Raw genomic sequence first — 57671 nt, 5'->3', positions numbered from 1 at the left:
GGTGCTCGTCATCCTCGGCGTCGAGGGGCGCATCGTGCGCGGTCGGCCGAATGGCAGCTGGACGAGCAGCCAATACACCTGGGCGCCGATAGAAACCTGGCTGCCGCAAGGTGTTGCGACCATACCCACCGATGCGGCCCGCGCCGAACTCGTCCGACGGTGGCTCTACGCCTTCGGCCCCGCCCCGATCACCGACATCAAGTGGTGGACCGGCTGGACGCTCACCGAAGTACGCAAGGCCCTCGCCCAACTCGATGTGGTGGAGGTCGATCTCGACGGCACCACCGGGCTGCTGCTCGCCGACGACCAGGACCCGACCCCCGAGCCCGAACCCTGGGCCGCCCTGCTCCCCGCCCTCGACCCCACCCCGATGGGCTGGCAGTACCGCGACTGGTACCTCGGGCCGCACGCACCGATGCTCTTCGACCGCAATGGAAACGTCGGCCCCACCATCTGGTGGAACGGCCGTATTGTCGGCGGCTGGGCCCAACGCAAGGACGGCGAAATCGTCTACCGCCTACTGGAAGACATCGGCTCGGCAGCCGAATCGCTCATCGAAGCCGAAGCCGTCCGCACCGCATCCTGGTACGGCGAGGTTCGCGCCATCCCGCGCTTCCGTACCCCATTGGAACGCGAACTCACCACCTGACGGATCGCTACTACATGTCCAGGCCGAGGTCGAGGACACGGACGGAGTGGGTCAGCGCACCGACTGCCAGGTAGTCGACACCGGTGCGGGCGTAGTCGGCGGCGTCGGCGAGGGTCAAGCCGCCGGAGGATTCGAGTTCGGTGCCGGGTGCCCTGGCATCACGACGCTGGACGGCGGCTTGGGTCTGCCAGAGGGGGAAGTTGTCGAGCAGGACCAGTTCGACATTTTCGGCCAGGACGGCGTCGAGTTGTTCGAGGCTGTCCACTTCGACCTCGCAGGCGATGTCAGGGGCCAGGTCGCGCACGGCGCGCAGGGCCGCAACCACCGAACCGGCCGCTACCACGTGGTTGTCCTTGATCAGGGCGGCGTCGCCGAGACCCATGCGGTGATTGACGCCACCGCCGACACGGACCGCGTACTTCTGCAAGGCACGCAGGCCCGGCAGGGTTTTGCGGCTGTCGCGGATGCGGCAGTTCGTGCCCGCGACCGCGTCGACCCAGGCTGCGGTGGCGGTCGCGATCCCGGACAGGTGGCAGACGAGGTTGAGCATGGTGCGTTCAGCGGTGAGCAGGCCGCGGGTCGGCGCGACCAGCTCGAGTACCGAACGGCCCGGCTCGACCCGGGTCCCGTCGGCGACCCGATCGGTGATTTCGTAATTGCCCGCACCGATCACCTCATCGAGCACGAGCAGGCCGATATCGAGTCCGGCCACCGTGCCCGGCTGGCGTGAAACCACCGATGCCTTCACCGCCGCATCGGCGGGAACCGTTGCCGCCGTGGTGATATCGGGGCCGTAGCGCAGATCCTCATCCAACGCGGTGCGAATCAGGGCCAGCACCTCGTCACGATCCAGGCCGGTATCCAGTCCCATCAGTGCACTCCTTGTCCTACTACCCGCACGTTCGCGGAGATTTCTCGTGCCGTGTCGCCGTCATGAGGCGCTGGGAATGGCGTCCTGGGTCCAGGTGGTGAGGTCGAGGCCGTCGGGGGCTGGGACGGGGTGACCTTCTGGGCCCAGACGTACCGCGCGGCTGTGGCATTGGTGGTCGTCGGGGGTCGGGTGATCGGAGCGGGTGTGGGAGCCGCGGCTTTCGGTGCGCGCTGCCGCGGAAAGCAGGAGCACCTGGGCGGTGAGGGTGAGGGCGGCGTCCTCGAAGGCGGTGATGCGCTGTGCCGCGGCCGCGGTGGCGGCCGACCCGTTGAGGTCTTCGGCGCCGCCCGGTGTGTCCTTGCGCGTCGAGATGTCGCTCACCGGCGAAAGTTCGCCGGTGAATCGCTGGTTGGCACTGGTCAACTCGGCACGCAAGCGACTTGCCGCACTGTGCGACACCGCATCCCGCAACCGCGCGGCCGCCTCCGCCAGCCCGGCGGCATCGCGAACCACGGAGGCATGCGACGTCATCGACTGCTGCACCAAGGCGCGGGCCGCGCGCGGAATGGTATGGAAGGACACATCCGTCACCTGCGCGTCCTGGCCGAGACGTTCGGCGGCGGCCACCCCGGCTCGCTCACCGACCACCAAGCCCTCGAGCAGACTGTTCGAGGCCAACCGGTTGGCACCGTGCAGTCCCGTCCGCGCCACCTCACCCGCCGCGTACAGGCCGGGAACCGCGGTCCGGCCGTGGGTGTCGGTCACGACCCCACCACATTGGTAGTGCGCGGCGGGGGCGACCGGAATCAGATCGGTATGCGGATCGATCCCGGCGGCCAGGCAGGATGCGGTGATCGTCGGAAAACGTTGCGGGAAGCGATCGAGGGCTCGGGCGTCGAGATAGACATGGTCGGTGCCGAGTGCCCGCATCCGGGCGGCGATCGCACGCGACACCACATCGCGCGGTGCCAGATCACCGCGCGGGTGCACCCCCGCGGTCACCGAATTCCCTTCGGAATCAACCAGTGTCGCGCCTTCGCCGCGAACCGCCTCGCTGATCAACGGGCGTCTGCCGAGTCCGCCGGGGGTGTATAGCACCGTCGGATGGAATTGCACGAATTCCAGATCGGCCACCGTCGCACCGGCCCACAGCGCAAGGGCGATGCCGTCGGCGGTGGCACCGGGCGGATTCGTGCTCAGCGCGTACAGCTGACCGAGCCCGCCCGTGGCCAGCAGCACCGCCGGTGCGTGTACGACCCCGAAGCCGTTCTCGGACACCGCGAGCACACCCTGCACACCGGTCCGACCGGTGACCACTTCCAGTGCCGCGGCACCGAACAGGACCGGCAGCCCGGCCGCGTTGAGCGCCCGCTGCACCTCGGCGCCGGTGGCGTCACCTCCGGCGTGGATGATCCGTCGCGTGCTGTGCCCACCCTCGCGGGTACGCGAAATCTGACCGTCCCGCGCGAGATCGAAGACCGCGCCCAGATCGGTCAATGCGGCGACGGCGGCCTGACCGCCTTCGACGATGGATCGCACCGCCGCCTCGTCACACAGTCCGGCACCGGCCTCGACCGTGTCGCGCACGTGCGATTCCACCGAATCCTCATGCGGCGCAACAACAGCGATACCGCCCTGGGCATACTGGGTCGCGGTATCCGTCGGACCGCCCTTGCTGAGGATGAGCACCCGCAGACCGCGCAGCGATGCCGTCCGTGCCGCGGTCAACCCGGCGACACCGCCGCCGATCACGACCAGATCGGCGGCGGCTTCCCAGTCGATCCGCGGCGCGGCGCTCATGAGCGACTGCCCTTCTCGACCCGGTCGGCGGCGAAACCGCTACCGACCGCCCCGGCGGTCATTCCGCACCGCCACTCCGGACGAGCGCGCACCTCGCGCTCAATTCGCAGCCGTTCATTCGCCACCGCCCGGGTTGCCGATTTCGATCATGCGCTGCACCGAATCGCGGGCCAGCGCGGCGGTTTCCAGATCGACGTGCACCTCGTCGGTGTTCTCCACAAGCGAGCGGAGCAGTGCCGCCGGGGTGATCATCTTCATGTACTTGCACGACGCACGATCGTTCACGGCCTGGAAGTCGATGCCGGGAGCGGCCTTTCGCAGCTGGTGCAGCATGCCGACCTCGGTGGCAACCAGGACCTGATTCGACTTCGCGGCCTTGGCTGCGTCGATCATTCCGCCGGTCGACAGAATGTGCACCCGGTCGGCCGGGAACGAACCCTCGCCCGCGAGGTATAACGCCGAAGTGGCACAACCACATTCGGGGTGTACGAACAGTTCGGCATCCGGATGGGTGCGGGCCTGTTCGGTCAGTTCGTCCCCGTTGATCCCCGCGTGCACGTGGCATTCACCCGCCCAGATATGCATATTCACGCGGCCGGTGACCCGCTTGACGTGCGCGCCGAGGAACTGGTCCGGCAGGAACAGCACCTCGCGGTCCGGGTCGATGGAGGCGACCACATCGACGGCATTCGAGGAGGTGCAGCAGATATCGGTGAGCGCCTTCACCGCGGCGGTAGTGTTCACGTACGAGACGACCACCGCATTCGGGAATTCGGCCTTCCAGGCGCGCAATTCGTCGGCGGTGATGGAATCGGCCAGGGAACAGCCCGCCCGCTGGTCCGGAATGAGCACGGTCTTCTCGGGGCTGAGGATCTTGGCCGTCTCGGCCATGAAATGCACACCGCAGAACACGATGGTGTCCTCGGGCGCCTCGGCCGCGATGCGGGACAGCGCCAGCGAGTCACCAACGTGGTCGGCCACGTCCTGGATCGCGGGCAACTGGTAGTTGTGCGCGAGAATCGTCGCGTTGCGCTCCCTGGCGAGGCGCTTGACCTCGGCCGCCCACTCCGGTGTGGCCTCGACACCGGCGAATCCGGTCGGACCGTCGAATACCTGCCCCATCAGCGGGGGCGCCAACTTCACACCCGTCGTCGCCATGGATGGCTCCTCTCCTCGTGCGCTCGGCCCTGTGCCTTTTCACATGCCAGCCGATTCGCACCAAACCAGGTTTTCGACTTATAATCGAAAACGTGGCCCATAGTAGCACCATCCACGAAACCCTCACCGCGGTGTTCCAGGTTCGGCGCTTCCTCGGCGACATCACCGCAGGTAGCAGCCCTGCGCGCATGACAGACGAGCTGATTCGACCATGTCCGCCCGGTCAGCGGACCGAACTCGCGGTGCTGCTGTGGGAACGCGCACTCGACCCGCAGAAGGGCACCTGGTCGCTACCCGGCGGGCGGCTGCGCGATGACGAGGACCTCAATGTCTCGGCCCGCCGCCAGCTCGCCGAAAAGGTCGACGTCCGCGAGCTGGCGCATCTGGAGCAGCTGTCGGTATTCAGCAATCCGGATCGGGTGCCCGCACCGCGCCGGATCGCTTCGGCCTATCTGGGTCTGGTGCCGCTGACCGCAGACCCACAACTGCCGTCGGATACCACCTGGCATCCGGTGTCGAAGTTGCCGTTGATGTCGTTCGATCACGGTACCGTTGTCGAGCATGCGCGCACCCGGCTCGCGGCCAAGCTGTCGTACACGAATATCGCCTTCGCCCTGGCACCGGAGCGGTTCACCATGTCGACGCTGCGCGAAATCTACTGCGCCGCACTTGGTTACGAGGTCGATACGACGAATCTGCAGCGAGTTCTCACCCGCCGCAAGGTGATCACGCCGACCGGCGCGACCGCCTCCCCCGGCCGGGCGGGTGGACGCCCCGCGGCGGTCTATCGGTTCACCGATTCCGAGCTCCGGGTCACCGACGAATTCGCCGCGCTGCGCCCACCCACCTGACCTCCCCGCGATCGGCTGCCCCACGATCGCCCCTTGGTTCGGCGACCGCTCCCGAAGCAATCGCCGAGTTCGAAATGGACTGTGCCGCAACCACTGCCGTAGGGGCTGCGGCATCCGAGCGTGTCCCGATCACCATCGACCGGGGCACTCCCCTTCTACTCGGACAGCCCGCCGGGCCCATGCCCGGAGCTCACAATGCACACCGACCACAGGCACGCGAACGCGGACTCGGCCGGAGTGACTGTCACCTCGTCCGGCTGTTCGGCGGCCGCCTGTGCTGGGCCGGAAGTCATTCCGATCGCCTGCACAGCTCCCGCCGACGCTGATTTCCAGAACATTGCTCTCCCCTCCCATTCACTGAATCCCTCCGGTGATCCGCAGAGTCGAGATCGGAATCCAGCACTGCGGTTGGAACGAATAGAACAACTCAGACGGTAGGGATCGTTCGCATCGGGTGATACCGAGCAGCCGGCAGATTCGCCGAAGATGGCTGGTCACAGTCGATTACGAGTTATCCGGACCGGAAGAGGTGGGCTGTTCCGCGTTCCGGACCGGATGGATACGCGAATCCGTGCATCGGTGAAAGCCCTGTGGCAGAATACTTCTCGAGCTCACCGACGGGTGAGCCGCAAGCCCGGTTGCTCACCGGATGCGATCGTACCGAGCGCACTGTCGGACCAGGACCCGAGAAACAACGCCCCGCCGACGACAAAACCCCGCCTTCACGCGCCTTCGCACATGAAAACGGGGGTCAACCGCGGACCACGGGAGACAACCTCAATCCCGCTCCCGCCCCTTATGTTTCGCCTTCCGCCGATACCGTCGCGCACTGGGAATCGGCTGCGCGGCATTGGACCGCCGCAGCGCATTCCGCCGCCGCCACGCCACCAGATCAGCCCGCTCCTGCGCCCCGGATGCCTCCGGAACCAGCACTGCCTGCCCATGCCTGGTCAACATATCCTCGCTCATCGCCACCTCCTTCCCCTTCGCGGCTCAACCGTGCGCGACAACGGTATCGACGAGTCACCACCCGCCGCCAGCGAATTTCCGCGAGTGATGCGGAGACGACGCTTGCCCGCACCGGATGCTCATTACGATGCCGCCGACAACCGTTGCCACTCCTACGCATCCAAAAGCGCGGGCGGCACCGTCTTACTCGACTTACGCGCCCCGTTCTGCTCGGGCCGCGTTCAAGCCGTTTTCAGCTGCGGCTTGGGCGGCGGCGCGGCAGTTCGGCGGCCGAGCCGCGCGAACCCCCAGAACACCAACTCCACCAACCAGAACAAGAACAGGAACACCGTCACCACGGTCACCGGGACGGCAAGGAATACCAACGACGGCATCGCGATGAGCGCGACCATCGCGATGTCGCCGATGCCCGCGCCGCGCAGCCGACTGCCCAAACGCACTGCGGCCCACATCATGTAGCGCCGCGGTATCGAGACACCGAATTCGCGTAGGCAGCGCCGGAAGATGCCGTCGGCGTCGGCGGTGCTCACCGTCGACAGGCTGCGCAGGTAGTCGTGCAGAATGGCGGCGCGGGTGTAGACGCCGTAACGCGGCACGAGCCAGACCAATGCCCGTGGTACCGAGGCGAAGTCGGTGCGGAAGCCCGCCGGGATGACGAATTCCTCTGTGGCACCATGATAGACGAGCGGCTCGACGACCCGCCAGAATTGCGCGTCGAGCTCCTCGACCACTGGTCCGCTACCGACGAACGCCATGATCCGTTCCTCTCTGAACGCACAGCGTGTCCCACAATTCTAGGACGTTCTGGTACGGCTGTGCCGCCGCGTGGGCAACGGTTCGGATAACGTTAGCGCGCGCGATCCGAACCGGGCGGTCCGAAGCCGCCATACGGGACACCGTAGGGCACCGGTCCACCGTTCGCAGCGCCACGATACGAATCGGCATCGGCGACGGTCGCGAAACCGCTTGCGGGAGTGAAGTATGGCCGCGCATCGCCGAACGGTCCACTGAAGCCGGTACCGAGATCCTCTGTCGGACTGAGCGCCGCGAGGAACAGCACGATCAGCGAGGCGAGCAGCGGTTGCCCGATCAGCGCCAGCCAACTGCCGACCTCGACCGGCAGCCGCACGATCTGGCCGACCGCCGGATCGTACGGCATCGGATACTGCCACCGCATGACCTGCTCGCCGACCTCGGCCATCACGTAAGCGCCTGCGCCGGAACCGATCAGCAGCCCCAGTTGCAGCAACGGCCCACGCACGCGGCGCCAACGCCACACGCCGATCGCCGTCAGCACACCCAGCACCGCGCCGATGCAGACGAAAATCGCCAGCGCGTCGAACTGGTGCACACTCTCACCGGTCAGCGCCGCACCCTTGGCCGGTACCTCTCCGGCCCGCGCCTTGACCACCAGAAACTGCTCGGAAGGCGCGGCGAAGGCCCACACCACACCGCCGAGCACGCTGAGCAGTACCACCCCGACCGCGATCAGCGCGGCCGCCCGCAGCTCACGTCGCACGCCCACCAACCGGTTCGATCCGACCGGCCCGATGACGTCACCGTATTCGGCCACCACTAGCGGTGTTCCAGATTCTTCGAATCCAGCACACCGTGCCGCGAGCACTTCGCCCACCAGCCGTCGGGGCTGACCTGCACGATCATGCGCCGACCGCACTGCTCGCAGAAGCGCGGCGGTTCCAGCCCCAGCGCCGCGGCGGCCGGGACCTGATCGTCGAGACCCGGCACGATGCGTTTGCCGGTGAACGGGTTGTAGCGCTCGTCCATGTCCATGACAGTACTCACGGCATCAGCCTCTTTCGTGATGCTTGCGTACTCAGTATTCGGCAGCCGGATCAGAGTGTTTCGTTGAGCGCCTTGATCGGCATCTTCAGTTCGCCGAGCAGATCCAGATCCGCTTCGGCGGGCCGACCGAGAGTGGTCAGGTAGTTGCCGACGATGACGGCATTGATACCGCCCAGGATGCCCTGCTTGGCGCCGAGGTCGCCGAGGGTGATCTCGCGACCGCCCGCGAAGCGCAGGATGGTGCGTGGCAGCGCGAGCCGGAATGCGGCCACCGCGCGCAGCGCGTCGGCGGCGGGCAGCACCGCCAGATCGCCGAACGGCGTGCCGGGACGCGGGTTGAGGAAGTTCAGCGGCACCTCGTCGGGCTCGAGTTCGGCCAGGTTCGCCGCGAATTCCGCACGCTGCTCCAGGGTTTCGCCCATGCCGAGAATGCCGCCGCAGCAGACCTCCATACCGGCCTCACGCACCATGCGCAGGGTGTCCCAGCGCTCTTCCCAGGTGTGCGTGGTGACGACATTCGGGAAGTACGAACGGGAGGTCTCGAGGTTGTGGTTGTAGCGGTGCACCCCCATGGCGGCGAGCTGGTCGACCTGCTCCTGGGTGAGCATGCCGAGCGAACACGCGACCTGGATGTCGACCTCGTTGCGGATGGCCTCGACACCGGCGGCGACCTGCGCCATCAGCCGCTCGTCCGGACCGCGCACGGCGGCGACGATGCAGAATTCGGTGGCTCCGGTCTTTGCGGTCTGCTTGGCCGCCTCGACCAGGCTCGGGATATCGAGCCAGGCGGCACGCACGGGCGACTGGAACAGACCCGACTGCGAGCAGAAGTGGCAGTCCTCGGGGCAGCCGCCGGTCTTGAGGCTGATGATGCCCTCGACCTCGACCTCGGGACCACACCACTTCATGCGCACCTCATGCGCCAGGGCGAGCAGGTCCTCCAGCCGGTCATCGCCGAGCCGGAGCACCTCGAGGGTCTGCTCCTGGGTCAGGCCTTCGCCCCGCTCGAGCACCTGCTCGCGGGCGGTCGCCAGAATATCGGTATGGACGGGTGCCTGGGTCACTGCACGAATCCCTTCGTCCGGCCGAGGTGGCCGTGCAACTTGAACGGTGTTCAGGCTAGGGTAGCGGTAACAGTGAGTCAAAACACGCGCGGCATGAGCGAACGGGCCTGAAGGCGGCAGCGAGCGGGAATGCCGCAATCGAAATCGAATACAGCGGAAGGAAACACCGTGCAGCTGCACCGCGCGGACGTGGTCGACGGCGCCATCGCCATACTCGACCAGTACGGTCTCGCCGACCTGACCATGCGCAGGCTCGCCGGTTCACTCCAGGTCCAGCCGGGTGCGCTGTACTGGCACTTCCCCAATAAGCAGGCGCTGCTCGGCGCGGTCGCCGACCAAATCCTGGCCCCGATGGAGGATCCGATCGAGGCCGAGGACTGGTCGGGCCAGATCACCGAATTGGCACATCGGCTGCGCGGCTGCCTACTCGCCTATCGCGACGGCGCCGAATTGGTCTCGGCGACCTACGCTTCCCGACTCACCACGAGCAAGGGCCGGGAACGACTCGTCGGCGCCGCGATCCGCGGCGGAATGCCACGGCCGGAAGCGGAACTCGCGGCGTACACGCTGCTGTACTACGTACTCGGACAAACAGTGGACGAACAGTCCAGAATGCAAATGGATTCGGCCGGCGCGCTGACCGAGGACGCCTCACCACTGAACGAAACCCCGGACGCGACAGCACGGTTCGACTTCGGTCTGCAACTGTTCATCGGCGGCGTACGTCACCTGCTCGGCACCCGCGTACGCTGAATCCTTCGTCGGCGCACACGCTGGAAGGAACGTCGCGATGCCCACCTCTGATCATTCCGAAGCCGTGGGGTCACCCGAGGTGGTCGGGCGGGTGGTTTCGGCGGAGGAATGCGACCGGCTGTGGGCCGCGTGGACGCCAGCCGAAGTCACGCAGCGGATGTCGGGTGTCGCGGTTCCGTGGTGCGTGACCGCGGGGTGGGCGCTCGATCTGTTCACCGGAGGCGGGGCCCGCACACACAGCGACCTCGAAATCGCGGTACCACAAGGCAGGTTCAGCGAGGTTGTCGCGGCTTTTCCTGACCACGAGTGGGACGTTATCGGCGACGACCGAATCCGGTCGTTTCCGGCGCAGGCGGCGCAGTTCCATCAGACCTGGCTGCGCGAACCCGCGACCGGACGCTATCGCCTCGACGTATTTCGGGAACCGCACGTCGGGGACCGATGGGCGTGCCGCCGCGACCCATCGATCACCCTGCCCTACGACGAACTGATCCGCCACACCAGCGAGGGCATCCCGTACGCGACTCCGGAGGTCGCACTCCTGTTCAAGGCAAAGGCACGCCGCGACAAGGACGAAGCCGACTTCCGTCGGGCGCTACCCGTGATGGACCGATCCCAAAGGTCCCGGCTGTTCGAGTGGATCACCCGGGTCCACCCCGATCACCCATGGCTGGAAAGAATTTCGACCCACATGGATTGACGGGGCGAGTCAGACGGACACTGCCTTCGCCTCGGGGTCAGCGGCTGGCACGCCCGCCCTGCGCCGTGGCAGTGCGAGGGCGACCGTCGCGCCCAGCAGGGCAAGTGCCGCACCGACTTCGATCGCCGGACCGAATCCGGCGGTGAACTCGGCCGCCGAAGCGTATCCACCGGTCGCGGCGAAAACCGCTGCCGCGATGGCGATTCCGAAGACACCACCGAGCTCGCGCATCATGCTGTTGGCACCGGCGGCCTTACCGAGCATTGCGTGTTCGACCGCGCCGACCACCGCACTCTGGGCCGACGGCAGCACCATCGAGGTACCGACACCGGAGACGATGAACGGAATCACGAAGGCGCCATAGGTCATTGCCGGGTCGGCGCTGGCGGCGACCCAGAACATCCCGCCCGCCATCAGGGCCAGACCGCTCACCATCAGCGGCCGCTCCCCGATCCGGTCGGCCAGCGCACCGGCGGCAGGCGCGCAGAAGAACAGCGTGAGAGTCCAGGGCAGCAGCCGCAATCCGGCGCCGAGCGGACCGTAGTGCAGCACCGCCTGCAGGAACTGCGCGTAGAAGAACACCTCACCGAACAGCGCGGCGAAGGTCAGGAAAATCGCGGTGTTGCCCGCCGCGAACCCACGATTCACGAAAAGCCGCATCGGAAACATCGGCTCGCGTGCGCGCGCCTCCCAGGCCACAAAGGCGGCCAGCAATGCGAGTGCGCCGACCAACGAGATCAGCACCTCCGCACTCGACCAGCCCGCGATATTGCCCCGCACCAAACCCCACACCACACCGAATGCGCCGCCGGTGACCAATGCCAGTCCGGTGCCGTCCACCGCGGTATCGGGTCCGAAGCCCTCGGGAACCCGAGCGGCCACCATCGGCAGCGCGACCAGCCCGATCGGCACATTCAGCCAGAAGATCCACTGCCAGGACAGCCCCTCCGCGACGGCACCGCCGACCAGCGGACCACATGCGACGGCAAGACCGGTGATGCCCTGCAGCAGGCCCATCGCCATACCGCGCTTCTCTGGCGGAAACGCCGCGCTGACCAGCGCAAGCGCCAGGCTCATGATCAATGCCGCCCCGATACCCTGCACCACGCGGGCGGCGATCAAGGTCACGACGGAGGTCGATAGCGCGCAGGACGCGGACGCGGCGACGAACATGCCGAGCCCGACCATGAACATCCGCTTGCGTCCGAAGCGGTCGCCGAGCACCGCCGCGGTCATCAACAGGACGGCGAAGCTCAGGTTGTAGCCGTTGACGGTCCATTCGAGCGTCTGCAGCGACGCCCCGAGGTCGTGCCGGATGGTGCTGAGTGCGGTGGCGACGACCAGGGTGTCCAGTGCCGCCATCAATGACGCGATCGCGCCGAGGACGAGTACCCAGCGCTGTGTCACCGCCGAAACGATCGGTGTGCTCACGGTGGTCCTTTCTGTGGTTCCGGCGTGCCCGAAGGATCGGATACGCACAGATACCGACCGAGCACGGCCCGAAACTCATCGCACCGATGAGTTCTGGGCGGCACGGCGGTCGATATGCACAGGGACACGATTCGGGGCACCCGAGAGGACAGCACATGGCCGAAAGCGACGAATTCGCCGCCCGAACCGCACCGTATCGACGCGAGTTGCTCGCGCACTGCTACCGGATGCTCGGTTCGGTCGACGATGCCGAGGATCTGGTGCAGGAGACGCTGCTGCGGGCCTGGCGCGGATATGGCGATTTCGAGGGCCGAGCGTCGATGCGGACCTGGCTGTATCGGATCGCCACCAATGCCTGCCTCAATGTGCTCGAGCACCGACGCCGCGTGCTGCCCACCGGTTTATCCGAGGCCACCGCGGATCCCACCCAGGCGGTGCACTTCGCACCCGGAACCCCCTGGCTACAACCGATGCCGGACGTACTGATCGCACCGGAGACCGCTGATCCGGCCGCGATAGTCGCGGCGCGCGATGAGATGCGGCTGGCACTGATCGCCGCCTGGCAGCATCTGCCGCCGCGCCAGCGTGCGGTGTTGATACTGCGAGATGTGTTGCACTGGAAGGCTGCCGAGGTCGCCGAGCTGATCGGGACCAGCGTGGCCGCGGTCAACAGCATGCTGCAGCGCGCGCATGCGGCGCTCGCGGAGCTGGAACCGGATACGCCGGTGACCGAGCCGAACGATCCCGAAATCCGCGCGCTGCTGGACCGCTATGCCGCCGCATTCGAAGCCGCCGATATGGATACCCTCGTGACGCTGTTGCGGTCGGATGCGGTGTGGGAGATGCCGCCGATCGAGGAATGGTTCCGCGGCAATACCACGATCGTCGAGCTGGTCCGGTCGAAATGCCCGTATCGCGCGGGCGAGGTCCGGATGGTGCCGATCGCCGCGAACGGTCAGCCCGGATTCGCGTTCTACCTGCACGGTCGGGCACAATCGCTGCAGATCCTCACGGTGACCCCGACCGGGGTCGCGCATGTCGTGTCGTATCACGACAGCTCGATGTTCCCGGCGTTCGGGCTGCCCACGTCGTTGCTCGATACCGTGTGGTCCGAGCCAGCGCTGCCATGAGCGATGATCTGCTGGAGCGAGCGGTCGCGTACCTGCTGTCGGTACTGCCCGATATCGGATCCGATCTGTCGGCGCCGACACCATGTCGGGGCTGGAATACGCGCACGCTGCTCGCGCATGTGGACGAGTCGATTGCCGTGTTGCGAGAAGGCCTGGCGGGCGGGCAGGTTGCCATGCCGGGCCCGCCGCTGCCGAATTGTGCCGGGACGCTGCACATTCGAAGTCGAGCCGTAGGCCTGCTCGGTGACTGGGTGAATGAGCACCCCGGCTCGGTGGTCGTCTTCGGAAGTCCGGTGCCCGCCCGCGTCTTCGGCACCGTCGGTGCGCTCGAATTGGCTGTCCACGCCTGGGATCTCGCCGCCGCCCGATCGGACGCACCGCCCCTACCGGAACGCCTCGCTCGCGAATTACTGTCGGTGGCATCGGAACTCGTCCCGGTGGCCGACCGATGGCCGCTCTTCGGTCCACCGATCGAACCACCGACCACCGCCCCGAGCGACCGGCTCCTCGCCTACCTCGGCCGAGCCCGCCCACAGTGCTGAAGTGGCCGAGCCGCATTCGAGGCACGCAGTAGGTCCGAACGCTCAGTCGGGCGCCCGGGTATGGGCGCGGCGTGGGCCAGCGAACAGGGCGGGGTAGGCGCCAGGGAACCAGCGGTGCATCGCGACCGCGCCTGCGAATACCGCCGCGGCGACGGCGAGCGCCGAGGCAGCCAGAACTGTCGCGGCGCTGATCAAGCCGACGGCTATGGGGCCGGCGAACATGCCTATGTCGTGGGTCAGACGCCAGGCACCGAGGAATTCCGCACGTTGCCCCGGCGGTGCGACGCCCGCGCCGACGGTCATCATGATGCCATTGCTGACACCGTTTGCGAGCCCGAGCAGTACCGCGGCACCGGTGAGTTCGAGCGCCGACGAGGTGAGTGGCAGAGCCGCGAAGCCGGAGGCGAACAGCAGCATCGACGGGACGCCCGTGGCGCGACTGCCGTACCGATCGAGCAAGACGCCGCCCGGATAGGACAACAGCACGTCCATTGCCCCGGCGATACCGAACATCAGGCTCGTGGCGGCCGCGCTCACGCCGATGTGCACGGCCCACAGTGGGAGCAGCGCGATGCGGGTCGCGCGGGCACCACCCAGCAACAGCGCCGCCAGACCGAGTGTGCCCAACACCCTGCGGTTTTCGACGACCACCGAACGCAGGGTGTGGTCGGCGGCATCCGTATCATCGGCGTCGGCCGAACGGATGGCCAGCATCGCCGCTCCCGATACGACCGTGGTGCCGAACTGCAACCACAGCGCGCCACTCGGCCCCATCGCGTAAACCATCGCGGCCCCGACGAACGGTCCACAGAACGAACCGAGACGCGAGGCACCAGCCAGGGCCGAGAACGCCCGACCCCGCTCGTCCGGTGGCACCACGGCCACGATGTAGGACTGTCGCGCCAAAGCCCACACCGCACTTGCCGTCCCATTGAGCAGCACACCAACGGCCAGCACACCGGTGTGTGGTGCGACGATCGCACACAGCACCCCGACCAGCCCGAGGCCCGAACCGACCGCGATCGCCCAGCGCTCCCCGATGCGCGCGACCACCCGCCCCGCGGGCAGATCCGCAAGCACCATCCCCAACCCACTCGACGCGACGACGATTCCCGCAACACCGGCCGACGCACCCAGATACAATGCCCGCAACGCGTACATCGGTGCGGCCGCACCGGAGCCGATCCCATAGAGCATCACGGGCACGAACACCGTCCACACCAACGCGCGCAGCCGAACGGATTCCGTTGTGGCGCCGACTCGCTCGCTCACAGTGCGTGGTGGCCCCGGTGCCATCGAGCCCGACGATGCCGACCATCTCGCCGGGCCCGACACGGTCTGGAACAGGCGCTCACTGCGCGAGTGCCGGGCGCCGGGCATACCGGCTCTCGGGTCGCGGGAGACCGAAGTGGTCGCGCAGGGTGGTTCCGGTGTATTCGGTGCGGAACAGGCCGCGCCGCTGCAGGATCGGGACGACCTGCTCGGCGAAGACCTCGAGCCCACCCGGGTAGTAGGGCGGCATCACATTGAAGCCGTCGGCGGCGCCATTGCGGAACCATTCCTCGATGGTGTCCGCGACCTGCTCCGGCGTACCGGCGAAGACCCGATGTCCGCGCGCACCGGCGAGACGGTGCAGCAGCCCGCGTACGGTGGGCCGTTCCCGCTGCACGATCCCGGCGACCACCTGCCGTCGGCTGCGGTCGTTGTCGGTGACATCGCCCGCGTCGCTGAACAATTCCAGCGGCACCGGCTCATCCAGCGGCAGGTGCCGCAGACTCTGACCCGCGATGCCCGCCAACTGCTTCAGCCCGTATTCGGGCACGGTGAGCTCGTTGAACTCCCGCTCCAACTGTTTGGCCGCCGCCTCGGTATCGCCGATGAACGGGCTGATACCGGGCAGGATCTTGATCTGTTCGGCGTCCCGGCCGAATTCGGCGGCCTTGGCCTTGATATCGGCATAGAACGTCTGCGCATCCTCCAGGCGCTGATGCGCGGTGAAGATCGCCTCCGCGTACTGGCCCGCGAATGCCCGTCCGTCATTCGAGGCACCGGCCTGTACCAGCACCGGATGCCCCTGCGGGGTGCGCGGCGCATTGAACGGCCCCCGCACACTGAGGTATTCGCCGACGAAGTCGATCTGATGGATCTTGTCCGGATCGGCGTAGATACCCGCCTCCCGATCCAGCAGAATGGCATCGTCCTCCCAGCTGTCCCACAGCGCGACGACCGCATCCACGAATTCCCGTGCCCGCGCGTACCGCGTCCCGTGATCGGGATGTTTGTCGAGCCCGAAATTCGCCGCCGCGAGGTCGGTTCCGGTGGTGACGATATTCCAGCCCGCCCGCCCGCCGGAGATGTGGTCCAGTGTGGAGAACAGCCTGGCCAGGTTGTATGGCTCGTAGTAGGTGGTCGATGCGGTGGCGATCAGGCCGAGATGGGTTGTGGCCGTCGCGATCGCGGTGAGCAGCGTAATCGGCTCCAGACCCGAGGCCGGATTGTGCTTGACATTGGTACGCAGGGCGGGCCCGTCGGCGAAGAACACCGCGTCGAGTTTCGCGGATTCGGCCGTGCGGCCGATCTCCTGGTAGTAGGCGACATCGTAGATCCGGTCCGGTCGGCTCTGTGGATGCCGCCAGGCCGCCTCATGATGTCCGGACGGGTAGATGAACGCATTGAGGCTGAGTTGGCGTGTCATGAGGCTTTCTTCTCATCGTGTAGCGCCGCGACATCGACGCCGAGGCTGGCAAGCAGCAGCTCGCGCAGGCGGTTGAAGTCCGGATCGATGTGGCGGCGCGGACGTTCCAGATCGATCCGCTGGTCGACGGCTATGCGGCCCTCATCGAGCACGAGCACGCGATCGGCAAGCAACACCGCCTCATCGACATCATGGGTCACCAACAACACGGCCGGCTTGTGCCTGGCGCACAGATCCTGCAGCAGCACATGCATTTTGATGCGGGTGAGCGCATCCAGCGCCCCGAAGGGCTCATCGGCCAGCAGCAACTCCGGCTCCCGGACCAGCGACCGCGCCAAGGCGACGCGCTGTTGCTCACCGCCGGAAAGCTCCTTGGGCCAAGCCTTTTCCCGCCCCGCCAGTCCGACCTCGGCCAACGCGGTCCGACCGCGCTCGGCAGCATCGGCACCGGACAAACCGAGAGTCACATTGTCGAGCACCCGATTCCACGGCAGCAGCCGCGAATCCTGGAACACCACCGCACGTTCCGTCGGCATCCGCAACTCACCTGAGCCCAGCACATCACGATCCAACTCGGCCAGCGCGCGCAGCAAGGTGCTCTTGCCCGAACCACTGCGCCCGAGCAGGGCGACGAATTCACCGCGCGCGATATCGAGATCGATACCGTGCAACACCACGCGATCGCCGAAACCCCGGCGCAGCCCTCGAGTTCGGACCACATTCAGTCCGCGATCGTCTGCCGCCATGACAGTGCCCTCCGTTCCGTCGCGCGCACGGCGAGATCGCCGAACAGTCCGAGCAGGCCATAGATCACCAGGCCGACCACGATGACGTCGATCTGCCCGTAGGTACGCGCCTGCGTCATCAGATAGCCGATGCCGCTGGTGGCATTCACCTGTTCGACCACGACCAGCGCCAGCCAGGAAATCGTGACCGCCAGCCGCAATCCGGTGAAGAATCCGGGCAGTGAACCGGGCAACGCGATCCGTCGGATGAAACCCCACCGCGAAAGTCCCACCGTCGCGGCCAATTCCACATACCGGCTGTCGACCCCGCGCAATTGCGCGTGCGTATTGATGTAGATCGGAATCGCGACACTGGTCGTGATGACGATGAGCTTCATCTCCTCACCGATGCCGAACCACACGATGAACAGCGGGATCAGCGCCAACGTCGGAATCGAGCGTTTGATCTGAATCGGCCCGTCCAGCACCGCTTCACCGACCCGACTCAACCCCGAGATCAAGGCAAGCACCACACCGATCACCACGCCGAGCCCGAGCCCCCAGGCCGCACGCTTCAGCGACGTGAGCAGATTCGACTGCAACCTGCCATCGGCGAGCAGATCGCGTGCGGTCTCGGCGACCGTCCACGGCGCGGGCAGTGTCTGCTCGTCCAGTGCGCCCGAGGCGGATCCGATCACCCACGCCGCGATCAGCAGCACCGGCCCGATGGCGATACCGAACGGAATCGGGCGGCCCGGTCCGAGCCGGGGCCGAGTCGACTTGCGGCGGGCCGATACCGGCTCCGCGGTGGTGCGCGAACTGTGTCCGATCCGGCCGAGTGCGCCGACATCCACTGTGGCCATTGCTATTTCGCCTTCGGTTCGAACGCGGCACCGCTTTCGGTGACGGCCTGGGTGATAACGGCGTCGAAGCGCAGATCGAAACCGTCCGCCGCACGCACCTTCTTGGGCAGTTCGCCCGCCTTGTCGATCACGTCGATGGTGCCCTGCTGGCGATCGATGAGCTGCTGATCCAGATGCGGGAAGACATAGGTGCCGAGCGAATCGACAATGCGCTTGGCATCATCGGCGCTGACCTTCTGGTTCTCGACGTAGTACTTGCGCGCCCACTCCTCCTGGTGGGTATTGACCCACTGGTTGGCGCGAATATATGCGGCGACCAGCGCCCTGGTCGCGGCCGCCTTGGCCGGATCCGTCACTGCGCTCCGGCGCGCGTACAGGTAGGCGAGGCCGCCGTAGATGCCGGCGGTCTCCGAATCCGGAATCAGCGAGGCGCCGGGGGTGCGCAACAGCCGAGTGACGTTCGGCTCGATCAGTGGCGCGACATCCACCTGGCCGGTGCGCACGGCATCGAGGAATTCCGCGAGCTGCAATCGAACCAGTTGCACGTCGGCGGGTTTCAGCCCGGCCTTGCCCAAGGCCCGCAGCACCGCGGCCTGTTGAGCGGTGCCCTCCGCATAGGCGATCTTCTTACCCTTGAGATCGGCAAGTGTACTGATCGCCTTGCCCGGTGCCACCGCGAGTTTCAATGCGGTAGCGCTGCTTTGGTAGGCCGCGATGATCGGCACATCCTGCCCGGCCACCTGCGCGTGGATCGGCGGGACATCACCGACCGTCGCGACATCGGCGGCCCCGGCGCGGAAGGCCTCCAGAATGGCCGGTCCGCCGACGAAATTGGCGAATTCCACCTTGAACGGCAACTTGTCGAGCTCGCCGGAGAACTGGAGCACCGACTTGAACCGCTCGGATTGGTCGGCGAGTACCAGTTCGGTGCCTGCGGGAATTTCGGTGGGCAGCGGGGCGTCGGTTTTACCGACCGGCTTGTCGTCGCTCGCGCAGCCGGTCACACCCAGGCTCGCAACGGTCGCCGCGGCGAGCAACGCGGCAATAGTGCGGCCGCGCAGGCCGGTCAGGAACGTACGTGGTCGGAACATGCGGTGATTGAATCAAGACGAAACCGGCACGCATACGGTTTGTCTTAGCCTGATTCCAACTGTATTCACCCACCCCGCCGGCTTCGCCGGCTGCCATCCCCCTGTATTTACCCACCCCGCCGGCTTCGCCGACTGCCATCCCCCTGTATTCACCCCACCCCGCCGGCTGCCATCCCCATCAGCGCGGCGCCGCCGCGGAGATCGTGGCGCGCACCTGTTCCTGGTAGCGCTGGATGAACGGCAGGATCTGCTGGTCGATGATCTGGTTGTAGGCCTCGGGGCGCTGCATCGGATTGGCGTGCCCGGTATTTCGCGGCATAACGACCAGCAGCGACCCGTCGACGCCACCGGCCCGCTCGATGAGCACCTGATGGGAGTACTCGACATCCACCACCCGGTCGTTATCCGGATCGCGCGGTCGGATGTACACAATGGCGGGGCGCGGTTTGCCCGCGACGGGCCGGGACAGCGCGCGCAGATCGTTGATCGCGCCGCCCGCCACGATCGCCAGGAACTGTGTTTCGATCAGGCCGTTGCTGGCCGCGTCCCGGGAGAAGACCTTCTCGCGCAACACTTCTTCGATGACATCGCGCAACGGCTCGAGCCGGACCCCGGGTAACCCATTGGTCCCGCGATCGACGAATCGGTCACGGCGCGCGTAGGTTTCGACCGCGAGCCGCAGTGTGCGGCTTTCCCGTGCCCCGGGCAGCCAGCCCATCCAGCGCACCATATCCTCACCCGCACCGCGACTCTCCGGACGCACGGCGTTCAAATCCACCGGTGTGCAGTCCAGGATCACCCCCACCAGGCGCAGGTCACTGTCGAGGTGGATATGCCGCGCGACCTCGAGCGCGATGACCCCGCCCATACTGTGTCCGACCAGCACGATGTTTTCCAGCCCCGACATCTGCGCGGCACGGATGATCAGATCCGCGATCACCTTGGTATCGATACCCTGATTGTCGTATTTGATGGCCCAGACCACGCCCATCTCGCTGAGGGCGGGCAATGCGGCCGCAGTATTGCTGGCATTGAGACCGCCGAGTCCGACCATATCGACAACGACAGTGTCCCAATCGCGCTCGTGCGCGGGGGTCGCGATCGGCAGGACGGCGGGTTCGGTGCGCGCGAGCCGATCGCGTTCCGGGGCGACGTCGTACACCCAGTACTGGGCGAACACGACGAGCCCGGCGAGCAATACCAAGGCGACCCGCAGCAGCGCCAACCTGGTACGGCGCAACGTCTGCCACCCGTGCCCGAGACGAGTCTCCCGAAGCCGGGCCCTCCGTCGCGCGTCGTCCCAGTCCGAGACGGTGGACGGGTGCCGATCGTCCAACGGCGACATCTATCCCACTGTAGGCACGGTTCGCGAGTGCTGCCAGGCAGCTACGCGTCGTCACCGAGAGCACTCTCCGACCGCTTGGACCTCATGAAGACCAGCTGCCTCCGACGCAGGACCGTCAGCCCAGCGCGGACCAACCCGCTGTGAACCAACCGGGTGCGGCGGCGCGGAAGCGCTCGTGATGCCACCGACCCACGCCTGCGGGCACCGTCCCGACCAATTCGACTCCGGTAACCCTGGGCAGATCAACGCGATTGCACTCCTCGGCCAGTCCGGGCTCATCGGGCCAAGAGCCGATCACCAGCCCAGCACAGCCGACACCGGCGGATGACAGTGCGCGCGTGGTCAATTCGCTGTGGTTGAGTGTCCCGAGCCCGGCCGCCGCGACCACGACCACCGGGGCGTCGAGCTTCTGCGCGAGCTCGAGCAGTGTGAATTCGCCGAGGCGGACCAGCAATCCGCCCGCCCCTTCCACCAAGGTCAGATCCGCATCGGCGAGCGAGTCGATGGCGGCGACGGTTTCGGTCAGCGTCAACAGCGGTTGCCCGCACCGACGCGCGGCGGTGTCCGCCGCCAACGGATCGGGATAGCGGGCGATCTCGAGCGTTCTCGACACGCCGGCGAGACGTTCGACTTCGGCGAGATCGCCGGGTTCACCTGGCGCTATACCGGTCTGGGCCGGTTTGCACACGGCCACCGACCGACCTGCGGCCAGCGCGGCCGCGGCCAGCGCGGCGGTCACCACGGTCTTGCCGACCTCCGTCGACGTACCGGTCACGAACAGCACGCTCATGCCGTCACCAAGCCCCGCGCCCGCGCCAGCACCTCGCCGAGAACCGTTGCGATGGTCTCGAGTTCGGCGGAGCTCAGATTCGCCCGCGCGGTGAGCCGCAGCCGCGAGGTCCCCTCGGGCACCGATGGCGGACGGAAGCAACCCACATCCAGCCCACGCGCGCGACAGGCTTGCGCGGCGTCATAGGCGACCTGCGCCTCGCCGAGCACCACGGACACCACCGCCGAATCCGGTTCCGCCACACCGGCAATGCGTGCGATATCGGCGGCGCGTGCCAACACCCGCTCCGCCATCTCGGGTTCCAGCCGCAGCAACCGCAGCGCCGCCCGCGCGGCCCCGACCGCTGCGGGCGCGAGCCCGGTATCGAAAATGAAGGTGCGTGCCGCATCGATCAGATGCGCGCGCACCCGCTCGCTGGCCAACACGACACCGCCCTGTGCGGCGAAGGCTTTCGACAGGGTCGCGGTGACAACGAGATCCGGTTCCCCGGCCACACCGACCTCGTGCACCAGCCCACGCCCGCCCACGCCGCGCACACCGAGCCCGTGCGCCTCATCCACGATCAAGACCGCGCCGTTCGCCCGGGTGACCCGATGCAACTCGACCAGCGGCGCCAGATCGCCATCGGCGCTGAACACCGAATCGGTAAGTACCAGTGCCCGTTCCTCGTTCCGCTCGGCCAGCAACCGCTCGACCGCCGCGACATCGCAATGCGCGGCGATCGCCACCCGCGAGCGCGACAGCCGACACGCGTCCACCAGCGATGCGTGACTGCCCGCGTCGGAGACGACCAGCGCACCCCGACCGGCGAGCGCGGTCACGACTCCGAGATTGGCGGCGTAGCCGGAGGCGAAGACCAAACCGGCCTCGGCACCGACGAATTCGGCTAGTTCGGACTCGAGCTGCTCGTGTTCGGCGGTGGTCCCGGTGACGAGCCGGGATCCGGTCGACCCGGCACCCCAGCGCCGTACGGCATCGATCGCGCCCTCGATCACTTCTGGATGACGCACCAGCCCGAGGTAGTCGTTGGAGGCGAGGTCGATCGACGGCGACTGTGCCGCGCGCGGCCGCAGTTCACGGCGCAACCCCGCGCGCATGCGCTCGGCGGCGCGTTCATCAAGCCAGCCCAACGGATCGGTAGTCACAGCTCCGCAGCATACTTGAACACCGTTCAAGCCGCATGGTCGGGGGTGGGTGCTGGTACCGTGGGAGCCAATCGTTGAGGGTTCGCCACCGACCAACGGTGGCGCGGCATTTCCGCCAGAGGGAGCAGGGCCGGATGCCACGGTGGGCGATAGTCGTCGAAGAGACAACAGGTTCCGGCGATCACAAGCGTTGGTCGCCGCGGGTACTCGCGGAGGTGGTCGGCACTCGCGAGCAGGCGCTGACCAAATTGCACTCGCTCGTGCCTACCTTCACCCCGCAACACCCGAGACTTCCGGGTCGCCGGGTCCTGCTGCGCGACGGCGACACCTACCTGCTGATCGCCAGCGGCTGGGCCGACGACTACCACTGCGTATTCCGGGTCTGGGAGATCGTCTCCGATACCGATCGCCCCGAGAGTGCGGGAAACGAGCACAACACCCGCAAACACGCCTGATCCAGCCGGATCAGACTCGGGCGGCGGCAACCATACCGGCGGTAATGCGTGCGATGTCCTCGGTCGTGCTGATGAAGGGCGGCATGGCATAGATCAGATCGCGGAAGGGGCGCAGCCACACGCCCGCTTCGACGGCGGCATGGGTGGCCTTACGCATATCCACCGGATGATCGAGTTGCACAACGCCGATAGCCCCGAGCACCCGCACATCCGCCACCCCGGGCAGCGAACGCGCCGGGGCCAGACCGGCTTTCAGTTCCGATTCGATACGGGTCACCTCGGCGCGCCAATCCCGTTGCAGCAGGAGCTCGATCGAGGCCACCGCGACCGCACACGCCAGCGGATTCCCCATGAAGGTGGGACCGTGCATGAGCCCGCCGTGTTCCGCGCTGATGGTCTCCGCGATCCGCGCGGTGCACAGCGCGGCAGCCAAGGTCAGATATCCGCCGGTGAGCGATTTGCCGACACACATCACATCCGGACGCACCCCGACGTGATCGGCCGCGAAAAGCGCTCCGGTGCGGCCGAATCCGGTCGCGATCTCATCGAAGATCAACAGCACCCCGTACTCGTCGCACAGGCGCCGCAAGTCGGTCAGATACCGCGGATCGTGCCAGCACATCCCACCCGCGCCCTGCACCACCGGCTCCACGATGACGGCCGCGAGTTCGTCGGCGTGCGCGGCCAGCAACCGCTCGAAATCGGCCACATACTCGCCCGAATACGCACGCGGCGGCGCCGGCGCGAAAAGCTGCTCCGCGAGCACATCGGTCCACAGCGCGTGCATGCCGCCCTGCGGATCGCACACACTCATCGGCGTGAAGGTATCGCCGTGATATCCGCCGCGCCAGGTGAGCAGCCGCCGCTTCTGCGGCTTACCCGCCGCGCGCCAGTACTGCAGACACATCTTCACCGCGACCTCGACCGATACCGATCCGGAGTCGCACAGGAATACCTTGTCCAGGCCGGCGGGCGTCAGCTCGACGAGCAGTGCGGCCAGCCGGGCCGCCGGTTCATGGGTGAGCCCGCCGAACATCACATGGCTCATCCGCTGCGACTGCGCCACCAGCGCGGCATCCAGGACCGGATGCCGATAACCGTGGATGGCGGCCCACCAGGAACTCATCCCGTCGACCAATTCCCGACCGTCGGCGAGGGTGAGCCGGGTTCCGGAAGCACCGGAAACCACCAGCGGTTCGGTCGTCGCGGGAAAGCCGCCGTAGGGATGCCAGACATGTTCGGCATCGATGGTGGCGATCTCGTCGGGGGTCAGGGCGATGGCAGCCGATGGGGTGGGTGAACTCAATGCCACGGGACTCCTCGCGGTCGCGACGGCCCCGGCCTGCCAGGGCTTGAACGGTGTTCAAGTTACCACTCGAGCTGCACGCGCACGATCACCGATGGAATTCCACACCGACGCGAGCGTTCCGACGTATCCTTTGACTCAGTCAAAGATTGGAGCCGCCGTGACCACCGTTGCCGCCGCCGATATCGACGCCGTGCGCGAATTCAACCGCCGCTACACCCGGGTCATCGGGGTGCTGCGGGAGGGTCTGCTGGACAGCGAATATTCGCTCACCGAAGCGCGAATCATGTTCGAACTGGCCAACTCCGGCCCGACCGAGGTGGTCACGCTGCGCCGCACGCTCGACCTGGACCCCGGCTATCTCAGCCGCATCCTGACCCGCTTCGAAAAGGACGGGCTCGTCCAGCGCAATCGCTCCGAAAGCGATGGGCGGCGCCAAGAGGTCCGGCTGACCCAACGCGGCCGGGAGATCTTCGCGGTGCTCAACCAGCGCTCGAGCGCCGAAGTCGGCTATCTCCTCAATGCGCACAAACCGGCCGAGCGCACGCGGCTGATCACCTCCATGCGCACCATCCAGCGCATTCTCGACGGACCGGGCCCCGGCGAATTGGTGCTGCGCGCCCCGAAACCCGGCGACTACGGCTGGGTCATCCAACGCAATGCCGCGCTCTATGCCGCCGAATACGGGTGGGACACCAGCTACGAGGCACTCGTTGCCCGCATCGTCGCGGACTATCTGGACGACCACGACGAGCGCCGCGAACGCGCCTGGATCGCCGAATACGACGGCGAGCCGGTGGGTTGCGTCTTCTGTGTCGCAGAGGACGAGACCACGGCGCGACTGCGGCTACTGCTGGTCGAGCCGACCGCGCGCGGTCTCGGTGTCGGTTCCGCACTGGTCGAGCGCTGCCTGCGATTCGCCACCGAGGTGGGCTACCGCGACATGGTGCTGTGGACCAACGACATCCTCGCCTCGGCGCGCCATATCTATCAGCGCGCGGGTTTCGATCTCGTCGAATCGAATCCGCACCACAGTTTCGGCCACGATCTGGTCGGCCAGACCTGGCGGCTGACACTGCCCACGAGGCAGTGACATTCAGTCGATCAGCACCTCGTGCACGCGGCTCAGTGATTGCCGCAGCTCCGCCAACCCGCGCTCGCCCAGATCGGCCACCAACTTCCGTTCGATCCGCCGGACCCGCTCCGCCGCCACACCGAGCGCCACATGCCCCGCGGCGGTCAGCACAACGAGCCGCGCCCGGCGATCATCCGGATCGATCTTCCGTTCCACATACCCGCATCGCTCCATATGCGTCACCAACTCGCCCATCGACTGCTGCGTCATGCCCGCTTCCTCGGCCAAGACACTGATCCGCGAACCCGCCGGCGCCAGATAGCGGAACACCGCGTAGTGCGCCGGGCGCAGATCGTCGCGCAGTGCCGCCCGCAATTCCCGATTCAGCTCGCGTTCGAAGGCGTGCGTCGCCTGACCGAGCAGCTTCAACAGCGTGGTGTGAGGTTCAACCGTTGACACATTACAAAGGTTACCTTTATATCTGGAGATATGGGAGACACACTCACCTTCCGCAATGGCCACCGCATCACCTTCGTCGCACGCGGCGAAGACGAGCGCGGCCCCTACCTGCGGCTGGAACATCAACTGGCGGAAGCGGACCGGCAGGCTGGCCCGCATTGGCATCCGGTACTCAGCGAATCGTGGACGTTGCGGCGCGGTCGGCTCCGTTTCAAGATCGATGGCAAGGAAATCGTTGTGCATCCCGGTGATTCGCTCACCGCACCCCCGCGCGCGGTACACGAGTTCTGGAGCGAGGCGCCCGACACCGTCTTCGATCACGAAATCCGCCCGCCGCTGCGGCATTGGGAGATGTTCCAGCTCTGGCACAACCTCGATGCCGCGCACAAGACCACCGTCCGCTCCCGGATGCCGCGCAATCCGTTGGCGCTGGCATTGCTGTGGGATTACCAGGACGGCTATCTCGCGGGCATCCCGGTCTGGCTGCAGCACGCGGTATTCGGCGGACTCGCCCGGCTGGCAACCCGGGTCGGTCTCCGGCGGCGCTGGCTCGAAACCGGTCCCGACCAGGACTGACTCGCCGAGCCACAACCACCCACACCGAGCACGCTCCGGCTGGCGCTAGTGTCGTTGACATGGCTCAGCCCGACGCAGCGCTCGGTGAGGTGACACCCCTCGGTGTCTGGCCCGGCACCGCCTACCCACTGGGCGCGACCTACGACGGCGCAGGCACCAATTTCTCGGTGTTCTCCGAGGTTGCCGACGCGGTCGAACTGTGCCTTATCGCCAGGGACGGCACCGAAACCAGAGTGCCGCTGGAAGAGGTCGACACCTACGTCTGGCACGCCTATCTGCCGACCATCGGACCGGGCCAGCGCTACGGTTTCCGGGTGCACGGACCTTACGATCCCGAGCACGGATTGCGCTGTGATCCAAGCAAATTGCTGCTCGATCCCTACGGCAAGGCCTTCGACGGCGAATTCGACAACCACTCCTCGCTCTACACCTACGGCGAGGATTCGCTGGGGCACACCATGACCGGCGTGGTGATCAACCCGTTCTTCGACTGGGGCGCCGACCGTCCACCGAATCGGCCCTACCACGAAACGGTCATCTACGAGGCGCACGTCAAGGGCATGACGATGACGCATCCCGATATTCCGGAGGAACTGCGCGGCACCTACGCCGGCATCGCGCACCCGGCGATCGTGCAACATCTGAAAGGACTCGGTATCACCGCGATCGAGCTGATGCCGGTGCACCAATTCCTGCACGACCGCGTCCTCTTGGATCAGGGCTTGCGAAACTACTGGGGCTACAACAGCTTCGGCTACCTCGCCCCGCACAACGAATACGCGGCCAGCCCACGCGGCGGCGCGGCGGTCACCGAATTCAAGGCCATGGTGCGCGCACTGCACGCCGAGGGCATCGAGGTCATCCTCGATGTCGTCTACAACCACACCGGCGAGGGCAATCATCTCGGGCCGACCCTGGCCTTCCGCGGTATCGACAATGCCGCCTACTACCGCCTGGTCGACGAGGACCCGTCGCGCTATATGGACTACACCGGCACCGGCAACAGCCTGAACGTGCGCCATCCGCATACGCTGCAGCTGATCATGGACTCACTGCGCTACTGGATCCTGGATATGCACGTCGACGGCTTCCGCTTCGATCTGGCCGCCACGCTGGCCCGGGAACTGCACGATGTGGACCGGCTGTCGACCTTCTTCGATCTGGTGCAACAGGATCCGGTGGTCAGTCAGGTCAAGCTCATCGCGGAACCGTGGGATGTCGGCGAGGGCGGCTACCAGGTCGGCAACTTCCCCGGCCAGTGGACCGAATGGAATGGCAAGTACCGCGATACCGTTCGCGACTATTGGCGCGGTGAACCCGCCACCCTCGGCGAATTCGCCTCCCGGCTCACCGGATCCTCGGACCTGTACGAGGCCACCGGCCGCAGGCCGAGCGCGAGCATCAACTTCATCACCGCACACGACGGCTTCACCCTGCGGGATCTGGTGTCCTACAACGAGAAGCACAACGACGCCAATGGTGAGGGCAATCGCGACGGCGAGAGCTACAACCGCTCGTGGAACTGCGGGGTGGAGGGCCCCACCGACGATCCGGACATACTCGCACTGCGCGCGAAGCAGAGTCGCAACCTGCTGGCCACGCTGGTGCTCAGCCAGGGCACCCCGATGCTCGCGCACGGCGACGAGATGGGTCGCACCCAGCTGGGCAATAACAATGTCTACTGCCAGGATTCACCGCTGGCCTGGATGGATTGGTCGCTGATGCAGACGAATTCGGACCTGTTCGAATTCACCAAGCGAGTGATCGCACTGCGCACCGCGCACCCGATATTCCGCCGCCGCCGCTTCCTGGCAGGCCGACCGACCCGGCCGAAAGATCATGCCGGCGATATCGCCTGGCTCACCCCAGGGGGTGAGGAGATGACATCCGCCGACTGGGACAGCGGTTTCGGCAAATCGCTGACGGTATATCTCAACGGCCTCGGCATCAACGAACCCGGCCCGCGCGGCGAACGCATCACCGACGATTCGTTCCTGCTGTGTTTCAACGCCCACGACAGCGGGCTCGACTTCATCTTGCCCGATCCGGATTACGGCGCGGAATGGACTGTCGCACTGGATTGTTCGATACCCGATGGCCGCGCCGATGCGGCCTATCCGGCGGCGAGCACCATCGCCGTCCCAGCCCGTTGTCTGCTCGTCCTCCACTGCCCCGCATAACCGAAACGCCGATGACCGAAACGCCGATGACCGAGACGCCGAAGATCGAGACGCACACCCATCACACCGACCCCATCTCCCGCGGCCGCACCCCTGCCCGGCAGACAACGGTCCGCAGCACCTACCGACTCCAGCTGCGCCCCGACGCGTTGACCTTCACCGATGCCCGCGCGATCGCGGAATACCTACAACAGCTGGGTATTTCGCATCTGTACCTGTCGCCGATCCTGACCGCGGCGGTCGGTTCGACGCACGGTTACGACGTCACCGACCCGACCACGGTGTCGGCGCCCCTCGGCGGCCCGGCCGGACTCAAGGCGCTCGCGGACGAAGTGCGCAGCCGCGGTATGGGTTTGATCGTCGATCTGGTACCGAACCACGTCGGCGTGGCCGATCCCCGCCAGAACCCGTGGTGGTGGGACGTACTGCGTAACGGTCGCGAATCGCAGTTCGCGCATTTCTTCGATATCGACTGGAGTGCGGGCAACGGCGCGGGCGGTCGGCTGGCACTGCCGGTGCTGCAGGGCGAAAACGATCCGGCCGCGCTGACGGTGGACCGATCCGGTTCGGAACCGATGCTGGCACTGCACGATCTGCGCTTCCCCATCGCGGCGGGCACCGACGGCGACAATGCGCTGCGCATCCACGATAAACAGCACTACCGGCTGGTCAGCTGGAAGGCCGGGCTGTGCACCTACCGGCGGTTCTTCGCGGTCAGCAGCCTGGCCGCGGTGCGTCAGGAGGATCCCGAGGTCTTCGAGATCACCCACCGCGAGCTGGCCGCGTGGTGTGAACACGACCTGATCGACGGCGTGCGGGTCGACCATCCGGACGGATTGTCCTATCCCACCTCGTATTTGACGAAGCTGCGGCGGCTCATCGGCCCGCACCGGCTGCTGCTCGTGGAAAAGATCCTCGCCAATCGTGAACCGCTGGACGCGACACTGCCGGTCGACGGCACCACCGGCTACGACGCCCTGTCCGACTACGGCGGTGTGCTGATCGACCCGAACGGCGAGCAGACGCTGACCGAACTGTCGCGCAAACTGGCCGGACACGGCAGCGACCGCGCTTGGATCGGCGAGACCGAACACCGGATCAAACGCGCGGTGGCGGAGAATATTCTGGCCCCGGAGATCCGGCGACTGGTCGCCGCGATCAAGCGCGACGCACACGCCGAAAGCTTCGACACCATGGCATTGACCAATGCCACCATCGAGGTGCTGGCCTTCATGCCGGTGTACCGGGTGGATTACGCGCCGCTGGCCGGTATGACCGGCGCGGTGGTCGCCGAGGTGGAGAAGCGCAATAGTGAACTGACAGTGCCGTTGAGTGTGCTGGTGACAGCGCTGGCGACCAACGGCGAGGCAGCCGTTCGATTCAGTCAGGTCTGCGGTGCGATCACCGCCAAGGCCGTCGAGGACACCATGTTCTATCAGGCGGCGCGGCTGGTATCCCTGCAAGAGGTGGGCGGCAATCCGGCACGATTCGGCCACTCGCTCAACGAATTCCACCTGTCCAATAGCGAACGCGCGCAGCGCTGGCCCGCCACCATGACGACGCTGTCGACCCACGACACCAAGCGCGGTGAGGATGTGCGGGCCCGGATCGGGGTGCTGTCCCAGGCCGCGGAGACCTGGGCCCGCGCCGTCGAATCCTGGCAGGAAATCGTCCCTGGCCCCGACGGTGCGACGACATTGTTCCTGCTGCAGAACATGTTCGGTATCTGGCCCGCCGACGGCCGCCCGGCCTCGTCGGTGGCCGGACTGCGAGAGCGACTGCATCTGTTCGCGGAGAAGGCGATTCGCGAGGCCGGTGTCCACACCTCGTGGGAGGAACCGGATGCCGAATTCGAGACGAAAGTGCACGGCTGGCTGGACGCGGTGATCGACGGCCCCGTCGGCTCCGAAATCGGTGACCTGGTGCACGAACTCGCCCCACACGCCTGGTCGGATTCGCTGTCGCAGAAGCTGCTGCAGCTGTGCGGGCCCGGAATTCCCGATATCTATCAGGGCTGCGAGCTGTGGGAGGACGGGCTCGTCGATCCGGACAACCGTCGACCGGTGGACTTCGCGGCCCGTGCCGGACTGCTGCAATCGCTCACCGGCACACCGGCTTTGGATACCACCGGCGCGGCGAAGATGTGGATTGTCGCCTATGCGCTGTGGTTGCGCCGCGAACGTCCGGACTGTTTCGTCGGCGGCACCTACCTGCCCCTGTTCGCCGCCGGCGAGCATGAGAGCAGGCTGGTCGCCTACGCGCGCGGCCGGGCCGGTGAGACGCCCGAGGTGGTCGTGGCCGCCACCCGGCACAGCCTCGCGCTGGCCGAAGCCGGGTGGGGCGATACCACTTTGGAGCTGCCGCAGGGCAGCTGGACCGATCGGCTGACCGGCCACACCTTCCAAGGCCGGGCCCGACTGGAAAAGCTCTTCGCCCGGCTGCCGGTGGCGCTACTGGTGCGCTGAGGGCTCCTCCGGCGTCATGGCCGTCACGGTGCCGGTCTTCTCGATCATCGTCTCGGGCACCGCCCCGTCGTTGACCTTCAGCCAGCGCCGGAGATTCGCGGGCCGGTAGTCCACGGCATCCTGCACGGTGGAGGCCAGGCGCACGCCGCGGTCCCCGTCGGTGTACAGCCGCCGCCAGGAGTCCCAGTAGAACCGCGGATTCCGCGGCTGGCGAATGGTGCGCAGCACGTTGAGGATTCGGTATCCGATGCCGAGCGAGCGGTGCAATTCCATATGCTTCGCGCCCGCGGCCGCACACCGCTGGGACAGTCCCTCGAGCCGGTCGTGGTCGAAGGCGAGCCCGACCGCCTCGGCCTGTTCGATCATCCAGCGCAGCGTGATATCGGAGAGTCCACATTCCTGGTAGCCGCCGCCGATATCGCTGTGCACGCCCTCGAACCAGACCTGCTTGACCCGGTCGTAGTCGTGGGAGTACTTCACATCCGGCTCGATCGGCACCTCCCAGAGGCACGGTTCGAAATTGCGCCGCCGCTCATCGAGTGCCAGCGCCTGCCGCGCACAGTAGACATTGCGTCCGAGCTTCACATCGTGGAATCGGTGCCGCAGCGAGGTCAGCCCCGGCACGCCGAGGGCGCCGACGGTATCGAAAACCCCGATGAAGTCGATCTTGGCCGGAGCATCCCAGCAGTTCGCCTTGCGGAAGTCGATCCACTCCTTCGGCTCCTTCGGATCCGGATTCTCCGGGGTGCGCCGCGGTGCGGGCTGATGGTGAATCCGCAAGGCATCCGGGTACTTTCCCTCGATCATCGCATCGGGTGTCATGATCCCGATGCGGCCGATGAGACCGGCCAGGCTGCGCGCGGTGAACGCGCCGCGACTGAAACCGAAGATGAAGATCTCATCCCCCGGTTGCCAGTTCAGTGCCAGATGCCAGTACGCCGAGGACAGATTCGCCTCGAGTCCGAGTCCGAACGCGCCACCCATCAGGCGGTCCGCCAGGAAGCCGCGGGCGCCCGGCCCGGAAACGTAGCTGACCCACTGCTGGATCGGGTCCCCCGACGGTCCCGGCGCCTCGTAGCGGATCGTCTGCGCGATCTTGATGATGTTCGATACCGTGTTGCTGGATTCGGCCTTCCAGGTGCCGTCACAGCAGACGACCAGTCGTTTCATGGGTAAAGCCTCCGCCCCGATTACCGTCGAAACCCGCGTACTCGACTACCCGAATCATCGGCCGTTCAATCGGGGACGTTAATGAAAACCTTGTCTTTCAATGGAAAGACGGGATTTGCGCGAGTACCCGGCGCGGCTACAACCAGGTCGGGTCGCCGAAGACCGCACCTGAATCGTCGACCTCGGGCGAGGTGGCATAGACATAGGCGAATTGCCGCAGGGTGACCGGACCGGTGCAGGTATTGATCTTGATGTGGAAGTCCCGGACGACCGTCTGGATGAGCTTGCCGGGGATCATCTCCTTCTCCGCCAGCGGAACCTCCGCGACCTCACCCGCCTGTAGGTTCACCGTGATCACCGGGTTGGGATTGACGAAAACGGGGAAGAACTGGCCGTCCCCGCCTCCGACCCCGGCCCCGGCCCCACCCCCGTTGCCTCCGTTGTCCGCGGTGTTCCCGTTCCGGTTCTTCCCCTTTTTCCCTTTTTTCCCGTTGGGTACGTCGGGCAGGTTCGGCACCTCGGGCACAGTGGGTACCTGGGGCAAAGTTGGCACGTCGGGCAAAGTAGGCACATCGGGCAAAGTAGGCACATCAGGCAAATTGGGCGCATTCGGCCCGGTGTTCCTGGTGTCCACGCCGAGGGGCAGCGGGACGATGAGGTCGGGTGTCGCGCCGAGGGTGCCCGTACCGATCGTCACAGCACAGCCGACGTGGTAGCCGACCCTCAGCTTGCCCACAGCCGCCGCATTGATCTGACCGTAGGCGGTAGTGGTCACAAAAGCCTCGCGGGTAGTGCCCACTTGATTCAGCGGCGGGATCCGGTTGATGGTCTCGTCCTTACTGCCCACCAGGATGTCGCCACCGATCGGCGATGCGAAACTCTTCTCATGCGATGCCATCGAAATGACTTCGGCCGGTGCGGACGCCATCGATGACATTTCGGCGGCCAGGACGCTGCCGACCACAAGCGCTACCTTCGTCAACTTCGAGGGCATAACCGCACTTTAGTAGCAGGATGCTATGAAAATGGGCTGTGACACGGTCGCTTATCCGATCGAACAGCGTCGTGGCCAACGGTTACGGTGGGCAGATGCTCCATGGAAGAGAAGCCGAACAAGCACGGATCGATCGGCTTCTCGAGCAGGCGCGGGCCGGCCGCAGTGGAGTGCTCGTGGTGCGTGGAGAGCCGGGGATCGGGAAGACGGCGCTGTTGGACTATGCGGCGGCGCAAGGGATTACGTCGGTGCGCAGTGCCGGAATCGAGTCCGAGGCGGAGCTGCCGTTCGCCGGGCTGCATCTGCTGATCAAGCCGGGGATGGCGCTGATAGACGGGTTGCCCGCACCCCAACGTGACGCACTGCGCGGCGCGTTCGGGCTGGCGCCACATGATCCGGCGGATCGGATGCTGATCGGTCTGGCGGTGCTGTCGCTGCTGGCCGAGGAGGCGGCCGAGGGGCCGCTGCTGTGTTTGATCGATGACGCGCACTGGCTGGATCGGGCGACGTCGGAGACGCTGCTGTTCGCGGCCCGGCGCCTCGATGCCGAGGGCGTCGTGATCATCTTCGCGACGCGGACCGGCGAGCAGGATTTTCCCGCGCCCGGCCTACCCGAACTCGCGCTGACCGGCCTGGCACAGGAGTCGGCGGCGGCGCTGGTGGACAGTCGCGGTCCGGATCTTTCCCCCGCCATTCGGTACCGGTTGCTCGCCGAGGCGGGCGGTAATCCGCTCGCGCTGCTGGAGCTGCCCGCGGTATTGGCCGCCGAGGGCGCCGAATCGGGTCGCGGGCCGAATCCCCTGCCGCTGACACAACGGCTCCAGGTGGCCTTTCACGGCCAGGTGTCCCGGCTGCCCGCGGCCACCCGGACGTTGCTCCTGATCGCGGCCGCGGCGGGCACCAACGACCTCACCACGGTGTTGCGCGCCGCCGCCGAACTCGAGGCCGGGCTGCCGGACCTGCAACCGGCTGCGGACGCCGGGTTGGTCGGTAGTGATGGCGTGTACGTGAATTTCCGGCATCCGCTGCTGCGCTCGGCCGTCTACCAGGGTGCGCCGCTGACGCAGCGGCTCGCCGCGCATGCCGCGCTCGCCGCCGCACTGACCGAACCCGAGCACGCCGACCTGCGCGCCTGGCAGCTGGCATCGGCAGCGACCGGACCGGATGAGACCACCGCCACCGCGCTCGAGGACACCGCCGATCGGGCGCGTCGGCGCCGCGGCTATTCCGGTGCGGTGGCCGCTTACGAGCGCGCCGCGGGTTTGAGCACCGACGCCTTCGCTCGGGTCCGACGGCTGGTGGCTGCCGCCGAAACCGCCAGTGAAGCGGGACAATTGGATCGTGCCAGCCGACTGGCCGACCGCGCCGCCGGATTGAGCCCCGACCGAATGCTCACGGCCCGACTGGATCTGGTGCGCGCCACTGCGGAATTCGGTGCGGGCAAACCGCTCTCGGCACACCAGCTGTTGCTCGCGGGTGCCGATCTGGTGCACACCGACGATCCGGCCCGCGCCGCGCGCATCCTCATGCAGGCGGTGCACACGGCCTGGTACCTCGGTGCACCGGAACTCGCGGAGATCGCCGCGCATATCAACGCATTGGACCTACCCGACGCCGAACCGATGACACCCATCGCCCGCTACACGGTCGCGGGCATCGACGGCCGCTGCACCGTCGACCTGCGCGACGCGGCCGCCGCCGCTCGCCGCAACGGTGCGGACAGTCCGCGCGATCTGGTGCAGATGTGCGGTGTCGGGCTGGTCGTCGGCCAGGACGAGCAGGCCGCGGAGCTGGCGCAGACCCTCATTGCCGAATGCCGCGACCAGGGCCGCATCGCACTACTTCCGACCCTGCTGTTCTTCCGCGCCGAGACCGAACTATTCCTCGGCCGACCACGCGAAGGTCGCATCGCCGCGCTCGAAGGACTGCGGATCGCCGAGGATATCGGCCAGCGGCACTGGATCAGCCAGATGTCGAGCTATCTCGCCTATCTGGCGGCATTGGAGGGACGCGAACCGGATTGCCGGGAGCTGGTCGACCGCGCCCTCGCCGAGGAATTGGGTGGTGCCGCCGCACCCGGCGCACCATGGACGTTGGCGGCACTCGGCGTGTTGGATCTCGGGCTCGGCAAGGTCGACAGCGCACTGTCCCGGCTGGAGCTGCTGACCGTGGAACCAGCCCGCCACCACGTAATCGGTCTGCGCGCCCTACCCGACCTGATCGAAGCGGCGGTGCGCATGGGCAGCCCGGAGCGAGCGGGCGACGCGGTTGATCGGCTGCGCGGCTGGGCCACAACCTCGCAACAGGAGTGGGTCACCGCGCTCGTCGAGCGCTGCCTGGCACTGACCGGGCCGGAAACCGAGGCGCAGGGCCACTTCCGAGCCGCACTCGACCGCGGCGGGCGTCCCTTCGAACAGGCCAGAACCCAATTGCTTTTCGGTGAATGGCTACGGCGCAACCGTCGAAAGTCCGAGGCACGCAACCAACTTCGGCCCGCCTTGGAAACCTTCGATCGTCTCGACGCCGCACCGTGGGCCGAACGCGCCCGCACCGAACTCGCCGCCCTCGGCGGCACCACCACCAGCCGCCCCACCACCGGCGTCCTCGCCCGCCTCACCCCACAAGAACTCCAGATCGTCCGCCTCGCCGCCCGAGGCATGTCCAACCGCGACATCGCCGCCCAACTCTTCCTCAGCCCCCGCACCGTAGGCCACCACCTCTACAAGGCCTACCCCAAACTCGGCGTCCTCTCCCGCACCGAACTCGCCAACCTCCCCCTAGACGTCGCCTAGGCGACTGCTGAACAACCCGTGTGTCATCAAGTGGCACTGGCGGCGGGCCACCCCGGACAATGCCGCCACAGACTTCACCTGATCTTGAAATCCCCCGGCGCCGTGGGCCACCCACACAGGCCTCCCGAGCTCCCCGTCGTCCCGCACCAACCTCCTCCTCGGCGTCCGCCTAGGCCGCCGATCAAGATCAAGTGGAACTGGTGGTGGGGCTACTCGGCCGATGCCGCCCCCAGATCCACCTGATCTTGAAACCGCAGGTAGGGCACCAACCCCTTGGGGGCGCTGGCCTCGGCATGGATTGGCTTCTCGGGCGAGGTGCCTTCGTCTCGACTCGGTGCTGCGGCGCCTACGCTCGGCGGCTTGCGCCGACCTGGCCGAGAACCCAGCGTCCGGCACCGACACCGGCAGCGACCAGCACCGCGACCTGGAGCGACCCGGTGATCAGCGCGAGGACGAGGCAGGTGACCAGCCCCAGGGCGATCGCCTCGAGTTTGTACACGGGCCACGCGCTGCCGGCGATATCTACCGCCGTGGGTCGAGTCGGAAGGGGGGCCACTGCCATGTCGTCAGGGTACACGGATCAGGAAGTTCGGGCCACCTAACATTTTTGCGGGAACAGCGGCGGGCGCTGAGGTGTTGCGGGTGTTATGCCATTGACAGGTGAGTACGGACCGAGCACATCCGATTGGGCCCGCGAGCAGGCCGAACAGATCGAGAGTTCCGGCGGGACCGAGGGGCTGACGCTGCAGGGCAAGCCCGTCATCGTCCTGACCACTAAGGGCGCGAAGAGCGGCCTGCTGCGCAAGACCGCGCTGATGCGGGTCGAGCACGACGGCGAATACGCGGTCGTCGCCTCGCTGGGCGGAGCGCCGAAGCATCCCGTCTGGTACTGGAATATCAAGGCCGAACCGCATGTCGAGCTGCGCGACGGCATCGTGAACAAGGACTACACCGCGCGCGAGGTCACCGGCGAGGAGAAGGCGGTGTGGTGGCAGCGGGCGGTCGAGGTCTGGCCCGATTACGCGAACTACCAGACCAAGACGACCCGTGAGATTCCGGTTTTCGTCCTCACGCCGCAATAGATCCGACCGGTAAACCAGCAGTTTGCGCACCTTCGACACCCACCCGCCGCGTCCGGCCGACGCGGCGGGTGGCAGCATATTTCGGGTGTCCAATCCGCTTGAACTTCTCGACGACCGATCCACATCTCGTCCTGCGCTGACCGCCGACGAGATCGACGCCGCCGCCAAGCGAATTGCCGACATTATCGAGCCCACCCCGCTGCAGCACAGTCCCCGGCTTTCCGCGCTGACCGGGGCGCAGGTCTATCTCAAGCGCGAAGACCTCACCGCCGTCCGTTCCTACAAGCTGCGCGGCGCCTACAACGTGATCGTGCAGCTCACCGACGCCGAACGGGCCGCGGGTGTGGTCGCGGCCAGCGCTGGCAATCACGCCCAGGGCGTGGCCTTCGCCTGCAATGCGATGGGCATCAAGGGCCGCATCTACGTACCGACCACCACGCCGAAGCAGAAGCGCGACCGTATCCGGGTGCACGGCGGCGAGTTCGTCGAGCTGATCGCGGTCGGGGAAACCTATGATGCCGCCGCCGCGGCCGCAGCCGAGGATGTCGAGCAGACCGGCGCGACCATGGTGCCGCCATTCGACGATCCGCGCACCGCGGCGGGACAGGGCACCATCGCGCCCGAATTCCTGGAACAGCTCGGCGGCCGGACCCCCGATCTGGTGGTGATCCCGGTCGGCGGCGGCGGTTGCCTGGCGGGCATCGGCACCTACCTGCGGGAGCGCTCGCCGAGCACCGGAATCCTCGGTGTGGAACCGGCGGGCGCGGCCTCGATGACCGCGGCACTGGTCGCGGGCGGCCCGGTGACGCTGCCGGAGATCGATCCGTTCGTCGACGGTGCGGCGGTGCGTCGCGTCGGTCAGGTGCCCTATGCGGCGGTCGCCGGATTCGGCGGCCGAGCCGTCTCGCACGGCTCGCTGCCGCTGCTGACCGCGACCGAATCACCAAGGGGCGCAGATGCTTTCCGCATGATGCAGGTCGACGAGGGCGCGATCTGCACCACCATGCTCGAGCTGTACCAGAACGAGGGCATCATCGCCGAACCCGCGGGCGCGCTGTCGGTGACGGCGCTGGCGGAGATCGCGATCGAACCGGGTTCGACGGTGGTGTGCCTGGTCTCCGGTGGCAATAACGATGTGTCCCGCTATGGCGAGATCATCGAACGCTCACTGGTGCACCGCGGCTTGAAACACTATTTCCTGGTCGACTTCCCGCAGGAGCCGGGCGCACTGCGGCGGTTCCTCAACGAGGTGCTCGGGCCCGACGACGACATAACCCTGTTCGAATACGTCAAACGCAATAACCGGGAAACCGGTGCCGCATTGGTCGGTATCGAGCTCGGCGCGCCCGAGGGGCTCGGCCCACTGCTGGAGCGGATGGAACAGTCACCGATTCAGTGCGAGCGGTTGGAACCGGACTCCCCCGCCTACCGCTACCTCACCTGAGCACACCCCCGATCCGGCCCGGCCGCGCAGAAGTTCCGCGCGGCCGGGCCGTGACGGTCCCATTGGAATTCCGGCACCACGGGCCGAAACTCGGCTCGAACGACCAGCCCAACGCCCCGTAGCCGCCCAGCCCGGCAGAATCACCGTGCCGCGAGAATCGTCGGCGTGACCACCGAAATCTCCGGCGGTGCACTCGGCACTGCCCGCCAGAGACGTGACGACGGAGCGCCGGTTACGCGGCCGCTGGCCGCTCGACCGGGGCGACGGACCGGCGGGTCGTGCGAACTACACCCGTCATGACCATCGGCAGCAGCCAACCGGCCGCGGCCTGGTCGAAGCTCAGCTGCGCGGCCGAAAGGTGATTGTGGACAAACCCGACGGATAGGCCGAGACGGGGTTCGGCCCAGCCGAAGGAGCCGCCGAGGCCGATATGGCCGAAGCCGCCGTGCGCACCCGGCATCGGCAGTGAGTGATAGCCCAGGCGCCAGAGCATCGGGGCGTAGAACAGGGCGCGATCGAGCCGGTAGGTTCGAATTCGACTGAGCGCCTTGATGGTTTTCGGCGTCAGATACTGCACGCCGCCCGCCATGCCACCATTGGCCAGCGCACCGTACATGGTGGCCAGGGCGGGAGCGGTGCAGACGCCGTTGCCCGCACCGAGTTCGGTATCCAGGATCGGCGGGATTTCGCCCTCCAGGATGGTCTCCAGTCCGGGCAGGAACAGGCACCGGGCCACGGCGCCGAGCGCACCGGGCAGACCGTAGCTGCGACCCAAAACCCTTGCGCTGACCGGATTCCCGATCATGCTGAGCTGAGAGCCCGCCAACGGTGCGTAGACGGTCGACGACTGCGCCGACGGCCTGCCCAGATGCAGGCCGTCGATGCCGAGCGGTTCGGATACCTCGGTGCGGAACAGGTCCGCCATCCCCTGGCCGGTAATGGCGCGGGCCAATCCGGCGAGCAGCCAGCCGAAGGTGAGCGCGTGATAGGCGGGCGTACCGAGCAGGCGATCCGGTTTCGCGGCGGCGAGGCGCTCCTCCATCAGCTGGTGGTCGAGCACATCCTCGAGTCCGGCCGCGATCGGGTGCAGGCCACCGAGTCCCGCGCTGTGCGTCATCACCTGCCGAACGGTGATATCGCCCTTGCCGTTCTGGCCGAACTCCGGCCAGTATTCGGCCATCGGCGCTTCGTAGTCGAGCAGACCGCGATCGGCCAGCCGATGGATAACGGTCGCGGTGATGCCCTTCGTGGCGGAGAAGATGATCGCGGCAGTGTCCTGGGTCCAGGGTTTGTCACCCGCGCTGCCGGTCCAGATATCGACCAGTGGTTCACCGTGCAGATGCACGGCCAACGCGCCGCCCGCGCCGCGGCGTCGCCCGAAGACCTTCGCGAATGCGCGTACCAATGGTGCGAATTCGGTGGCGGCGCTGCCACCCACCCCATCGGGGAGATTCGCTAGGTCCCCGGGTGAAGCCACGTTGCTCATATTCCAACGGTAATGGCGCCGGTCACACTCGGCAATAATTGTGTCTCGGACAGTTACATTCAGCGGGTTTCCTGCCATCGCTGTCCGAGCCGAGGTTCGCTATGCACTTTCGAGTATCACGAACGAGTGCCCCGGGATCCCGGTCGCGGTGACGCCTTCGGTCGCGGATTCCCACGACAGCACCGAAACACCGGCGACAGGTACGGTGACCTGCTCTTCGGAGAGATTGCACACCAAGGTCAGCGGGCCACGGCGCACCGCGATCCAACGGGCGTTCTCGTCGTAGTCGACAGCTACGTGCGTGAGCCATGGGTTCGTGATTTCGGCCCGCTCGCGCCGCAGATAGATCAGCTCGCGATAGCAAGAAAGTAGTCGCGCATGCCGATACTGCTCGCGTTCGGACCAGTCGAGCTTCGACCGTAGGAAGGTTTCCGGGTCTTGCGGGTCGGGAACGTTATCGCTGTCCCAGCCATGTTCGGCGAACTCGTCCTTTCGCCCGGTCGCGGTGGCGGCGGCGAGCACCGGATCGGTATGCGAGGTGAAGAACTGGAACGGGGTGCGCGCGCCCCACTCCTCCCCCATGAACAGCATGGGCGTGTACGCCGAGAACAGCACCAATGCGGCCTTGATCGCCAGCTGTCCGTCGGTCAGGTAGGTGCTGGGACGGTCCCCGATCGCCCGATTGCCGATCTGATCATGGGTACAGGTGTAGGCGAGTAACGCACTCGCCGGGATGAGCCGGGTGTCGATCGGACGGCCGTGGACGCGACCACGGAAGCTGGAATACGTTCCGGCGTGGAAAAATCCGCGCGTCAGCGTCTGGGCAAGACAGCGCAGCGAACCGAAATCGGCATAGTAGCCCTGACGTTCACCGGATACCGCGGTGTGTACGGCATGGTGCAGGTCGTCGTTCCACTGTCCGGTCAGGCCATAGCCGCCGGCCGCACGCGGGGTGATGAGCCGCGGGTCGTTGAGATCACTCTCCGCGATCAATGTCAGCGGCCTACGCACGTGTGCGGCAAGGGATTCGGTGTCGGCGGCCAATTCGGCGAGCAGGTGGGTGGCGGTGCGGTCGACGAGTGCGTGCACGGCATCGAGTCGCAGTGCGTCGATATGGAAGTCGCGGAACCAGCGCAGGGCATTCTCGATAATGAAGCGACGCACCGGATCCGAGGCAGGACCGTCGAGATTGAGGCTCTGCCCCCAGGTATTACGACCTTCGGTCAGATAGGGCGCGAAGCGGGGCAGATAGTTGCCGGAGGGGCCGAGATGGTTGTGCACCACATCGAGGGCGACCGCCAAACCCGTTGCGTGGCAAGCATTCACGAAGCGCTGCAAACCGTCGGGTCCGCCGTAGGGCTCGTGGACCGCATACCAGCCGACACCGTCGTAACCCCAGTTGTGGATGCCGTCGAAGGCGTTGACCGGCATCAACTCGACCATGGTGACGCCGAGTTCGACGAGATGGTCGAGACGATCGACGGCGGCGTCGAAGGTGCCCTCGGGTGTGAAGGTGCCCAGATGCAGTTCGTAGATGATCGCACCCGCCAGTGGGCGGCCGGTCCAGCCCGCATCGGTCCACCCGGCCGGATCGAGGGCGTGCAGTGCCGAGCGGCCGTGCACGCCGTCGGGCTGCCGAGGCGAACGCGGATCGGGCAGGACGGTCGGGTCATCGTCGAGCAGGTAGCCGTAGCGCGCGCCCGTTGCGGCGAGCACCTCGGCCCGCCACCAACCGTCACCGGACCTCGTCATCGGATGCACGACACCATCGATGTCGATACGCACCCGTTCCGGTCGCGGGGCCCACACCTCGAACAAGGTCACCGAGCCAGCATCGCATGCGTCCCACCGTGCGGCTCGCCGACATCCGAGGCGCACCGTCGCCCGCCCGTGACCAGCACGACCACCTGGCCCGCCGCCGCGGCAGCCGCTCCCGAAGCGCCTCGCCGATATCGACGTGAACATTGCCTGCGGTGCGCGAACCCTGACAGAGTGAATGCGTGGGTATCTATAACGACCATGTCGTACCGCGGCTGGTGAACGCAGTCTGCGGTATGAAGGTCAACAATCCGCACCGCGAGCGTGCCTGCGCCGGACTGCACGGGCGGGTGATGGAGATCGGCTTCGGATCGGGACTGAATATCCCCTTCTATCCGGCCGCCGTCGACTCGATCAGCGCCGTGGAACCCGCCGACCTCGGCTGGCGTCTTGCGGACAGGCGCCTCGCCAAAGCTACGGTGCCGATCGAACGCGCCGGACTCGACGGCCAGTCGCTGCCCTTCGCCGATAACAGCTTCGACTCCGCCCTCTCGACCTGGACGATGTGCACCATTCCGGATATCGCGGCCGCGCTCGCCGAGGTGCGCAGGGTACTGATCCCCGGCGGGACTCTGCATTTCGTCGAACACGGGCTCGCGCCGGATCCGGGCGTACGAACGTGGCAGCACCGGCTGAATCCGATCGAGAAGGCGATCGCGGGCGGCTGCAATCTCGATCGCGATATTCGCGGGAGCGTCGAGCGCGCCGGATTCGAGATCCGCGAGCTCGACGAGTTCTACGCGGACGGACCCAAGTTCCTCACCGCGCTCTCGCTCGGCGTCGCGGTCTCGGCGTAGTACGACCCAAGACCTCTGTGACGCAACGGGTCTGGGCCGCAGTAGTATCTACAACACCTTCAGCAAGCACCTCGTATTGCTAGTGGGCGCCTTCGGATTCACCGACAATCCGGCGCTGAACACTCGCGTTTTCGCACTGCCGGGCAATGCCCGACTCTCGCGACCGCAGTGAACTTCTCCGTGTTCAATGTCGGCATCACCGTCGGCCCCTGGCTCGGCGGCTCGGCTATCGGCCGCGGTTCGGCTACCCGTCGGTCGCCTGGATCGGCGTGGTCCTCGCCGGTCCTCGCCGTCACCGCAACGCTTTTCGCGCCACATCGACCGGACCAGGCGCGGGTCCGGTCGATGTGGCGTTTTCGCGTGGACAGAACCACGGCATTCGTCGAGGCGACCGTTCCGGACGGAGTAGCGCTAACTCGCGAGGCAGCCTGGGCCGAGCAGGGCCTTGAGGTCGCCCATCAAAGCCGAAGACGGTGAAACTCGCAGGCTGTCATCCAATTTCCACAATGACGTATTGTCGCGCGCACCAACATGACGGACATGGACGTCCGCGGTGCCCGGATGTCTGGACAGGATGCGCTTGAGTTCGCCGATCTTGTCCGGCGTGCACAGGCGGGTCGGCATGACGACCGCCAGCGGTTTGGCCACCCCGATCGAAGACAGATCGGGGACGGCGAGATCGTTGGCGATCAAGGAGATCCGATCGTCGCGCACCGAGACCCTGGCCTTCACCAGGACGACCGCATCCTCCACCACATCCGCGCCATACACCGAATAGGCCTGCGGGAAGAACAGCACCTCGATGCCACCGGTCAGATCCTCGATCTGCGCCGAGGCCCAGGCCAGGCCATTCTTGTTGATGCGGCGATTGACCGAGGCGAGAATACCGCCGATGGTCACCTGGGCGCCGTCCTTGATATCACCCTCGAGAATCGCCGGAATCGCCGTATCCGCCTGTGCCGCAAGCACATGTTCGACGCCGTTGAGCGGATGTCCGGACACATACAGGCCGAGCATTTCCCGCTCGAGGGCGAGCTTGTGCTTGGTCTCCCACTCGTCCTCGGGCACCTTCACATTGAACACCGAGGCCACCGAATCGTCGCCGTCGTCCAACCCGCCGAACAGGTCGAACTGACCGATCGCCTCGGCCTTCTTCGTGGACATCACCGCATCGATGGCATCGGAGTGCACCAGCAGCAGCCCCTTACGCGGATGCCCGAGCGAATCGAAGCCGCCTGCCTTGATGAGGGATTCGGTGACCTTCTTGGTGCAGGCGATGGCGTCGATCTTGTTCAGGTAATCCGAGAAATCGGTGAACTTCGACTTCTCCTTGCGCGCCTGGATGATCGAACCGACGACATTGGCGCCGACATTGCGCACCGCGCCGAGGCCGAAGCGGATGTCCTTGCCCACCGAGGCGAAGTTCATCTCGGATTCATTGACATCCGGCGGCAGCACGGTGATGCCGAGGCGGCGGCAATCCGACAGGTAGACCGCGGCCTTGTCCTTGTCGTCGCCGACCGAGGTGAGCAGGGCCGCCATATATTCGGCGGGATAGTTCGCCTTGAGATATGCGGTCCAGTAGGAGATCAGGCCGTAGGCGGCGGCGTGCGATTTGTTGAACGCGTAACCGGCGAACGGCAGGATGGTGTCCCACAGCGCCTTGATCGCGGGTTTGGAGAAGCCGCTCGCCTGCATACCCGCCTCGAAGCCCTCGAACTCCGCGGCCAGCACCTCGGCCTTCTTCTTACCCATTGCGCGGCGCAGGATATCTGCTCGACCGAGCGAGTAGCCGGCCACCTTCTGCGCGACGTGCATGATCTGCTCTTGGTAGACGATCAGGCCGTAGGTCTCGCCGAGGATGTCCTCGAGCGGCTCCTCCAGCTCCGGATGGATCGGCTTGACTTCCTGCCGGTCGTTCTTGCGGTCGGCGTAGTCGTTGTGCGCGTTCATACCCATCGGGCCGGGGCGGTACAGCGCGCCGACGGCCACGATGTCCTCGAACGCGGTCGGCTGCATGCGGCGCAGCAGATCGCGCATGGGCCCACCATCGAGCTGGAATACGCCGAGAGTGTCACCGCGCGACAACAATTCGTAGGTGCGCTGATCGTCCAGCGGCAACCGGTCCATATCCAGATCGATGCCGCGGTTGGCCTGGATATTCTCCAGCGCGTCACCGATCACCGTCAGGTTGCGCAGACCGAGGAAGTCCATCTTCAGCAGGCCGATGGCCTCACAGGACGGATAGTCCCAGCCGGTGATGAGCGCACCGTCCTGGGGCCGCTTCCAGACCGGGATCGCGTCGGTGAGCGGATCACAGGACATGATGACCGCACACGCGTGCACACCCGCGTTGCGGATCAAGCCCTCGAGGCCGCGCGCGGTTTCGTAGATCTTCGCGACATCCGGATTGCTCGCGATGAGTTCGCGAACCTCGGCGGCCTCCTTGTACCGCTCGTGCTCCGGATCGGTGATACCGGATACCGAGATGTCCTTGGCCATGATCGGCGGCGGCAGCGCCTTGGTGATCTGGTCGGCGATGGCGAATCCGGGCTGGCCGAAGAGCACTCGGGCCGAGTCCTTGATGGCGGCCTTGGTCTTGATGGTGCCGAAGGTGATGACCTGGGCGACGCGGTCGGTGCCCCACTTCTCACTCGCGTAGCGGACCATCTCACCGCGGCGGCGATCGTCGAAGTCGATATCGATATCGGGCATCGACACACGCTCGGGATTGAGAAAGCGCTCGAAGAGCAGACCGTGCGGAATCGGGTCGATATTGGTGATACCGAGCGCGTAGGCGACCAGCGAACCGGCCGCGGAACCACGGCCGGGACCGACGCGGATGCCGACATCCCTGGCGTGGTTGATCAGGTCACCGACGACGAGGAAGTAGGCCGGGAAGCCCATCTCCAGGATGACGCCGATCTCGTACTGCGCGCGGTCCAGATATTCCTGGGGCGCCCCGTCCGGAAAACGGCGCTCCAGCCCGAGGTCGACCTCGCGACGCAGCCAGCTGGCCTGGTCGTAGCCATCGGGCACCGGGAAGATCGGCATCCGGTCGCGGTGCTGCCACACCTCGTCGTAGGACTGCACCCGCTCGGCGATCAACAGGGTGGAATCGCAGGCGCCGGGCACCTCCATATCCCAGATCGCGCGCATCTCCTCCGCGGACTTCAGGTAGTAGCCGTCGCCGTCGAACTTGAACCGCGTTGGGTCGCTGAGGGTTTTACCCGTCTGGATGCACAGCAGCGCCTCGTGATTGGTCGAGGCGTCCTTGGTGACGTAGTGGCAGTCGTTGGTGGCCAGCGGCCGGATCCCGAGCTTCTTGCCGATCTCGAGCAGCCCCTCACGGACCCGGCGCTCGATGGACAAGCCGTGGTCCATGATCTCGAGGAAGAAATTGTCCGGTCCGAAGATCTCCTGCCATTTCGCCGCGGCCTCCAGGGCCTCGCGGTCATGGCCGAGGCGCAGGCGGGTCTGCACCTCGCCCGACGGGCAGCCGGTGGTGGCGATGATGCCCGCGGCGTGCTCGGCGATGATCTCCTCGTCCATGCGCGCCCACTTGCCGAGCTGACCTTCCAACGAGGCGAGCGAGGACAGCTTGAACAGGTTGTGCAGGCCGGTCGCGTTCTCCGCGACCATGGTCATATGCGTATAGGCGCCGGAGCCCGAGACGTCGTCGCCCTTCTGGCTGGGATCACCCCACTGCACGCGCTTGGTGTCGAACCGGGAACCCGGTGCGATGTAGGCCTCGATGCCGATGATCGGCTTGATGTCGGCCTTCTTGGCGGAGTTGTAGAACTCCGAGGCCCCGTACATATTGCCGTGGTCGGTCATCCCGACCGCGTTCATTCCCAGCCGTTTCGCCTCGGCGAAGAGCGGAGAGATTTTGGCCGCACCATCGAGCATCGAGTACTCGGTGTGATTGTGCAGGTGAACGAACGATCCGGACGAGGCGGCCAAGACGGTCCTTCCTCCCAAGGTCTCGACGGGGGTTGGCCTAGCGATTCTAGGCACGTCGGTATGACAAATTTCGGGAGGCTCGCACGCCGTGACGGGACGTCCCAGGAGGGCCCGGCGTGTCGGTGGTGAAGATCACCGGCGCGTCATCTGGGCAGCCTGAGTTGTCGTGCGAAACGGGGCGCGGAGCTGTCCGAATTCCGCGAATGGAGCTCGGTGCGCGGAGCGATCGACCCTACTCGATGGCGCGCCTACAGTCGCTTCCGCCAGACGAATTTCAAACCGGACCAATCGTTGTCCAGCGCCGCGACCTTCACATCGACCACGCCGATCGGCAGCAGCAGTTCGCGCAGATCGTTCTCGGCGATATCGCTGACGTGCCCGCCCGCCTTGCGTGGCCAGGCAATCCACAGCATGGCCCCCTTCGCCAACCGGACAGCAAGCTCCGACGCCTCGTCCGCGAGTTCGGCACGGGTGCGGTAGAAAGCGAGCACCACCTCGGCCTGATCCGGTTGATCGGCGGCGATTTCCACCTCGGGCGGAAGGTCCGGGATCCGCCAGCCCGGCGCGGCATTCAGCAGCACCACTCGGTGGCCGGGCTTGATACCGAGCTTCTCGGCCAAAGGGGTTCCGGAGTAGCCGGCGGTCATGGCACGACTGTATGCCGGCACCGTCCGCCACGAAGGCCCCGGTCGCCGCTGGCCGGATCTGTGCGGTTGACCATGCACTCGCCGCGGACAACGCCATAATCGGGCCATGGGATGGCAGCGGCAGCACCGGTCGGCGGGTGTGCTGTGACCACCGCCGTTGTCGCGGTCGGTGCGGTAGGCGTGCTGATCGTCGGCGCGCTACTGGTCTGGTCGCGGACGCGCAGGGTGGTGACCACACCGGCCGAGCGGGCGGTCTACTCGGCGCTGCATACCGCATCGCTGGCCGCGCGTCCGTTGCGGCAGGGCCTGAACGATCGGTCCGCCCAAGAGGCCGCACCGCATCTGCGGACGCTCACCGGAGCCGACGCGTTGGGCGTCGCCGATCCGGATGGCACCCTGCTGGCCTGGGACGGACCGCATTCGGATCTGGCCGAACCCTTCGCCGACGCCGCACGGCGGGCGGTGGCGACCGAGCGGCCGGTGCTGGTGTCCGGGCCGGGTCGCGGTGAACATGCCGGACGGACACTGATCGCGCAGCCACTGCTCATCGAGAATGCCGGGGTGGCGGGGGCTTTGGGGGTGGTCACCACCGGGACGCCGGAGCCTGGGCGGCTGGGCGCGGTCGCCGAGGTGGCGCGATATGTCTGCGGACAGCTGGAATTGGCGGAATTGGACGCCTCGCGTGCCCGGCTCGATCGAGCCGAGGTGCGCGCGCTGCGGGCCCAGATCAGCCCGCATTTCATCTACAACGCGCTCAATACCGTTGCCTCCTTTGTGCGTACCGATCCCGATCGGGCGCGTGAGCTGATCCTGGAGTTCGCCGACTTCACCCGGTATTCCTTCCGTGCCGCGGGCGAATTCACGGTGCTCTCCGATGAACTGCGCAATATCGAGCGATATCTGGCGCTGGAGCGCGCCCGGTTCGGTGATGCGTTACAGGTGCGGTTGCAGATCGCACCGGAAGTGCTCGGCGTCGTCCTGCCGTTCCTGGCGCTGCAACCCTTGGTGGAGAACGCGGTTCGGCACGGCTTGGCCGGAGCGACGCGCGGCGGCACGGTGACCATTGTCGCGGCCGATGCGGGTACCGACTGTGTGATCAGCGTCGAGGACGACGGCATCGGGATGGATCCGGACCTGCTGCGCTCCGGCGCGCTCGACGCCATCGAAACCGGTACCGGCCCAGCGGGTTCCGGCGAATCGGCGCATGTCGGTCTGGCGAATGTCGATGACCGGCTGCGGGCGACCTTCGGCAACGACTACGGCCTGATCGTGGAGACCGCCCCTGGCGCGGGCACCAAGGTGAGCCTGCGCGTGCCCAAATTCCGCGCAGGCATCCAGGCCTGACCACGGGCCCGCTTCGCACGGCACACGACGGCTCGTCTCACTACACCTGTGCGATCTCAGGGCGTACCGACAAACACGCATGTGGTGTCAGTGCCGATTCAGCCGGGTCCAGGTATCCGGGCCGACGGGTGGACGGGCTCCGCTTACGATGGAACGGCTGTGACCCGGACCACCGACCAGTCCGCCGCCGCGCTGCGTGTGCTCGCCGTGGACGATGAGAAGCCCGCTCTGGACGAGCTGGTGTATTTGCTGCGCGCGCAGCCGGGGGTCGGTGGAATCCACAGCGCGAACGATGCGACCAGCGCATTGCGGCTGATGCGGGCGCATCCGATCGATGCGGTATTCCTCGATATCAATATGCCCGGCCTGGACGGCATGGAATTGGCCGGGATCCTGTCCGAGTTCGCGAACCCGCCCGCGGTGGTGTTCGTGACGGCCCACGACGATCAGGCGATAGCGGCCTTCGATCTGGGGGCGGTGGACTATCTGCTCAAGCCGCTGCGGGAAGCACGGTTGGCGGAGGCGGTGCGGCGGATCGCCTCGGCCCGTGCGACCCCGGTCCCGGCCGTCGCGGCACCGCGCGCCGACCCCAATGAGGTGATTCCGGTGGAGCTCGGTGGGGTCACCACACTGGTGCACCGATCGAGTGTGAGCTGGGTGGAGGCGGAGGGCGACTATGCCCGACTGCACACCAGCGGCGGATCGCATCTGGTGCGGATTCCGTTGTCGGCGTTGGAATCCCGGTGGGAGAACGCGGGATTCCTGCGAGTCCACCGTTCCTATCTGGTGGCGCTGCGGTTGGTGACCGGACTGCGCACGGTCGGCACCGCAACGGTGGTCCGGCTGCGCGCCGACGGCAATGCCGCTGCGGTGGAACTGCCGGTCAGCCGTCGGCAGGTGCGCGAGCTCAAACAGCGGCTGGTGCACGGGCCGCGACAGCAGTGGACGAATCCGTGACCACTCCGCAGCAGCGTCCGACCAGACAGCGCGTCGTGCTCGCCGAGCGCCGTGGCGCGCGACGCGTGCGGACCCGAACTGAAGTCGTCGAGCAGACCGAGATCGGCGAGGCGCTCATCGGCGGGCTGATTCGAGCGCAGTTGGGGCTGGCGGTGCGGGTCGGATTGGTCATGGTGCTCGTATTGTGTTCGCTCCCTATGCTTTTCCGGCTCGAGTCGGTGGGATCGTTCGTGCTGCTCGGCGTGCGGCTGCCGTGGTTGCTGCTCGGCCTCGCCGTGTATCCGGTGCTGTACGGGGTCGGGCGGCTGTACGTCCGACTCGCCGAACGCAATGAGCAGGACTTCCTGGAATTGGCCGAGGACTGATCCGATGTACAGCGCCGCGACGGGTGATGTGCCGTGAATACCGCGTCGACACCAGCGCTCACGGTCTTCGCATTGCTGTCCGCCGCCCTCGCCACGGTCGCGATCGGCGTCTACGGTGTCCGGTTGGCGCGCACCACCTCCGACTTCCTGGTCGCCTCGCGCAGCGTCGGGCCGCGCTGGAACGCGGCGGCGATTTCCGGTGAATACCTCTCGGCCGCTTCCTTTCTCGGTGTCGCGGGACTGATCGCGAAATACGGCGCGGACGCGCTGTGGTATCCGGTCGGGTTCACCGCCGGATATCTCGGACTACTGCTGTTCGTGGCCGCGCCACTGCGCCGGTCGGGCGCGTACACGGTGCCCGATTTCGCGGAGTTCCGGCTCGGCTCGCGGCGGCTGCGCAGGCTGGCGGCCGTCGTGGTGGTGCTGGTCTGCGGGGTGTATCTCATTCCGCAGTTCCAGGGCGCGGGCCTCACGCTGCATATCCTGCTGAATGTGCCGAAATGGGTGGGCGCGGTGGCGGTCGGCGCGATCATCATCGCGAATGTGGCCGGTGGCGGCATGCGGTCGATCACACTGGTACAGGCCTTCCAGTATTGGCTGAAGCTGACCGCGGTCGCGCTTCCTGCGCTGGTGCTGCTCGGACATTTCCTGGCCGAGGATCGCGAACTCGGCACCCCCGCTCCCCCGGTGGTCACCGAGCGCACCACGGTGGATGTCAGCACCGGCGTGGTAGTGCAGGTGGGTGCACCGCAACAGGTTTCGATCACCGGGACGCTCGACGATCGCGCGCTCGACGGACCGGTGCTGCTCACACCGGGCGCACACGAACTGGCGGCCGGGACCGAGCTGACCCTGGAAGCGGGCTCCACCGTGCCGGTGGTCGCCGGAGCGCCGACCGACGGTGCGGCCTGGCTGGCACCCGGCGGCGGATTCGGCGGCGGCCATCCGACCTACCAGGTGTATTCACTGATCATCGCCACTTTCCTGGGTACGATGGGGCTTCCGCACGTGCTGGTGCGGTTCTATACGAATCCCGATGGCCGCGCGGCGCGTACGACGGCACTCGCGGTGATCGGCCTGGTCGGCGTGTTCTACCTCTTCCCCATCCTGCTGGGGGTTTTCGCGCGGCTGTACGTGCCACAGCTGCTGATCACCGGAACTTCCGATGCCGCCGTGGTACTGCTGCCCGGATCGGTGCTGGCGGGCCTGCCGGGACAACTGCTGGCGGCACTGGCAGCGGCGGGTGCGATCGCGGCATTCCTTTCCACCTCGTCCGGGCTGCTGGTCAGTATCGCGGGTGTGCTCAGTACGGATATGCTGCGTGGACGAATTCGCGACTTCCGGGCGGCCGCGTTATTCGCCGGTGCCGTGCCCCTCGGTGTTTCGGTCATGGTGGTGTCGCTGGATCTGTCCCGTACTGTCGCCCTTGCCTTTTCGGTGGCCGCTTCGACACTGTGTCCGCTGCTGGTGCTCGGCATCTGGTGGCGCGGTCTGACGGCCAAGGGCGCGGCCACCGGACTGATCGCGGGCGGTCTGGCGGCGGGCGGTGCGACAGCGGTTTCGGTGACCGGCGGCATCTCCGACGAGTTCGCCGACGGCTGGCTCGCGGCCGTACTCGGCTATCCGGCGGCGCTCAGCGTACCGCTGGCATTCGCGGCGATGATCCTGGTCAGCGCGCTGACGCGCGGTCAGGGACCTCGCACGGTCGGGCGCATCTTCGTCCGAATGCATGCGCCGGAGCGGCTCGGCATGGGTGCGGACCGGGAGCGCGCCATCGGGCTGAGCCGCTGACCGTTCGTCGCGGCCAGCCGACCGTTCACCGCATAAACCAGCGCCTTCACAGAGTGATCCACGCCACATCATGAATCCCTCACGGGGCTCCCCTTATGGTCGGCGGGTAGTAAGCCACGTCACACGCTAGGACCCTGCGATGACCAGTATCGACCTCGACAAAGATGGCACGCCGCCGCGGCGCACGCCGACAGCGGAGGATTTCACCGCCGTCCAGTCGAGTCCCCAGTTCCAGGAATTACGAAGTCGGTTGCGCCGCTTCATCTTTCCGATGACCGCGCTGTTCCTGGTCTGGTACCTGAGCTATGTGCTGCTCGGCGCCTACGCGCACGAGTTCATGGCCACCCAGGTCATCGGCAATATCAACCTCGGTCTGCTGCTCGGCCTCGGGCAATTCGTCTCGACGTTCGTGATCACCTGGCTGTACGTCCGGTTCGCCAATAAGGAACTCGATCCGCGCGCCGCGTCGATCCGCAACTACCTCGAGGGAGACCGGGCATGAGCGAGCAAACAATGAGCACAGCTAACTTGGTAGTCATGACGGAGCCGAGCGCTAGCGAGGCGCAGTCATGAGTACCCACTATCTGGCCGCCGCCGAGACGGTCGGCAATCCCGCCGCGAATATTGCCATTTTCGGCCTGTTCGTGGCGATCACCATGGTCGTGGTGATCCGGGCCAGCCGCAACAACCGGACCGCCGCCGACTACTTCACCGGCGGCCGCGGCTTCTCCGGCCCACAGAACGGCATCGCAATCGCGGGCGATTACCTTTCCGCCGCAAGCTTTCTCGGTATCGCAGGCGCCATCGCGGTGTACGGCTACGATGGGTTCCTCTACTCGATCGGCTTCCTGGTGGCCTGGCTGGTCGCACTGCTGCTGGTCGCCGAAATGCTCAGGAACACCGGCAAATTCACCATGGCGGATGTGCTGAGCTTCCGGTTGAAGCAGGGGCCGGTCCGCACCGCCGCCGCGCTGACCACGCTCGCGGTCTCGCTGTTCTATCTGCTGGCGCAGATGGCGGGCGCGGGCGGTCTGGTCGCGCTGCTGCTCGATATCTCCGATAAGACCGGACAGAGCATCGTCATTGCCGTAGTCGGCGTATTGATGATCGTGTATGTGCTGGTCGGCGGCATGAAGGGCACCACATGGGTGCAGATCATCAAGGCGGTGCTGCTGATCACCGGCGCGGCACTGATGACGGTAATGGTCTTCGCCAAGTTCGGCTTCAACTTCTCCGACATTCTCGGCTCGGCGCAGGATGCGGTGCACGGCTCCAAGACCAAGGGCGTGGCCGCCCGTGACGTGCTCGCCCCCGGTGCCCAGTACGGCGGCAACGCGACCTCCAAGCTGAACTTCGTCTCGCTCGGCCTGGCGCTGGTGCTCGGCACCGCGGGTCTGCCACATGTGCTGATGCGCTTCTACACCGTGCCGACGGCGAAAGAGGCTCGGCGCTCGGTGGTTTGGGCGATCGGCCTGATCGGCGCGTTCTATCTGTTCACCCTGGTGCTCGGTTACGGTGCAGCCGCCATTGTCGGACCGGATCGCATTCTCGGCGCGGCGGGCGGTCAGAATTCGGCGGCGCCGCTGCTGGCCTTCGAACTCGGCGGCGTAGTCCTGCTCGGCATTATTTCCGCGGTCGCCTTCGCCACCATCCTGGCGGTCGTCGCGGGGTTGACGATCACCGCATCGGCATCGTTCGCGCACGATATCTACGCGAGCGTGCTCAAGAAGGGGCAGGTCGACGAGAACAAACAGGTCAGGGTCTCCCGGATTACCGCCGTGGTGATCGGTGCACTGGCCATCGGGCTCGGCATCCTGGCCAACGGCCAGAACATCGCGTTCCTGGTGGCGCTAGCCTTCGCGGTCGCGGCGGCGGCGAATCTGCCGACCATTGTGTACTCGCTGTTCTGGAAGCGGTTCAACACCACCGGCGCCCTGTTCAGCATGTACGGCGGCCTGATCTCGACCATCGTGCTGATCGTGTTCTCCCCCGCGGTATCCGGGACGAAGACCTCGATGATTCCGGGTTCGGATTTCGATTGGTTCCCGCTGTCGAATCCCGGAATCGTCTCCATCCCACTGGCTTTCGCCCTCGGTGTGGTCGGCACCTTCCTCGGCGGCGGTAGGCCGGAGGATCCGGCGAAGCAGGCCGAGATGGAGGTTCGTTCGCTCACCGGTGTCGGCGCGGAGCAGGCGGTCGTGCACTGAGCACATCCTGCTGAGCCTGCCGCCCTTGCTATTTCGAGAGGAAGTATCGACGTTGACCAGCGCAACCACCGACCCGTCCAGCTACCCACCGGATGCGGCATTCGCCGCGAACGCCAATGCCGATGCGGCATTGTACGATCGCGCCGCCACCGACCGGCTGGAGTTCTGGGCCGAACAGGCTCGGCGGTTGCACTGGCATCGGCCGTGGACACAGGTCCTCGACTGGAGCGATGCACCGGTCGCGAAATGGTTCGTCGACGGCGAACTCAATGTCGCCTACAACTGTGTGGACCGGCATGTGCTCGACGGGTACGGCGAGCAGGTGGCCATCCATTGGGAGGGCGAGCCGGGCGACTCCCGTGATATCACCTACGGCGAGTTGCTCGCCGAAGTATCCAGGGCGGCAAACTATTTCACCGAGCTCGGGCTGCGGACCGGCGATCGAGTCGCCATCTATATGCCCATGGTGCCGGAGGCGATCGTCGCCATGCTGGCCTGCGCCCGGCTCGGGCTCACCCATTCGGTGGTATTCGCCGGATTCTCACCGACCGCCCTGCGCCAACGAGTCGACGATGCCGGTGCCCGATTGGTGATCACCACCGACGGGCAGTGGCGGCGCGGTACCGCCGCACCGCTCAAGACCGCCGTCGACGAGGCGCTGGCCGATGGCGAGCACACCGTCGAGCACGTACTCGTGGTGCGACGCACCGACATCGAGGTGCCGTGGACCGAGGGCCGCGATCTGTGGTGGCATGACACCGTCACCGACGCCTCCCCCGACCACCAGGCGCAGGCCTTCGATGCCGAGCATCCGCTGTTCATCCTTTACACCTCGGGCACCACCGGAAAGCCCAAGGGCATCCTGCACACCACCGGCGGCTATCTGACCCAAGCCGCCTACACCCACCACAACGTCTTCGATCACCGGGCTGGACAGGACGTCTACTGGTGCACCGCCGATATCGGCTGGGTCACCGGACACAGCTATATCGTCTACGGACCGCTCGCCAACCGCGCGACCCAGGTCGTGTACGAGGGCACCCCCAATTCTCCGGATGAGCACCGCCATTTCGACATCATCGAAAAGTACGGCGTCACCATCTATTACACCGCGCCCACCCTGGTGCGGACCTTCATGAAGTGGGGTCGGGAGATCCCCGACGCACACGACCTGACCTCGCTACGGCTGCTCGGCAGCGTCGGCGAACCCATCAATCCCGAGGCCTGGCGCTGGTACCGAGAGGTATTGGGCGGCAATCGGACTCCCATCGTGGATACCTGGTGGCAGACCGAGACCGGTGCCGTCATGATCTCGCCGCTGCCGGGTGTGACGGCCGCCAAACCGGGTGCGGCCATGACCCCGCTGCCCGGCATCTCCGCGAAGATCGTCGACGACGACGGCGCGGAACTCGAGTACGGCCACTCCGGACTGCTGGTGCTGGATCAGCCGTGGCCCTCGATGCTGCGCGGCATCTGGGGCGATATGGATCGATTCCGTGCGACCTACTGGGACCGATTCGCCGAACACGGTTGGTATTTCGCCGGTGACGGCGCCAAGCTCGACGACGACGGCGATCTCTGGGTGCTGGGCCGGGTCGACGATGTCATGAATGTCTCCGGCCACCGGATCTCCACCGCCGAGGTCGAATCCGCACTGGTCGGACATGCGGCGGTCGCGGAGGCGGCGGTGGTCGGTGCCAACGATGCGACCACCGGACAGGCGATCGTCGCGTTCGTCATTCTCACCGCGGGCGCGCACGATTCCGGCGATGCGCTGATCGGCGAGTTGAAAGCCGCTGTCTCCCAGGAGATCAGCCCCATTGCCCGGCCGAGGGAGATTCATACCGTTCCGGAACTCCCGAAAACCCGCAGCGGCAAGATCATGCGCCGCCTGCTCCGCGATGTCGCAGAGGGTCGAGAACTCGGCGATACGTCGACCCTCGTCGATCCGAAGGTCTTCGAGGCCATCGCGCGCGGATAGGCGACGCCCCGGACGGACCCGGCCACCACAATGATGAGGGGGACCGGGTCCGTCCCGCCGGGGCGGCAGACACGCCACCGTCGGGATCGCGGCAGAAGTTCAGTGCCCGGCTAATATTCCCGACGTGCGAAATGCCGCGTTCCGTCTGTGCGCTGTCGTCGGCGCCGTCCTGATCGCAGCGACGCTGCTCGGTGCATCACCGCGCGCGCAAGCCCGGACAGACCAACGCTGCTATACAAACGCCGCGGGCACCCGCTGCTACTACCTGCATGTACCGCCGGGCAGCAGTACGGGTCGGCCGCTGATGGTGTACCTGCACGGTTGCAACGACCCGCTGGCCGACGCCCGGCCGACCGGGTTCTCGCTCGCCAGGGTCGCCGACGAAATGGGTTTCGTACTCGCTTATCCGATCCAGGACCAGGCGGCCAACAAAGACGTCTGCTGGAACTGGGACAAAGCCGAGAACCGCGAACGCGGCCGAGGCGAGCCGTCCCTTATCGCCGGCATCACCACCAACCTCATCGATCAATTCGGTCTCGATCGCTCGCGCGTCTATCTCGGCGGATACTCCGCGGGTGGTGCGATGACCACCAATCTGGGCGCCACCTACCCGGATCTCTACGCGGCGATCGCCCCGATGGCCGGTGCGCCCTATCGAACCGAGCTCGGCGGCCAGGTGATCATCGACGCGATGGGGGCACGTGCCCGCCCGATGCCGACGTTTTTCCTGCAAACCCTCTTCGACCAGATCAGCAACTTCGTGATCGGCCGTGCCAACCTCGCGCAGTGGCGCGAGGCCGATAACCTCGCGGATCCGGGATCGGTCCCGACCGTGCCGACGCGTCTGGATGTGCTGGTGGCCGGACCGGGTCTCCCGATCCCGCTCACCGCCGAGCACTACGACAGTCCGCGCGGATGTGAACTGGCGCAATTCACCACGCCGCTACTCGCCGAACACGCGATCGGGGCACGTATCGTGCAGGACGACGTCGGCATCGAGGTCCAGCGCAACCTGATGCGTTTTCTGCTAGCCCACCGCATGCCCGCACCACATCGGACCTGCTAGGCGACGAAGGCCCTCGCGCGCGCGGGCTTCTCGCAAAGCCGTTGCCCGCCAGGTGATTTGGTCCAACGCGGCACACACTATCGCTTCGAGTTCGGGGTCGCGACGGGGCCAACTGCCGTCGCCGGCGAAGCGCCGACAGGCCCGCGCCACCGGGACCGTGCGACGGATCGGGACAGCATCGAGTTCGCCGAATACCTGCCGCAGCTGGGAGTTGTGGGGTCAGGTCTGTACCCACCTCGGCTGGATCTGCATGCAGCACACCGAATTCGACCGCGCCGCCGCCCTCGCCGACCAGGCTGTGCGCGTCGCCGCCGAACATGGTTACGCCCCCGGCCGCCTGTTCGCCTCCATCATCGCGGCCTTCACGGCCCGCCGCGACGGCAATCCGGACCTCGCCGAACGCATCGTGCGCGAACTGCTGGAACCGACCCCGGCCGATAGCGAGGAAACACCCCTGTTCCTGCCCATGCTCCAGGTCGAACTCGGCTATATCCTCGAACCCCGCGACCCAGCCGCCGCCCTCGCCATGCATTTTGGCCGCTCTCGACGGCGCCCAACGCATCGCCGCACCGCGCGACACCACCTTCGCCATTGCCGCCCCTGGCCGCCGACTCGGCGAATACGAAACCACCGCAACCCTTTTGGGAGCCGCCGAGGCCATCCGCATCACCACAGGCATCCCCCTGCTCCCCGGCGAACGCGAGGGCATCGACCGCCCAAGCACCAGAACCATTGCCGCCCTGGCCGCCGCGGTCGCCGAACTCGGCGAATACGAAACCGCCGCAACCCTTTTGGGAGCCGCCGAGGCCATCCGCATCACCACAGGCATCCCCCTGCTCCCCGGCGAACGCGAGGGCATCGACCGCCCAAGCACCA

At 66.5% G+C, this 57671-nt stretch carries 49 protein-coding genes and 1 pseudogene (1 of these 50 running past the window's edge); 24 read left to right on the top strand and 26 right to left on the bottom strand.

Features of this window, described 5'->3' with window-relative positions:
* Positions 1-649 carry the 3' portion of a winged helix DNA-binding domain-containing protein gene (locus tag AB0L58_RS37645; protein ID WP_364395029.1) on the top strand. 530 nt of this gene lie to the left of the window's left edge, so 649 of the gene's 1179 nt are visible here — the last part of the coding sequence; its start codon lies off the left edge, out of view; its stop codon occupies positions 647-649.
* Positions 650-659: 10 nt separating this feature from the next.
* Here the strand turns inward: AB0L58_RS37645 and nadC are convergent, their stop codons facing one another.
* From nadC to nadA, 3 genes are all read right to left on the bottom strand, one after another.
* Positions 660-1520, bottom strand: a complete 861-nt coding sequence (gene nadC / locus AB0L58_RS37640; protein WP_364395027.1) for a carboxylating nicotinate-nucleotide diphosphorylase — start codon at positions 1518-1520, stop codon at positions 660-662.
* 60 nt (positions 1521-1580) lie between these two features.
* Complete coding sequence (locus AB0L58_RS37635; protein ID WP_364395025.1) at positions 1581-3320, bottom strand: L-aspartate oxidase; 1740 nt, start codon at positions 3318-3320, stop codon at positions 1581-1583.
* 114 nt (positions 3321-3434) lie between these two features.
* A complete protein-coding gene (nadA, locus tag AB0L58_RS37630; RefSeq protein ID WP_364395023.1) occupies positions 3435-4478 on the bottom strand; it encodes a quinolinate synthase NadA in 1044 nt (347 codons plus the stop codon).
* Positions 4479-4570: 92 nt separating this feature from the next.
* Between nadA and AB0L58_RS37625 the strand changes: the two genes are divergently transcribed.
* On the top strand, positions 4571-5329 hold the full coding sequence (locus AB0L58_RS37625) for an NUDIX domain-containing protein (RefSeq protein ID WP_364395021.1): 759 nt from the start codon (positions 4571-4573) through the stop codon (positions 5327-5329).
* A 777-nt stretch (positions 5330-6106) separates the two neighbouring features.
* On the opposite strand, the gene AB0L58_RS37620 is transcribed toward AB0L58_RS37625, so the two are convergent.
* The 5 genes from AB0L58_RS37620 to bioB all read right to left on the bottom strand — a co-directional run bounded on the left by AB0L58_RS37620 (position 6107) and on the right by bioB (position 9165).
* Positions 6107-6298: a hypothetical protein gene (locus AB0L58_RS37620; protein WP_364395019.1), complete on the bottom strand. Its 192-nt coding sequence runs from the start codon at positions 6296-6298 to the stop codon at positions 6107-6109.
* Between the two features lie 221 nt (positions 6299-6519).
* Positions 6520-7053, bottom strand: coding sequence for a DUF1353 domain-containing protein (locus tag AB0L58_RS37615; protein WP_364395017.1), 534 nt, complete (start codon positions 7051-7053; stop codon positions 6520-6522).
* A 92-nt stretch (positions 7054-7145) separates the two neighbouring features.
* Positions 7146-7871 carry a DUF2567 domain-containing protein gene (locus tag AB0L58_RS37610; RefSeq protein ID WP_364395015.1) on the bottom strand — a complete coding sequence of 242 codons (726 nt, stop codon included), beginning with the start codon at positions 7869-7871 and terminating at the stop codon, positions 7146-7148.
* Positions 7872-7873: 2 nt separating this feature from the next.
* Positions 7874-8089 (bottom strand): hypothetical protein, encoded by a 216-nt coding sequence (locus AB0L58_RS37605; RefSeq protein WP_364395062.1) that lies wholly within the window; start codon positions 8087-8089, stop codon positions 7874-7876.
* Positions 8090-8151: 62 nt separating this feature from the next.
* The gene (bioB, locus tag AB0L58_RS37600; protein ID WP_364395012.1) at positions 8152-9165 is read right to left on the bottom strand and encodes a biotin synthase BioB; all 1014 of its coding nucleotides are present in this window, start codon (positions 9163-9165) and stop codon (positions 8152-8154) included.
* Between the two features lie 168 nt (positions 9166-9333).
* Between bioB and AB0L58_RS37595 the strand changes: the two genes are divergently transcribed.
* A complete protein-coding gene (locus AB0L58_RS37595) occupies positions 9334-9918 on the top strand; it encodes a TetR/AcrR family transcriptional regulator C-terminal domain-containing protein (protein ID WP_364395010.1) in 585 nt (194 codons plus the stop codon).
* Between the two features lie 37 nt (positions 9919-9955).
* On the top strand, positions 9956-10618 hold the full coding sequence (locus AB0L58_RS37590) for a hypothetical protein (RefSeq protein ID WP_364395008.1): 663 nt from the start codon (positions 9956-9958) through the stop codon (positions 10616-10618).
* 9 nt (positions 10619-10627) lie between these two features.
* Here the strand turns inward: AB0L58_RS37590 and AB0L58_RS37585 are convergent, their stop codons facing one another.
* Positions 10628-12049, bottom strand: a complete 1422-nt coding sequence (locus AB0L58_RS37585; protein WP_364395006.1) for a DHA2 family efflux MFS transporter permease subunit — start codon at positions 12047-12049, stop codon at positions 10628-10630.
* Positions 12050-12204: 155 nt separating this feature from the next.
* Between AB0L58_RS37585 and AB0L58_RS37580 the strand changes: the two genes are divergently transcribed.
* Both AB0L58_RS37580 and AB0L58_RS37575 read left to right on the top strand, forming a co-directional pair.
* Positions 12205-13179: a sigma-70 family RNA polymerase sigma factor gene (locus AB0L58_RS37580; RefSeq protein ID WP_364395002.1), complete on the top strand. Its 975-nt coding sequence runs from the start codon at positions 12205-12207 to the stop codon at positions 13177-13179.
* On the top strand, positions 13176-13721 hold the full coding sequence (locus tag AB0L58_RS37575; protein WP_364395000.1) for a maleylpyruvate isomerase family mycothiol-dependent enzyme: 546 nt from the start codon (positions 13176-13178) through the stop codon (positions 13719-13721). Before AB0L58_RS37580 ends, AB0L58_RS37575 begins: the two co-directional genes overlap by 4 nt.
* Positions 13722-13763: 42 nt before the next feature.
* Here AB0L58_RS37575 and AB0L58_RS37570 read toward each other — a convergent pair whose 3' ends face one another.
* The 8 genes from AB0L58_RS37570 to AB0L58_RS37535 all read right to left on the bottom strand — a co-directional run bounded on the left by AB0L58_RS37570 (position 13764) and on the right by AB0L58_RS37535 (position 22327).
* Positions 13764-14993, bottom strand: coding sequence for an MFS transporter (locus AB0L58_RS37570; protein ID WP_364394998.1), 1230 nt, complete (start codon positions 14991-14993; stop codon positions 13764-13766).
* A gap of 79 nt (positions 14994-15072) precedes the next feature.
* On the bottom strand, positions 15073-16416 hold the full coding sequence (locus tag AB0L58_RS37565; protein ID WP_364394996.1) for an LLM class flavin-dependent oxidoreductase: 1344 nt from the start codon (positions 16414-16416) through the stop codon (positions 15073-15075).
* Complete coding sequence (locus tag AB0L58_RS37560) at positions 16413-17162, bottom strand: ABC transporter ATP-binding protein (protein ID WP_364394994.1); 750 nt, start codon at positions 17160-17162, stop codon at positions 16413-16415. The genes AB0L58_RS37565 and AB0L58_RS37560 overlap by 4 nt, the downstream gene beginning before the upstream one ends.
* Positions 17138-18004 (bottom strand): ABC transporter permease, encoded by an 867-nt coding sequence (locus tag AB0L58_RS37555; RefSeq protein ID WP_364394992.1) that lies wholly within the window; start codon positions 18002-18004, stop codon positions 17138-17140. The genes AB0L58_RS37560 and AB0L58_RS37555 overlap by 25 nt, the downstream gene beginning before the upstream one ends.
* Before the next feature lie 2 nt (positions 18005-18006).
* On the bottom strand, positions 18007-19095 hold the full coding sequence (locus tag AB0L58_RS37550) for an ABC transporter substrate-binding protein (protein WP_364394990.1): 1089 nt from the start codon (positions 19093-19095) through the stop codon (positions 18007-18009).
* Positions 19096-19273: 178 nt separating this feature from the next.
* Positions 19274-20440 carry an alpha/beta hydrolase gene (locus AB0L58_RS37545; RefSeq protein ID WP_364394988.1) on the bottom strand — a complete coding sequence of 389 codons (1167 nt, stop codon included), beginning with the start codon at positions 20438-20440 and terminating at the stop codon, positions 19274-19276.
* Positions 20441-20555: 115 nt separating this feature from the next.
* A complete protein-coding gene (bioD, locus tag AB0L58_RS37540) occupies positions 20556-21230 on the bottom strand; it encodes a dethiobiotin synthase (RefSeq protein ID WP_364394986.1) in 675 nt (224 codons plus the stop codon).
* Positions 21227-22327, bottom strand: coding sequence for an 8-amino-7-oxononanoate synthase (locus tag AB0L58_RS37535; RefSeq protein ID WP_364395060.1), 1101 nt, complete (start codon positions 22325-22327; stop codon positions 21227-21229). The genes bioD and AB0L58_RS37535 overlap by 4 nt, the downstream gene beginning before the upstream one ends.
* Positions 22328-22509: 182 nt before the next feature.
* Here AB0L58_RS37535 and AB0L58_RS37530 point away from each other — a divergent pair, with 182 nt between their 5' ends.
* Positions 22510-22830 carry a hypothetical protein gene (locus tag AB0L58_RS37530; RefSeq protein WP_364394984.1) on the top strand — a complete coding sequence of 107 codons (321 nt, stop codon included), beginning with the start codon at positions 22510-22512 and terminating at the stop codon, positions 22828-22830.
* Positions 22831-22840: 10 nt separating this feature from the next.
* Here AB0L58_RS37530 and AB0L58_RS37525 read toward each other — a convergent pair whose 3' ends face one another.
* Positions 22841-24109: an adenosylmethionine--8-amino-7-oxononanoate transaminase gene (locus AB0L58_RS37525; protein ID WP_364395058.1), complete on the bottom strand. Its 1269-nt coding sequence runs from the start codon at positions 24107-24109 to the stop codon at positions 22841-22843.
* A 187-nt stretch (positions 24110-24296) separates the two neighbouring features.
* Here AB0L58_RS37525 and AB0L58_RS37520 point away from each other — a divergent pair, with 187 nt between their 5' ends.
* Positions 24297-25229, top strand: coding sequence for a bifunctional helix-turn-helix transcriptional regulator/GNAT family N-acetyltransferase (locus AB0L58_RS37520; RefSeq protein ID WP_364394982.1), 933 nt, complete (start codon positions 24297-24299; stop codon positions 25227-25229).
* Between the two features lie 3 nt (positions 25230-25232).
* Here AB0L58_RS37520 and AB0L58_RS37515 read toward each other — a convergent pair whose 3' ends face one another.
* On the bottom strand, positions 25233-25670 hold the full coding sequence (locus AB0L58_RS37515) for a MarR family winged helix-turn-helix transcriptional regulator (protein WP_364394980.1): 438 nt from the start codon (positions 25668-25670) through the stop codon (positions 25233-25235).
* 30 nt (positions 25671-25700) lie between these two features.
* Between AB0L58_RS37515 and AB0L58_RS37510 the strand changes: the two genes are divergently transcribed.
* The 3 genes and pseudogenes from AB0L58_RS37510 to treY all read left to right on the top strand — a co-directional run bounded on the left by AB0L58_RS37510 (position 25701) and on the right by treY (position 30891).
* Positions 25701-26246, top strand: a complete 546-nt coding sequence (locus AB0L58_RS37510) for a cupin domain-containing protein (RefSeq protein ID WP_364394978.1) — start codon at positions 25701-25703, stop codon at positions 26244-26246.
* Positions 26247-26305: 59 nt separating this feature from the next.
* Positions 26306-28402, top strand: a pseudogene (glgX, locus tag AB0L58_RS37505) (glycogen debranching protein GlgX); the annotation flags it as partial.
* A gap of 35 nt (positions 28403-28437) precedes the next feature.
* Positions 28438-30891: a malto-oligosyltrehalose synthase gene (gene treY / locus AB0L58_RS37500; protein ID WP_364394976.1), complete on the top strand. Its 2454-nt coding sequence runs from the start codon at positions 28438-28440 to the stop codon at positions 30889-30891.
* Here the strand turns inward: treY and AB0L58_RS37495 are convergent.
* Together AB0L58_RS37495 and AB0L58_RS37490 are read right to left on the bottom strand one after the other, a co-directional pair.
* A complete protein-coding gene (locus AB0L58_RS37495; RefSeq protein WP_364394974.1) occupies positions 30877-32061 on the bottom strand; it encodes a DUF2235 domain-containing protein in 1185 nt (394 codons plus the stop codon). The genes treY and AB0L58_RS37495 overlap by 15 nt on opposite strands.
* Before the next feature lie 136 nt (positions 32062-32197).
* On the bottom strand, positions 32198-33055 hold the full coding sequence (locus tag AB0L58_RS37490) for an MspA family porin (RefSeq protein WP_364394972.1): 858 nt from the start codon (positions 33053-33055) through the stop codon (positions 32198-32200).
* A gap of 95 nt (positions 33056-33150) precedes the next feature.
* Between AB0L58_RS37490 and AB0L58_RS37485 the strand changes: the two genes are divergently transcribed.
* Positions 33151-35847 (top strand): AAA family ATPase, encoded by a 2697-nt coding sequence (locus AB0L58_RS37485; RefSeq protein ID WP_364394969.1) that lies wholly within the window; start codon positions 33151-33153, stop codon positions 35845-35847.
* Positions 35848-36193: 346 nt separating this feature from the next.
* Here the strand turns inward: AB0L58_RS37485 and AB0L58_RS37480 are convergent, their stop codons facing one another.
* Positions 36194-36409: a hypothetical protein gene (locus AB0L58_RS37480; protein ID WP_364394967.1), complete on the bottom strand. Its 216-nt coding sequence runs from the start codon at positions 36407-36409 to the stop codon at positions 36194-36196.
* 85 nt (positions 36410-36494) lie between these two features.
* Here AB0L58_RS37480 and AB0L58_RS37475 point away from each other — a divergent pair, with 85 nt between their 5' ends.
* Positions 36495-36929, top strand: coding sequence for a nitroreductase family deazaflavin-dependent oxidoreductase (locus tag AB0L58_RS37475; RefSeq protein ID WP_364394965.1), 435 nt, complete (start codon positions 36495-36497; stop codon positions 36927-36929).
* An 85-nt stretch (positions 36930-37014) separates the two neighbouring features.
* Entirely contained in the window at positions 37015-38373 is a 1359-nt protein-coding gene (gene ilvA, locus AB0L58_RS37470; protein WP_364394963.1) for a threonine ammonia-lyase IlvA, read from the top strand.
* Positions 38374-38605: 232 nt separating this feature from the next.
* On the opposite strand, the gene AB0L58_RS37465 is transcribed toward ilvA, so the two are convergent.
* Entirely contained in the window at positions 38606-39859 is a 1254-nt protein-coding gene (locus tag AB0L58_RS37465) for a serine hydrolase domain-containing protein (protein ID WP_364394961.1), read from the bottom strand.
* 99 nt (positions 39860-39958) lie between these two features.
* Positions 39959-41683 carry a malto-oligosyltrehalose trehalohydrolase gene (gene treZ, locus AB0L58_RS37460; RefSeq protein WP_364394959.1) on the bottom strand — a complete coding sequence of 575 codons (1725 nt, stop codon included), beginning with the start codon at positions 41681-41683 and terminating at the stop codon, positions 39959-39961.
* A 176-nt stretch (positions 41684-41859) separates the two neighbouring features.
* Between treZ and AB0L58_RS37455 the strand changes: the two genes are divergently transcribed.
* Positions 41860-42474: a class I SAM-dependent methyltransferase gene (locus AB0L58_RS37455; protein ID WP_364394957.1), complete on the top strand. Its 615-nt coding sequence runs from the start codon at positions 41860-41862 to the stop codon at positions 42472-42474.
* Between the two features lie 411 nt (positions 42475-42885).
* On the opposite strand, the gene dnaE is transcribed toward AB0L58_RS37455, so the two are convergent.
* Together dnaE and AB0L58_RS37445 are read right to left on the bottom strand one after the other, a co-directional pair.
* Positions 42886-46437: a DNA polymerase III subunit alpha gene (gene dnaE / locus AB0L58_RS37450; RefSeq protein WP_364394955.1), complete on the bottom strand. Its 3552-nt coding sequence runs from the start codon at positions 46435-46437 to the stop codon at positions 42886-42888.
* 248 nt (positions 46438-46685) lie between these two features.
* The gene (locus AB0L58_RS37445) at positions 46686-47084 is read right to left on the bottom strand and encodes a DUF3052 domain-containing protein (RefSeq protein ID WP_364394953.1); all 399 of its coding nucleotides are present in this window, start codon (positions 47082-47084) and stop codon (positions 46686-46688) included.
* Between the two features lie 144 nt (positions 47085-47228).
* Here AB0L58_RS37445 and AB0L58_RS37440 point away from each other — a divergent pair, with 144 nt between their 5' ends.
* From AB0L58_RS37440 to AB0L58_RS37400, 9 genes are all read left to right on the top strand, one after another.
* Positions 47229-48428, top strand: coding sequence for a histidine kinase (locus AB0L58_RS37440; RefSeq protein ID WP_364394951.1), 1200 nt, complete (start codon positions 47229-47231; stop codon positions 48426-48428).
* Between the two features lie 159 nt (positions 48429-48587).
* Positions 48588-49385 carry a LytTR family DNA-binding domain-containing protein gene (locus tag AB0L58_RS37435; RefSeq protein ID WP_364394949.1) on the top strand — a complete coding sequence of 266 codons (798 nt, stop codon included), beginning with the start codon at positions 48588-48590 and terminating at the stop codon, positions 49383-49385.
* Positions 49382-49750 (top strand): hypothetical protein, encoded by a 369-nt coding sequence (locus tag AB0L58_RS37430; protein ID WP_364394947.1) that lies wholly within the window; start codon positions 49382-49384, stop codon positions 49748-49750. The genes AB0L58_RS37435 and AB0L58_RS37430 overlap by 4 nt, the downstream gene beginning before the upstream one ends.
* A 33-nt stretch (positions 49751-49783) precedes the next feature.
* On the top strand, positions 49784-51541 hold the full coding sequence (locus AB0L58_RS37425; RefSeq protein WP_364394945.1) for a cation acetate symporter: 1758 nt from the start codon (positions 49784-49786) through the stop codon (positions 51539-51541).
* A 139-nt stretch (positions 51542-51680) separates the two neighbouring features.
* The gene (locus AB0L58_RS37420) at positions 51681-52043 is read left to right on the top strand and encodes a DUF485 domain-containing protein (protein WP_364394943.1); all 363 of its coding nucleotides are present in this window, start codon (positions 51681-51683) and stop codon (positions 52041-52043) included.
* Positions 52044-52110: 67 nt separating this feature from the next.
* Positions 52111-53748 carry a cation acetate symporter gene (locus AB0L58_RS37415; RefSeq protein WP_364394941.1) on the top strand — a complete coding sequence of 546 codons (1638 nt, stop codon included), beginning with the start codon at positions 52111-52113 and terminating at the stop codon, positions 53746-53748.
* A gap of 52 nt (positions 53749-53800) precedes the next feature.
* Positions 53801-55729 (top strand): acetate--CoA ligase, encoded by a 1929-nt coding sequence (gene acs, locus AB0L58_RS37410; protein ID WP_364394939.1) that lies wholly within the window; start codon positions 53801-53803, stop codon positions 55727-55729.
* Between the two features lie 124 nt (positions 55730-55853).
* A complete protein-coding gene (locus AB0L58_RS37405) occupies positions 55854-56795 on the top strand; it encodes a PHB depolymerase family esterase (protein WP_364394937.1) in 942 nt (313 codons plus the stop codon).
* 533 nt (positions 56796-57328) lie between these two features.
* On the top strand, positions 57329-57671 hold a 343-nt coding region (locus AB0L58_RS37400; protein ID WP_364394935.1), incomplete at its 3' end, for a hypothetical protein.

This window comes from Nocardia sp. NPDC052112 (assembly GCF_040680135.1).
In the GTDB taxonomy this organism is placed as follows: Bacteria; Actinomycetota; Actinomycetes; order Mycobacteriales; family Mycobacteriaceae; genus Nocardia.
Note: the sequence above shows the minus strand (reverse complement) of the source record. Positions and strands in the feature narration are given on the sequence as shown.

Excerpts from the sequence above, each read along its gene's own strand:
- nadC (WP_364395027.1), bottom strand. The coding sequence starts at position 1,520 with ATGGGACTGGATACCGGCCTGGATCGTGACGAGGTGCTGGCCCTGATT.
- AB0L58_RS37635 (WP_364395025.1), bottom strand. The coding sequence starts at position 3,320 with ATGAGCGCCGCGCCGCGGATCGACTGGGAAGCCGCCGCCGATCTGGTC.
- nadA (WP_364395023.1), bottom strand. The coding sequence starts at position 4,478 with ATGGCGACGACGGGTGTGAAGTTGGCGCCCCCGCTGATGGGGCAGGTA.
- AB0L58_RS37620 (WP_364395019.1), bottom strand. The coding sequence starts at position 6,298 with ATGAGCGAGGATATGTTGACCAGGCATGGGCAGGCAGTGCTGGTTCCG.
- AB0L58_RS37615 (WP_364395017.1), bottom strand. The coding sequence starts at position 7,053 with ATGGCGTTCGTCGGTAGCGGACCAGTGGTCGAGGAGCTCGACGCGCAA.
- AB0L58_RS37605 (WP_364395062.1), bottom strand. The coding sequence starts at position 8,089 with ATGGACATGGACGAGCGCTACAACCCGTTCACCGGCAAACGCATCGTG.
- AB0L58_RS37590 (WP_364395008.1), top strand. The coding sequence starts at position 9,956 with ATGCCCACCTCTGATCATTCCGAAGCCGTGGGGTCACCCGAGGTGGTC.
- AB0L58_RS37580 (WP_364395002.1), top strand. The coding sequence starts at position 12,205 with ATGGCCGAAAGCGACGAATTCGCCGCCCGAACCGCACCGTATCGACGC.
- AB0L58_RS37575 (WP_364395000.1), top strand. The coding sequence starts at position 13,176 with ATGAGCGATGATCTGCTGGAGCGAGCGGTCGCGTACCTGCTGTCGGTA.
- AB0L58_RS37565 (WP_364394996.1), bottom strand. The coding sequence starts at position 16,416 with ATGACACGCCAACTCAGCCTCAATGCGTTCATCTACCCGTCCGGACAT.
- AB0L58_RS37560 (WP_364394994.1), bottom strand. The coding sequence starts at position 17,162 with ATGGCGGCAGACGATCGCGGACTGAATGTGGTCCGAACTCGAGGGCTG.
- AB0L58_RS37555 (WP_364394992.1), bottom strand. The coding sequence starts at position 18,004 with ATGGCCACAGTGGATGTCGGCGCACTCGGCCGGATCGGACACAGTTCG.
- AB0L58_RS37550 (WP_364394990.1), bottom strand. The coding sequence starts at position 19,095 with ATGTTCCGACCACGTACGTTCCTGACCGGCCTGCGCGGCCGCACTATT.
- AB0L58_RS37545 (WP_364394988.1), bottom strand. The coding sequence starts at position 20,440 with ATGTCGCCGTTGGACGATCGGCACCCGTCCACCGTCTCGGACTGGGAC.
- bioD (WP_364394986.1), bottom strand. The coding sequence starts at position 21,230 with ATGAGCGTGCTGTTCGTGACCGGTACGTCGACGGAGGTCGGCAAGACC.
- AB0L58_RS37535 (WP_364395060.1), bottom strand. The coding sequence starts at position 22,327 with ATGCGCGCGGGGTTGCGCCGTGAACTGCGGCCGCGCGCGGCACAGTCG.
- AB0L58_RS37530 (WP_364394984.1), top strand. The coding sequence starts at position 22,510 with ATGCCACGGTGGGCGATAGTCGTCGAAGAGACAACAGGTTCCGGCGAT.
- AB0L58_RS37510 (WP_364394978.1), top strand. The coding sequence starts at position 25,701 with ATGGGAGACACACTCACCTTCCGCAATGGCCACCGCATCACCTTCGTC.
- treY (WP_364394976.1), top strand. The coding sequence starts at position 28,438 with ATGACCGAAACGCCGATGACCGAGACGCCGAAGATCGAGACGCACACC.
- AB0L58_RS37495 (WP_364394974.1), bottom strand. The coding sequence starts at position 32,061 with ATGAAACGACTGGTCGTCTGCTGTGACGGCACCTGGAAGGCCGAATCC.
- AB0L58_RS37490 (WP_364394972.1), bottom strand. The coding sequence starts at position 33,055 with ATGCCCTCGAAGTTGACGAAGGTAGCGCTTGTGGTCGGCAGCGTCCTG.
- AB0L58_RS37485 (WP_364394969.1), top strand. The coding sequence starts at position 33,151 with ATGCTCCATGGAAGAGAAGCCGAACAAGCACGGATCGATCGGCTTCTC.
- AB0L58_RS37480 (WP_364394967.1), bottom strand. The coding sequence starts at position 36,409 with ATGGCAGTGGCCCCCCTTCCGACTCGACCCACGGCGGTAGATATCGCC.
- AB0L58_RS37475 (WP_364394965.1), top strand. The coding sequence starts at position 36,495 with ATGCCATTGACAGGTGAGTACGGACCGAGCACATCCGATTGGGCCCGC.
- AB0L58_RS37465 (WP_364394961.1), bottom strand. The coding sequence starts at position 39,859 with ATGAGCAACGTGGCTTCACCCGGGGACCTAGCGAATCTCCCCGATGGG.
- AB0L58_RS37445 (WP_364394953.1), bottom strand. The coding sequence starts at position 47,084 with ATGACCGCCGGCTACTCCGGAACCCCTTTGGCCGAGAAGCTCGGTATC.
- AB0L58_RS37420 (WP_364394943.1), top strand. The coding sequence starts at position 51,681 with ATGACCAGTATCGACCTCGACAAAGATGGCACGCCGCCGCGGCGCACG.
- AB0L58_RS37415 (WP_364394941.1), top strand. The coding sequence starts at position 52,111 with ATGAGTACCCACTATCTGGCCGCCGCCGAGACGGTCGGCAATCCCGCC.